Here is a 57,671-nt window from a genome sequence, read left to right on the forward strand (position 1 = left end):
TTATCAATAAATAAAACATAATTACAACCACGAGACAACGCTTCAAATCCGACAGAACCTGTGCCTGCGAACATGTCTAGCATACGCGTAGAATCCAAAAAAGAAGGGTAAACATGCGTTAAAATATCAAAAACAGCTTTTTTCGTCCGACTATTGCTAGGACGAATAGACCCATTTTTAGGCGAACACAACAAACGTCTTTGAAATTTACCTCCAATAATGCGCATTTCACCAACTTTTATTATCTAAAAAATTATTACTACATGAATGATTTTTTTCTTTCTTTATGAAAAAACAAAATTTTAGAATGCTCAGGAAATTAATCTCATTCATTTTTTTGTACTTCTTCTACGTGAAGGTCTTTTGGAGGAGGAACTAATACCGCGTGAAGATACGCGATGACATTCTTCTTTTTTCTCATCATCAGATAGAACAGGAGCATGAAAACCTTTTGCCATCCAAACATGAGAAGAAAAATTCCTTCTTTTTATTGGAGCAACAAAGTTTTTTTTCTTTACAAATTCATCCCTAAGCCCACTATTTTTCTTTATTTTTACAATATCATCAGAATCTTTACTTATATTCGGAACATCTCGAATAAATGGTTCATATGAATAAACCGGAGCATCTAAATTAACTCTTGCTTCTTTTAAAAGATTGGATCCTAATTGTTCGCATAACATTTTTTTGGAAACTTCTTTAGTATTTCCCTCCAATAATTCTCCCAATTGAAAAGGACCATATGAAATACGAATCAGCCGATTTACTTTCCAATTAAAAAATTCGAAAACCTTTTTTATTTCCCTGTTTTTTCCTTCACGTAAACCTACTCTTAGCCAAGAATTAGAACCCTTTTGACTATCAATTGTAACTTGCATGTCTCTATAACAAACACCTTGAACAACTATACCTTTTTTGAGCAAATCAAGTTTAGATTGATCTATTTGCCCATAAACACGTACACGATAAACACGCAACCATTGCGTTGAGGGTAATTCAAGAACGCGAGCAAGCCCACCATCATTGGTAAGAAGCATAAGCCCTTCTGTATTGATATCAAGACGACCCACCGAAACAACACGAGAACTAATCCCTGGCAAGTTATCAAATACAGTCGAACGCCCATCTGGATCAGAATGAGTCGTCACTAATCCTATAGGTTTATGATATAGCCACAAACGTGTTCTTTCCGCTTTCCGTATCGGGACACCATCAATTTCTATATTATCAGTAGAAATTACATTTACTGCCGCTCTTTCTAGAACAACACCATTTAATTTTACTCTTTTTTGTGCAATCATCCGCTCTACGGCACGTCGAGAAGCTACACCCGCACGGGCAATCACTTTTGATACCCTTTCTGGCCTCAAACCTTCTTGTACAACTTGATTATCCTTCAAAAATTGAATCTCCTATTTGTTTTCTATATCATATTAGCCTATACAAGAGGCGTTTAGTAGCATATTTTACAATATAATTCATTTCCTATGTAAACATTATTACTTGAAAAAAATCATGCAGAATAAAAATGCTTTTATGTCCTTTGCGTTAGAAGAGGCACGAAATGCTGCGTTGCGCAACGAAGTTCCCGTAGGAGCAGTTGCTGTACTGAACAATAAAATTATTGGAAGTGCAGGGAATAGAAATCGTGAACTCCAAGATGTTACCGCGCATGCTGAAATATTAGCTATCCGCATAGCATGCCAAACATTATCACAAGAGACTTTACCTGATGTTGATTTATATGTAACTTTAGAACCTTGTACGATGTGTGCTGTCGCTATTTCTTTTGCACGGATCCGTAGACTTTATTATGGAGCTTCTAATCCTAAAGGCGGAGGAATAGAACATGGCGCCCAATTTTACACACTTGTAACATGCCATCATAAACCAGAAGTATATTCAGGGATATCCGAACAACAGAGTAAAAAGATCATTCAAGATTTTTTTAAAAAGAAACGCTAGATCAATTACTAGAATGATTCTGTAAAATACAACATATAAATTAAATGACAATTGAGTTATGAATCAAAATTTATTCCGCAAAAGTAGCGAAAGAGCAACCAATCGAAAGAAAATACTGTGACTACTTACTTTTACAACATTTATTATAAAATGGCTTTTTCTAACTCAAAGAATAAATCTCTACGCAAAAACACAGCACGCTATATAACTGATAGTGTGTTAATATAGTATCAAAATAGTGACCTTAAAAGGATAGACAACATTATGATACAAGAAACATCGTTACAAGAACAAAACATTGTAAATGCCATCCAAAGTTTTCAAAAAGGGGAAATAGTTATCATTACGGATGAAACCGACCGCGAGAATGAAGCTGATTTAGTACTTGCGGCTACACATTGTACATCCGAAAAAATGGCATTTATTATTCGTCATACTTGTGGAATTGTTTGCACACCCATGTCTTCTCAAAATGCGCGCAAACTTAGACTGAACCCAATGGTGTCAGAAAATGAGTCTATCCATAAAACCGCATTTACTGTCTCTGTCGATTCTAAACATGGCATCACCACTGGCATATCTTCATATGATAGAACGTATACTGTTAAAACCCTTGCTGATCCGCAAAGCACTGCGGATCATTTTGTCCGTCCAGGCCATATCTTCCCTCTTATATCTCGAGATGGAGGAGTATTAGCCCGTCCCGGTCATACAGAAGCATCTATTGATTTATGTAAAATATCAGGACTACCCCAAGTGGCGGTTATTTGCGAATTAGTCAACGATGATGGAACAATCAAAAAAGGGAAACAAGTAGTTGAATTTGCCAATAAATATAAGTTAAACATTCTTTCAGTTAGAGATTTAATCTCTTGGCAAAAAAACAAGAAACATTAGTTACATCTATCAGATCTCTTGCAAAAAATAGTATTAAAAAAAATAATTGAATTTTCACAGACTTTGAACCGATTATATTATGAATGCACGTTAATGCATTTGATTATAATTTAAAGAGAAAAATATCTTTTATGCTCAAAACGCCCGATATCTAAAAAAACATCATAATCTAGAAAAAAAATAAAACTCTATTGTTTTCATATCTATAAGATGGTCGACCATTAAAGTTGAAAATAAAATAAAAAGATAGTTTAAAGATTCCAAAAAAAGTTTTTTCGTAACAAAAACACCTTGATCTTCTTTATATAAAAACATACGCCATGCTCTTAAAACAAAATTATATCCTAAAAAGAACACTACGACTCCATACGTAATGCTTGCAAAACCAAGTACTGTTGGCAGAAAACCGCCAATAGAAGTCAAAATCGTATATACAAAAATATGAATTTTAGTTGTTCTTTCTGTAGCAACATTAGGTAACATAGGGATAGAAGCCCTCTGATAATCATCTTTACATAACAACGCTAAGGACCAAAAATGGGGCGGTGTCCATAAAAAAATGATTAAGAACATAACTAAAGACGCTATCGATATACTACCAGTCACAGAGGCCCAACCGATCATTGGAGGAATAGCACCTGATATACCTCCAATTACAATATTTTGCGGCGTAAGACGCTTCAACCAAATAGTATATATAACAATGTAAACAAAAATAGATATAAAAAGCAATCCAGCCGACAACCAGTTGATAAACAAGCCCATTATCATAATTGATAAAAATGCTAAAGAGATCCCACAAACCAAAGCTTCCCACGGAGCAATGCGACCTGTCGGAATAGGACGAGACGCCGTACGCGCCATCATTTTATCAATATCTGAATCGTAGTACATATTCAGGGAACCAGACGCACCCGCACCCATGGCTATAGCAAAAATACTAATTATACTTTTCAAAAAACTTATATGTCCAGGCGCTAGAATAATCCCAACGCAAGCAGTATATATAGCCAAAGACATAACACGTGGTTTAAGAAGAACAATAAAAAAATTAAGTCTCAATCCTTGAAAAAGAACCACCTTATCCTCTTAACTCATAAGATTAGTAATAAAACTATCATTATACTTAATTTTTTTATTATACTTCCGAACCATAGCTATTACTATCATAGCAAAAAACATTCCATAATTTAAACTATCATAAAAAATCACATAAAACCTCTATTATATGTCATAAATTGATTTTTCATAACATGAAATTTTTTGAAAATGCCAAAAACCTCAAAACCATTAAATGGTGGAAAAGCCACTATAGATTCAAAAATACAGTTTTTATAATAACTATCTTCACTCCAATATTTTCTTTATCCCCTATGAACATAGGGGATATAAGATTGCGCTTTAATCCATGTATTTAGACAAAAACTACGGGATAATATGAATCTCTATTAAATTAGCTCTTTTACTAATCCAAATAAAAGAAAAATCATGCATAAAAACTTTAAACTGATCTACAAAGCAATAACACAAGTTACTCTTCTGTCTTTTTAACAAAAACTTGACGTCCGCGATACGAACCTGTTTTCATATCTACATGATGTGGACGCCGTAGCTCTCCAGATTTTTTATCCTCTACATAAGAAGGAGGCACTAGAGCATCTGCAGAACGACGCATACCACGCTTTGAAGGACTAGTTTTTCTTTTAGGAACAGCCATATCAAATCACTCCTTCATTATAAAAAATTAAGAACATCTACTACTCTCAATACAGCAAGCGTAATTGCCATAACATTCGACCAAATATTGATCTCATTAATCCTACACCACCATCATATTTTTTAAAGCATCGAATTTATGAGAGTAAGTGCATCATATCTCAATCATTATAATTGCGCAATTCAAAAAAATAAAATGATGCACACCACTCTATTCCTTACCGTTATACAAAAATTGTTGAACTCCCATTTAAATTATTATATATTTATATAAAGCGAAAAAAAGAGATTCGCACAATATTATCAAGAACTTGCGCTATTTTATGAATCACTTACATGTTCTAGCTAAACGATTATTAACCAAAATTGCATTGTCCCCATACAAAGATAGTGGTACTGGCATCTTATTGGTCAGCACAACTATAATAACCATGATCCTTGCTAATATGTCATTTTCTTCTGCATGTTACTTTAATGCTTTAGAATACAAAATTGCCTCTTTTACCCTAAAACACTGGATTAATGATATCCTAATGACGTTTTACTTCTTCATGATCGGGTCAGAGCTAAAATACGAACTTATACACGGAGAATTATCAAATTGGGGCAAAAGATCTCTCCCTTTATTTGGAGCTATAGGAGGAATAATATTCCCAGCTTGTATATACATATTTATTAATCGCCATACGGAAACATCCCTAAAAGGATGGGCTATCCCCACAGCAACAGATATCGCATTCACATTAGGAGCGCTATCATGGATAGGGTCAAACCTTCCTCCTGCGCTCAAAGTATTCTTTACCGCCCTTACAACAATTGACGATTTCTTTGCGGTTACCATCATGGCAATTTTTTATACTCAAAACATCAATTTATACGCATTACAAGCCGCGATAACATTCGCTATTTCTCTTTTTTTATTAAATCGCTATAATTTTACTAATCTCTTGTTGTATGGATTATTAGGAATCTTCTTATGGTATTCAATATTCAAATCAGGAATACATACAACAGTATTTGGGGTGATTTTTGCCCTCCTTATCCCCGACACGAAGAATTACCTTCAACCAAGAAACAACTTGTCTTTTTACTTGTTGGGAAATGGAATAAAATATTGGGTTGTTCCTCTTATATTACCTGCGTTTGTGTTCGTTAACTCTGGGTTAACTATATATACGATATCCGCCATCGATGCCTTTGATCCCATCATATGGGGAGTAATGCTAGGACTTTTCCTCGGGAAACAGATAGGTATATTTTTATTTTCTGCTGTTACTATCAAGATTGGATGGGGAAAGATCCCTCATAACACTAATTGGAATTCATTATATGGAGGATCCATTCTATGCGGAATAGGATTCACAATGAGTTTATTTTTAACATCACAAGCTTTTCCTACCGGCAATGACTTACAGGAAAAAGCAAAAATAGGTATCATCTTATCTTCTATAATATCAGTAATATTCGCTTATTTGGTACTAAAAAATCCATGGAAAAAATCGCATAATACATAATAGCCCTGACCACCCATAATTGGATAATACTAACTGATAATATTATCAAATTACGAGGAAAATGCACGCTCTACAACAAAAGTCCCGGGCCTACTATTAGATCCTTCTATGAATTCTTTTGTTATCAATAAATCCTTCATATCAGCTATCATACTGGTAGATCCACAAATCATCACCCGATCAGTATCAGGATTCAATGGAGAAAGGCCCATATTACGATAAAATTCCCCTGATAATATTTGAGTAGTAATACGACCCTTGTACAAATAATCTTCTTGAGTAACTGTTTTATAGTATTTAAGCTTCTGCCCAACAAACTCTCTTAACACATCATCTTGAGATATTCCATGTACTACATCGATCCCATATTGTAATTCAGAAACCTTCCGACATGTGTGCGTGACTATAACCTCATCAAACTTTTCATATGTTTCAGGATCACGAATAACACTCATAAAAGGAGCAATACCAGTTCCAGTAGAGAATAAATACAACCGTTTCCCAGGGACTAATGCATCTAAGACCAAAGTCCCCGTTGATTTCTTATGCAATAAAATAATATCACCGGATTTAATATTTTGAAGATGAGTTGTCAAAGGCCCATCTTTGACCTTTATAGAGAAAAAGTCTAACTTATCATCCCAGGAAGGACTTGCGATAGAATACGCACGAGATATCCGTTTTCCATTAATCACAAGAGCTAGCATGACAAATTCACCAGATCGAAAACGGAAACTCTTCGGACGTGTTATACAAAAAAAAAATAACTTATCTGTATAATGCTTTACCGATATAACATTTTGACAATACACATTCGCGAGTAGCTTAGAAGAAATATCACACATTTTTTAAATATCCAATTTCTATACCTTGAATCCTGATTAAAACATATCAAGTATTTAGAGAACCAGAAGAGCGAATATAATTTTCCGATTATTCTATTCCCAGCCAAAATACACAAATAATACGATCAAGCAAATACTTGCTTTAATATTTTAGTTCAAAAATACATAAATCATACCTTGAAATATTCGATATCTATCCCTCATTATAACAATTGGATAAATACTACTATTTTAATGCAGATAAAAGAAATTTTAAATCTTTCGCTATGTCAGAACGAATATCTTTTCTAGCAAGGGCAAAAGCAAGATTTGCTAGAATCAATCCTTTTTTAGAACCGCAATCATATGTATTCCCTTTGAAATGATATGCTAAAAAACTCTTTTTTTCTAATAACTTACACATATAATTTACAAGCTGAATTTCACCTTCACATTCATCTTCCCGCCAACTATCCAAAACATTAAAAATATCAGAATTTAAAATATAACGACCATTAATAAAAAAATTTGCAAAAAATACACTAGGATCTGGCTTTTCAACCATATCAGATATATGAAAAACCTGATGATCAATTGATTTATCTACTTGAATCATCCCGTATTTATAAGATAATTGAGGATCGCATTCAGTAACGGATATAATGTTTGTACCTTCTTTTTCATATAACTTCATCATTCTAGCCATACAATTCTCCCCTTCCACAGGAGACATAATCACATCAGGAAGTAGCAAGGCAAAGGGATTGTCGCCTACAATGTGTCGTGCACACCATACTGCATGCCCCAAACCTCTTCTCTCATGTTGCCAAGCAAACACAGCATCACTAATTGAAGGAACAGATTCTTGAAGTAAAGTTAATTCAGTTTTTTTATTACGTTTTTTAAGAGATTGTTCTAGCTCAAAATGATAATCAAAATAATCTTTGATCAAACCTTTCCCGGGTCCTATAACAAAAATAAAATGCGTCAATCCAGCTTCTAACGCTTCTTCTACCACATATTGAATAACAGGCCTATCAACTACGGATAACATTTCTTTAGGAACTACTTTAGATATAGGAAGAAAACGTGTCCCTAAACCAGCTGCAGGGAAAACTGCCTTCCGCAGTTTTTTAAATGAACGCATTCTATCATTCCCATTTTTAAAAATATACTTTGCAACATACATCCCTATGTTGCTCAGCAACTATTTACAGCCAATATATGTCAAGTCCTATACTAAAATCTATTATCTTGAACACTTTTATCAGAAAAATACGATAGTAGTAGCAATTTTAATCACATTACATAGATAACTTGCAACACTACCTGGAGCGAAGCAGACCTTGGTAGTTCACTAATTGAGGGAAGGATAAGTCGATGATTGAATTTCAATAGCTCCGATCATATATCAAAATAACATGAAAAATAAAAAATTTTTTCTTCTTAAACCACCTTATTTGTTGACGAGACACACATATACATTGATCTTGACCTTTTTTTTTAAATAATATTTAAAATTATTCGTAGTGAATGTGGGGGGGACAAATCCTCCGTTACCAGCATATAGATTCAGAAAAATATTTTTCCTTGGGAAATAATCGAAATGATCAAATCATTGTTATCTACATCCAACAATGTCCCACTCATAAGAATCATATTAATAAGCATCACAGGAATAATTATTTGTTTTTTAACAATTCAATACATTGGAGGATACCCTCCTTGTCATCTTTGTATGCAAGAACAAAGGATTTATTACTGCGGATTTATCATTGCTATAACGATAAATCTATCTTGTCAAAATCGTCGATATCATAACATAAATTTTTATCTTATGTTAATGCTTAGCTTGCTGATGATCCTCAATATAATTATTAGCGTGATACACATAGGAATTGAGTGGGGAATATGGAAAAACAGTGCAATTTGCACAGATAAATCTAAAATTGAATCAATAACCAGCACGAAAGATCTTCTTACACAAATAGGGAAAGATCTTATCCACTCCTGCAACAAATCAAAACTATATATTCTAAATCTTTCCCTAGTATGGTGGAATCTCATTTTAAGCTTTTCTCTGCTTTATATGACCAGTATAGCCACCTACAATTTATTCAAAAAAACAAATGAACATTAATTACTTCTTTTTTCTCCAATAATATATGATTGTAGATGCATTCAACTCAGCACCAAGAATAAAAAAAACACCCAGCATATAAAGAAAAACCAAACAAGTCATAATAGAAGCGAGACCTGCATACATCGTAGAATACGTCGAAAAAGCAATAATATAGTGCGCAAACAACACCGCTCCTATTACCCAACTGATCCATGTAAAAATGACTCCAGGCAAAATACTCCTAATCTTGCCTTTTGATGAAGGCAAAAAAAGGTGAACCAGAATAAGCCCTAAAAATAAAGCCATCATTGTAGCATATACCCGCCCATTCCAAATTATTAGCAAAACATTTCCTAAGGTAGGGAAAAACTTGTGTACATATTCTAATGCCAATGGAATTGCTACAAAACAAAAACTAATTATAACCAATGTTACAGATGCAAGAACAACATATACAAGGCTTACCAAGCGAGTGATGTACCAAGATCTCATTTCAACAACGCGATACGCTCGATTAAGCGAAATGCGCAATGCTTCAACACCATTAGAAGAAAAATATGCCGCAGCTAAAGCAGAAATTGTAAACAATCCTTTTGCTGGAACCGCTAACACTTGCAAAATTTCGTTTGTAATAGGTTTTGCAATCACTTCAGGCCACGTACCAAAAACAACATCAATAACTGTTGGCACGAACTGATGCGCCCCTAAAAAACCCGCTAAATTTGCACCGAAAACTATAAAGGGAAATACAGACAATAATGCCGATAAAGCAATATGACTAGCCATAGCCCAGCCATCTTCTTCTATAAAATGCTCAACGGCATCATAAACAATATTAAAGACGATGCAAAAGAATTCTCTCATCTAAGAGCTCCACCCATTAGCATGAAATTAAACGACTACAAACGCAACTGTTTTGCTATCAACCAATTGCAACAATCATTTGCTGAAAAATCACGAACTGTACTTCAATCTTTTCCAGATAAAATCTACATGTTTTAAAATTTAGTGATAAATTCAAGGTACATTGCAACTTGCCACCAATTCACAAAAAAAGAAAAAAGTGTTTAGAGATTCTCTCGCATCATATAACCCTTCTAAAAAAGCAATATCTCACCCTAAACCGCATAATAATATGCAATTAAAATACAGAAATAATTCAAGACACCATTCCATAACATGGTTTTTAAAATAATACGCTTAAAATTAAAGAACAATTCTATAATTTCACTCACAAAGATCTTCTCTTCTATATCACTTTACGTTACTTTACTTAAACATAAAATTTCACTACAATACAATGTAGAAGACGAATTTATTATCGTCTAGTTCACCGCTAATCACAACCAATGTTTATTCCTTAAAATACACATTTTTGTAGCAGATCAACAAGAAACGACATAGTTTGTATATGTTTATAATGTTAGCATATTATAAATAAAAAAATATTTGCCAATTAATTTCCATGGAACATATATATGAAAATACTCGTGCCTATCAAAGGAGTTATAGATTACAATGCAAAGGTACGCATAACAACTAACGGCTCTGACATAGAACAAGAGCATATGAAAATTGTAATGAATCCTTTTGATGAAACTGCACTGGAAGAATCAGTAAGATTAAAAGAAAAAGGAATAGCAAACGAAGTGATAGTTGTTTGCATAGGATCTTATAAAGTTGAAAAAGTTCTCCGAAATGCTTTGGCTATGGGAGCAGATAAAGGTATCCTTGTTGAAAGCGATATAACCCTTGAGTCATTATCCGTTGCGAAAATTCTCTGTGAAATAGCAAAACAGGAAAACCCCGCAATGGTCATTACTGGAAAACAAAGTACCGATAATGGATCAAGTCAAACAGGACAAATGTTAGCAGCATTAATGAATTGGTCTCAAGCGACATTCGCTTCTAAAATAGAAGTTTCGCATAATCATGCAATAGTTACTCGTGAAATCGGTTCTGGTACTGTAACTGTAGAAATCCCTTTACCAGCAATTATCACAGTAGATCTCAATCTTAATGAACCTCGTTATATATCTTTATCAAATATCATAAAAGTCAGGCATAAAAAATTTGAAAAGAAAAAAATTTCTGATTTTACAATTGATTTGACACCCCGTCTAAAAGTGCTTAAATTTGAAGAGAAAAAAGCGGAAAGAAAAGGCCTAAGGCTGAATTCTGCAGCAGAACTCATTGCAATACTGAAGAGTAAACATGGTTTATTGTGACATGCCAGTACTTTTATTGGCAGATTATAATCAAGAAAATTTATCAGAACAAACCATAAAGGCCGTGACCGCTGCCCAGAAGATTAGTAGTGATACCCATGTATTAGTAATAGGGCATAATATTGGTAAAGTTGCACAACAAGCATCACGAATTAAAGGTGTTACTAAAGTTATTGTTGCACAAAATACTTTTTTTCAACATATACATACCAATCCTATCAGCGATTTTATTGTTTCCATAGCCAAAGATTACAGAACAATCATGGCTTCCGCTAACGCAATTGGAAAAGATGTATTGCCACGTGTTGCCGCAATGTTAGATGTTATGCAAATATCTGAAGTGATTGAAATCGTAACACCTAAAATATTCAAAAGACCATTACACGCAGGAAACATTATTCAAACTATTGAAACGACAGATGTTTATCAAGTTCTAACAATCCGCACAACAGCATTTTCAGCGGCACCACAGGTAGAGAAGCCCGCTTGTATCCACAAAATTTCTGATGAAATTCTAGAAAAATACACTTCGAACACACGCTTTATCAAAGAAGAATCGCCCCTTGAATCAATGAATCTCTCGTCCGCAAAAATTGTCATATCAGGAGGGAAAGCCTTCGGATCCGCGGAAAATTTTCACAAAATACTACTGCCATTAGCAAAAAAAATTGGAGCAGCTATAGGGGCTACTCGTGATGCAGTAGATGCAGGTTTCGCACCTAATGATTGGCAAGTTGGACAAACAGGAATCACAGTATCTCCAGAAATTTATATTGCAGCAGGAATATCAGGTGCTATTCAACATATATCTGGAATGAAAGAATCTAAAGTAATTGTATCTATAAATACGGATGAAAATGCTCCTATTTTCAAAGTCTCTGATTATTTTATTGTTGGAGATATTTTTAAAATTTTGCCAGAAATAGAAAAGATCTACGATTGTAAATCCTGAAAAATATATAAAAATTGTAATAGTTGATACGCGCCTAAATGGAGATATTAATATTGAATAAAAAAACAAAATCCAATGTAATGTGGGGAGGTAGATTTTCCACCATCCCCAGTGAGATCATGGAAAAAATAAATGTTTCCATTGATTTCGACAAAAGACTCTTCGAGCAAGATATCAGAGGTTCTGAAGTGCATACCAGCATGTTAGCAAAACAGGGAATCATATCTTCAGAAGAATCTAAAAAAATCATAGATGGTCTAAAAATAATTCACTCTGAAATCGTAAATGGCTCGTTTGTATTCTCACGTGATCTTGAAGATATTCATATGAATATTGAGGCAAGATTAACCTCGTTAATTGGATCTATAGCAGGAAAGATCCATACTGCACGATCACGAAATGACCAAGTAGCTTTAGATTTAAGATTATGGATCAAAGAAAAGACACTAACAATCATCAATGATTTAACAAAACTTATAACCGTCCTTTTGAATAAAGCAGAAGAACATTATGACACCATTATGCCTGGATTTACTCATTTACAGATAGCACAACCAGTAACTTTTGGGCATCATTGTATGGCATACGTGGAAATGTTTGGGCGCGATGTTTCAAGATTTATTGACTCTGTCGAACGGCTTGATGAATGTCCTTTAGGAGTGGCAGCTTTAGCCGGCACTAGCTTCCCGATAGATCGTGATTTCACAGCCAAAGAACTTGGTTTTAGAGAACCAACCCGAAACTCTATTGATAGTGTATCAGATCGTGATTTTATATTAGAATGCCTTTCTCATTCTGCGATCTGTGCTATGCATATGTCACGGTTAGCTGAAGAAATAATCCTTTGGTCAACGCCACAATTTAATTTTATCAGATTGTCAGATGCTTTTTCCACCGGATCATCGATTATGCCACAAAAAAGAAACCCTGATGGAGCAGAATTAGTGCGTGCCAAAACGGGACGTATTAATGGAGCTTTATTATCTCTATTAACTGTCATGAAAGGATTACCCTTAGCTTATTCTAAGGATATGCAAGAAGATAAAGAACCTGTTTTTGATGCTTTAGAAACATTGCAAATTACAATTTTAGCTATAACTGCAATGATTAACGACCTTACTGTACACAAGGATCGCTTATACGAATCTGCCTCTATAAGCAACTCTACCGCTACAGATCTTGCAGATTGGTTAGTAAGCCACGCTGGGTTGCCTTTTCGAGAGGCTCATTATATTACAGGATGCGCTGTATCATTAGCAGAAAAAAATCAATGCGAACTTGCACAAATACCCTTAGAAATGCTACAGAAAATTAGTCCTGTTATTACATCTGATGTTTATGATATTCTCACAGTTGAATCATCAATATCAGTCCGTAAAAGTTTCGGAGGGACTTCTCCTGAAGAGGTGATAAAACAGATTGCTTATTGGAAAAATAGAATCCAAAGTATATCCAAAAATATTTAAATATGCAATAAAATGTAGTATAAATTACCTATGGATGGCTATAATGTTCTCGAATTTACTAAAATATGGTGTTTTATTTACTTATATTACTTTGAGCGCCACGTATAATAGTTGTGGACGTAAAAGTGACCCTACACCCCCTGCAGACAAAAGATCTCCTGATAAGATTGTACAAAAATGAATTCTTTTACATACTATAAAGGATCATTGTATGCAGAAGATGTTTCAATTGAAACAATCGCTAATACCGTGCAAACACCTTTCTATTGTTATTCTACAGCTGTTATAGAAGAAAAATATCATACGTTTTCAAATGCTTTTGCTGACATGGATACAATGATTTGTTACGCCTTGAAAGCGAATTCTAATCAAGCTGTCATCAAAACTCTCGCGCGCTTAGGAACTGGATTAGATATAGTATCTGAAGGTGAATTATATCGTGCCTTAGATGTTGAGGTTCCAGCAGAAAAAATCGTTTTTTCAGGAGTTGGGAAAACAATTGATGAAATAGATTTAGCTCTTAATACAGGAATATACTGCATCAACATTGAATCAGAAGATGAATTAATCACCGTAAATCAACGCGCTGTATCTTTAGGAAAGAAAGCGTCTATCGCTTTCCGTGTAAATCCAGATATAAATTCGAATACTCATCGGAAAATATCCACTGGGCAAAAAGAAGATAAATTCGGCATTCCTATTCATCAAATACATTCCCTGTATACTTATGCAAAAAATCTTCCAGGAATCAAAGTATCTGGAATCGATATGCATATAGGAAGCCAAATAAATCAAATTGAATCTTTTAGCGCAGCATTTAAATTATTACGTGATCTCACGCAACAACTACGATCTAGCGGACACAATATCAAACATATAGATGTTGGAGGCGGCTTGGGTATTGCTTATAATAATAATCATTGTCCCCTTTCCCCTTCTAAGTATGCAGCTCTTATATCTCAATATTTAGGAGATTTACAGTGTAAGATTATCTTAGAGCCTGGAAGATTTTTAGTTGCAGATTCGGGGATATTAGTCACTAAAGTAATTAGTATAAAAAAGAGTGCTGATAAAAATTTTATCATTTTAGATGTTGCCATGAATGATTTTATGCGCCCTACTCTATATGATGCTTACCATGAGATTAAGTATATTGTGAATCCGGAAGAAAACCGCTTACAAATCCAAGCGGACATAGTAGGCCCAATATGTGAAACGGGTGATTTTATAGCTTTGGATCGTAAAATTGCCCTACCTAAGCCAGGAGATCTATTGTACATTGAAAAAACCGGCGCTTATGGAGCAGTTCAAGCGGGAACATATAACTCAAGACTATTGATTCCTGAAATAATGGTCAAAGGTTCTCAATTTCACATCATACGCCCCCGTATGAATTTTCAGCAATTGATAGAACTCGATTCTATGCCGGAATGGCTAAAGTAATATACATAAGAATTGTTTCATAATAAGAAATATCTTCTTTATAAGAAATATCTTCTTTCCTAAAATCTTCAAATAATCATAATAATTAACTTTTTCTCTAATATTAAAATATGAGATTAATAGTACATTGCATGTATGAAAGTACTAAATAAATATGCAATTCAGTAAAACTAGGGTTATAGTCAAATCAAACAAAAGATCTCACTAAATTCTCTACCAAAACACCCCATCCATCAATTAAAACAAAGAAAATAATTTTAAATGGCAACGATATAGATGTCGGAGGCAACATCATCATTCCCATAGCCATAACAATGGTAGCTACGATCATATCAATAATCAAAAATGGCAAAATAATTAGAAAACCAATTTCAAAACTACGCCGAAGTTCTGATACCATAAAAGAAGGAATCAAAATTCTATATTCAATATGATCATTTTTCGTAATATCAGTATTTCTATTAGAACTATGAGCCATATTCATAAAAAGAGATAAATCTTTTTCTCTAGTGTTATTTTTCATAAACACCCAAAATGGTTCAGCAATACGCTTGATGGCTGTTGTTTCATTGATTTGATTGTTCATTAAAGGCTGTATACCCATTTCCATTGAACGATCTAAAGTTGGAGACATCACATAAAAAGTCATAAACAATGCAAGACTTATTACCACAAGATTAGGAGGCACAGAACCCATTCCCATCCCTGTTCGTAATATAGAAAAAACAATAATAAACCTTGGAAAACAAGTAACCATAATAAGAAGAATCGGAGCTATTGACAAAATAGTAAAGAGTCCAAAAGTTCTGATAATCCAAGTAGAAACCGACAAATTAGAAGGGATATTCATAACATCATGTAAAGATGATTTTGCAAAAATTAATTCTGGTACAAATAAAAAAAATCCAAAAAACAAATATCTAATCATGCGATTATAAATGTCCTTACTATAACATTTGATATAAAACCTTTTGAACGTAATTTTAAACGCTCTTTAATATCTTCCTTAAAATATAAAAAACCTTGAGGACCCGTTATTTGTTGTAAAGAGACAGTGTGTACATAATCCATGATATCTTGATGCATAGTTTCTAGAAAAACATCATCTGGTATGTCCTCACAGATCACCGCAATATCCAATCTTAACCAATTTTTAGGAGATGAATTGAAATTAGTGATAATTGGTTGAAGAGAAAATATTCGGTTTTTCTTTAAAGGAGATTCATCATTTTTATGAAGGACGCATGTATCCTTCTGATAAGGATTATTCAGTATAAATCCTATATTTTTTTCTTTTCTCTGATCAAGAACAAGAAAAGACATGACCATTCCACCTAGCCAACCACAAAATATTCCAATGAATGTATATACTATAAACCATTTAATAAAAGGATTATCAGGCCGATCGCTCCGAATATATCGCGAAATTGTATCATTATAAGACATGTCTATTAAAAACCTTGATCATTTCTTAAACTTAGAGCGGTGAAAATTTATCAACTAACTTATGTCCGATAGGAGGTTGTAATACTTCTGTTGTACGACCATTGCCACCATAAGAAATTCTTGCTTCGGCAATCTTATCATAAGATACACTATTATGAGCATCAACATCCTGAGGTCGTACTATTCCAGTCACATTGAGACTACGAATTTCATCGTTAACACGCACTTCTTGCGAGCCACTAATAATAAGGTTCCCGTTATCTAATATTTCTATAACAATAGCAGCTATTAAAAGATTCAATTTCTCTGCTCTACTAATAGACCCTTTCCCTGAAGAAGAGCTATTACCATCATAATTAAGATTACCACCAATTGAAGGTGAATTTTTGTTGAAAATAGAAAAACCTCCTGACAATTTCCTATCCAAAGAATTATTACGACTACGTCCTGTTCTGTTATCAAAAACAGCTTGATCATCGATTCGTATATCCACTGTTAAAATATCACCTACACTGAGTGCACGAGAATCTTTAAAAAGAGTAGAATGAGAGTCTCTCCATAAAGAGTAACTTTTCTTCGTTGCGCGGGGATTTTTAAAATGAATTCCAGACAAAATAGAACGATTATCTTTATGTAAAGACGATCCCATTGGACTCATTTGTGGAATACTGATCATTTCAGAAATACCACTAAAATGACATCCAAATAACAAAAAGACACTGTTTAAAACAATAAAAGAGTAACGATACATCATGTAGATCTTTGTGATTTCTTTAACTTAAGCATATTAGCTACAATATTAGTGATCATAGTTGCTGATTTAGGATTCATTTTAGACATAATAGAACTAGAATGACGCGGAGAAAGACGCATGAGAATATGAGAAGATATATCAGGATCTAACTGTTCTAATTGAAGCGCAGCAGATTCAGAATCCATTTTTTTATAAATATCTAAAATATTCTTATTGTATGACGCAATAAAACTCTCATACTTTTTAAACCATAAATCATATTCGTTTTTACGATTTTCTAATATTATTATCCGTTTTTCTATATCTTTTTGTAGATCTTCTAATACTTGTTTCTGAAATAAATAATCACGTTCTTGCACTAAATTAATTACATTAGTACAATATTTCTGAATCTCTTTATCTTCAGGAAAAGAAGATCCATGACTATGATTAGTAAAACCTGGTATGAAAAAGAATAGTAAAAATAAAAATTGTGATAGCATATCTTGCTTTTTAAAATAATAAATAATAGGTAGAATGATCATTGAATTATAATTTCTGCTTGAAGGGCGCCTGCCGCTTTAATACCTTGAAGAATGGAAATAATGCCATCTGTCTTCAATCCTATACTATTCATACCCGATATGAGACTGTTCAGATCCGGAGCATCAATCAAGGAAAAAGACCCTTTCGAATTAGATACCTGGAGATCCGTACTATCCTCAGTCATAGGTTGTCCGGGTAATATAGAATTGGGTTGAACTACACGTTTGTTTTCAGTAATCTGCACTGTTAAATTACCATAACTAACGATAACCTTAGAAATTCTTACGTTTTCTCCTATCACAATAGTTCCACTACGTTCATTTATAATCACTCTAGCAGACACATCTGTCTTGACCGTGAGCATTTCAATTTCGGACATTAATCTAGTTAGATCAATGTTTTCAGGCTTAGAAATTTTCACCGTACGCGAATCATATGCTTCTGCAATTGGTTTACTAAAACGATTTAACGAGTAAGAATTAATTTGATCAGCAATCTGTATTGCAGTAGAGAAATCTGGATTACGTAATTGTAAAACAAGGTCAACAGAATCTCTAAATTTCTTGGGCAATTCTCTCTCAACAATTGCGCCATTCACAATTTTCCCGCTTGTAGATATACCCTCCATAACAGAAGAATATTGTCCTTTAACGAATAGTCCGGAAACAATTACTGCTCCTTGTGCTACCGCATAAATATTACCATCCGCCCCCAAAAGAGACGTCATTACTAAAATTCCACCACGCAAAGAAGTCGAATCCCCTAATGAATTAATTGAAACATCAATCCGACTTCCAGGACTCGCAAAAGGAGGCAAATCAGCTGTTACCATAACCGCAGCTATATTTTTAGATCCTAACTTTCCTCCTGGAGAAGATATGCCAAAATTTTGCAATAAAGAACGCATTGACTGTTCTGTAAAAGCAGATGAACGCAGACTATCCCCTGTTCCTTGAAGCCCTACAACAAGACCATATCCAATCAATTGATTGTCTCTACCTGATTGTAAGGAAACGATATCTTTTATACGAGACAAAGATCGTGCTACCGATACATCGTTCAATACAATAAAAGAAAAAATTAAAGCAACTACCCGAAAAATCATTTTGCCACAATACGCACTGTGTTAGAATCCTCCGCACTTCCAGAAACTATCACTCCAGTGTCACTGTTTCTCACAGAGACAACATCTCCAATACTTGCATCTGAAAGTGCAATACCAAAAGTAGATATCGTCATATTCCCTTTAAGAAGAATGAGACGCACTTTAGTTCCACGAAAAATAACATAAGGACGATGTAATACTGAAAGAGGTATAATATGATCCGGTAATAAAGTACGCCGCGTTACCAGTCCCACCACATCTTTAATAGAACGCGCATAACTCCCTTTAATATTTGGGTTTGTAACTTCTACTTCTTTGAGTTGAAAGTCATTTATCACCTCTCCTGCAGCAATAACTACAGAAGGAACAACGGTACGATCTATTTCCTTAGAAAATACGCTATTAAAACAAAGCATATAAAGAGAAAAAACAGATAATAATCTCACGCAATAACATGCCATGCCTAATCCCCAAATGATTATCGCATTTTAGTAACCAAAGAAGACATCTCGTCTGCTGCCTCTATCACTTTAGAATTCATCTCATAAGCACGCTGGGCAGATATCATCTCAGAAATTTCTTTCACAGCATCAACATTAGATGATTCCAAATAACCCTGCCTAATATGCCCAAAACCGATATCATCAGGATGAGATATTATGGGATCTCCTGATACAGATGTTTTTGCTAAAAGATTATCACCGATATTACGAAGCCCTGCTTCATTAACAAAATTTGCAATCAGTATCTGCCCTAAAGGTTGAAAATCATATCCATTCCCCATTAAAGCTAGAACTTCTCCAGATCTAGAAACTTTTATTTCCTTAGCTTCTTCAGGTATGATAATTCCGGGGATTAAAACATTTCCATCAGCAGTGACTAATTGTCCTTTTGAATCTTTATTAAAAGATCCTGCCCGCGTATACATAACATTTTTATCCGGAGTTTCTACTTGAAACCAACCTCGCCCAAACAATGCAAGATCTAGATGATTCCCAGTATTCACTACTTCTCCCTGAGTATAAACATTTCGTACAGATGAAATATGCACTCCACTTCCTATATTAATTCCTTCTGGAACCACAGCTTTATCTGCAGATTGGCTGGGAGATCCTGCCACTTTGTCTGCCTGGTAAAGAAAATCAGAAAATTCCGCACGAGCTCTCTTATAAGCTGTAGTATTAATATTAGCGATATTATTGGCGATTATTTCAAGATTAGTCTGTTGTGCAGACATACCAGCTGCCGCAATCATAAATGCTTTCATTTTCACAATCCCTATTAGTTACTATATTTGCATTTTAGAAACTTCTCCGACAGCTGAAAGAACTTTATCCCGCAAAGCTATCGATAAGTTTAAAACTCGTTCGGCTTGCATAATATAATCTGCCGCTTCTCTCATGGATGTTTTCCCCTGCAAAACGGAAAAAGAAGAATCCTCTGCTTTCTTGATATTACCAATCGCTTCTCCAGCCATGTCTTGTAATAAAGAAGAGAAACTGATAGAAGAAGCGCCACTATTTTCATCTGCACTGTTTGTGAAATACGGTGGTGTTTCAATAGCATCGATATGCGAAACGAAATTAATGGGTCCTTGAATTTGTTCAATCATTATTAATCCCTCAAAAGATCTAACGTTGTATTTATCATATCGCGTGACTGCTTTATTGACTGAAGGTTGGCCATATATAAACGATTAGTTTCTCTCATATCTGCTGTCTCAACCATTACGTTGATATTCGGATACTTGACCATGCCACTCGCATTTGCCGCAGGATGTCCAGCATCAAACTCCTCAATAAAAGGAGATTTATCTACACCTACTTTCTTTACTCGAACGCCACCATTCCCGCGCATTACTTCCTCAAAAGAAATAACTTTACGTCGATATGGATCAGAACCGGCAACACTACTAGTAGTCCGAGCATTAGCAATGTTTTCGGATATGACATGCATTCGCGCTGCCTGCACAGATAAGCCTGAATTTGCAACCTCAGAAGAAGCAATTAAAAAATCCATAATCTTACCCTCTTGCCACATGAATCATCATGGAATTTAGTTTCTTTACTAATTTAGCATTCAAATCATATTCACTCTTAATATGTCCAGATTTATACAACTCGTTTGCGATTCCCACATTATTCCCAGACACTTGTACTCCGATTGTCTGATCTAATGGGGCTTGAATAACATGGGAATTCCAACGCAATCCGCTAGAATGTGAGCCTTCTAAATGTGCTGCATGAGTCCGAGCCATACCCACACTCTGATTAAAAATCGTTGCAAAAGAATCGACATCTTTAGCTCGATAATTTGGAGTGCTGGCATTAGCGATATTTTCGGATACAAGTTTCTGTCTCTCAGACAACCAATTCGCATGTTGCGACGCAAATTGAAAAAATAGAACTGGCAACATAATTGTCATTCCCCATAATCTTCTTAAGACAATATCTACATTGATAATCTTGTGTGGAACTGAAAAATCCCCTATTTCTTAAGAAAAAATTAAGCAATTCAACAATAATATTTTTAACAACTAGTCAGCATCCCAGAGCTATTATAGTTGATTGATTATATATCTGACTTACAATACGGCACTACTGTTAACGTCAAAAAACAATCTGAAAATCAGTACATACATTGCGATTAAAGAACAAATTTTTACAATATGATGGAATAAATTCTATAGTTAAATAATTGAAATACACTACTGTATTATATACTTTAATTACTAGAATCAGACTGTAATTGTAATTTTTTTGTTATTGCAAGGAAAACATCTTCCAAAGACAAATCCGAAGGAGATTGTTTTAAAAAATCATAAATAATAGGCACATGATGAACAGCTTTATCAAGAATGAGATCAACTCCAGGACGATATCCACCTATTAGTCGTATATCTCGAGTCTGCTCAAATCGATGGATCAAACTTATTAAAGAAGAAACTAATTTTTTCTCATCAACACTCCATACCTTATCAGAAAGACGAGAAACCGATGCAAGGGGATCTACAGGTGGATAACGCCCTTCTTCTGCCAAAGAACGGTCTAAAACAATATGCCCATCAAGAATGCTCCGCACAGCATCCGCTATCGGATCATTATGATCATCTCCATCCACCAAAACTGAAATAATTGCTGTAATATTTGCCTTATCTTTTTCACGAGGCCCGACACGCTCTAAAAGACGAGGTAATTCAGAAAATACTGAAGTAGGATATCCTCGTGTCACTGGCAACTCTCCAGAATTTATCGCAATTTCTCGTATGGAATGCGCAAATCTTGTAATACTATCTAATATTAGTAATACATTATCCCCTTTAGAACAGAAATACTCCGCAATAGTAACAGCTGTGAACGGTGCCATTTTACGAATAATTGGACTCTCATCACTTGTTGCCACCACCACAACTGATTTTTTTAAATTATCTCCAAGATAATCTTCAACAAATTCACGTACTTCACGACCGCGTTCCCCTACTAAAGATATCACAACTTTATCAGCACAGTCAGATTTCGCAAACATTGACAACAGAGTGGACTTGCCGATTCCAGAGCCGGCAAAAACACCAATCCGCTGTCCATAACAAAGTGGGGTAAATAGATCAATAACACGTATTCCCGTTTTAAAACCCTTTTCAACCCGTTGACGATTCATAGCAGGCGGAACTTTTGAGATAATCTCCATCGGGAAAGCACCTTTTTTTAATACAGCATCCCCATCAATAGGTTTTCCTAATGCATTTATGACACGCCCACACCAACATTCACTAGGATAAATTCGAAAAGGTCCTCGGCAAAAGACTAAATCTCCTAAACTTATTGCTTCCCCTAATTCTATGGGACAAATATATACAACACCAAGATCAATACGGATCACCTGACCTAAATTATCAGAATATTTCCCTTGATGAACAACGAAGTCCCCCAAACAAACGTATTGTGACAAACCTGTAACCGTATAATAAACAGGCATAATGCTACTTACATAACCACCTTGGACCACTAAATTATTAGAATAATCCTCAGCTAATTGTGCTAATTTTACCAGCTTTTTCTGCATATATTTTTGATAATATTATAGTATAAAATATGGTTAAGATGCGAGAATCTTGATCGCCTCTATCATAGATCGTTCACCCTCATCTATTAATGTAGTAATAGAATTAAACTTCTGCGTTAAATGAATCATTTGACCCATCTCATACATAGAATTAGCGTTAGAATCTTCTAAAAAACCTCGTTTAACCGATACTTCAGAAAAATCTGTAATAGGCGTTGGAGAGATATTAGGGGATATCCCACTATTCTCACGACGAACAAAACCCTCCGATATATCACAAGAATAGAGTCCCATAGTCGCAATCACTTTACCTTTTTGAACAATCTTACCTTCACCCCCTACTTCAAATTCCTCATCTTTTTGAGATATTTGAATCGGTATACCTTCCATATCAAGAACAGGATATTTTCCACTTGCTGAAACTAACATTCCTTCATCTGTCAGCTTAAAACGACCATCTCGAGTCAAAATAATGCCTCCAGGACTCTCCAAGGCAAACCAAGCATCTCCTTCTAGAGCAAAATCTAATTTTTCTCCAGTACTTTTGACAGATCCAGATTGTCTTGCAAGATATTCATTTCCTTGTGAAACAAAAGAAACTTTTTGATCTATATTATTTTTAATAGAACTTATAACTTCAGAAAATTTCACTTTAGTTGTACGAAAACCCGTAATATTTGCATTGGAAAGGTTATTTGCTACAGTAGAAAGTCTCTTTTCTAAAGCGAGTTGTGCAGAAAGCCCAACATTAAACGATGTCTGCATTTATTACTGTTCCCAATTTTTAATCTTTAAAATAAGCAATATACTTTGAATACTTGTGCAAGACTGTTGATCTCATAAAACGATATTTATCTAATAATAGCTTCACACAAGTCTAAACCCATATTTTGGTAGTAATAGAAAAATCCCAACTTGAGTATGACTAATGAATACAATCATAGGATTATTGATAACAATTTTATGTATTATAGGTGGGTTTTACGCCATGGGCGGAAATATAAACATTTTAATCCAACCATTTGAAATAATAATTGTAGCAGGAGCTGGATTGGGAGGATTTGTAATGGCAAACCCTCTGAAAATTATCAAGGATTCAGGAATATCCGTATTAGAAACATTTGGCTATAAAACTATTGACCAAAGTACCTACTGCAACATCCTAAAATTACTTTATATCTTAATGTACAATTTAAAAAAAGGATCTCGAAATGAAATTGAAAATCATATAGACGATCCGTACAACTCAACGATATTCAATTCTATACCGACAATTCTAGAAAACCATGAATTAACAACTTTCATCTGTGATTATATCAGAATGCTAATTATTGGAAACGCTAGAAGCTATGAAATTGAAAATCTAATGGATGAAGAACTTGATATAATATTATATGAAAAGTTGAAAACTTATCATGCAATGTCCCACATGAGTGAATCCTTTCCTGCCATTGGAATAATAGGCGCTATATTGGGCATTATCAAAGCTATGGGTAATTTATCACAATCACCTAAAATACTGGGAGCAGCAATCGGAGTATCATTAACTGGAACGCTTTTAGGGATTTTACTCTCATATTGCGTATGCAATCCCCTTATTGCACAGATCAAATCCACTAAATTAAGACAGCATCGATTGTATATCATGGTGAAAAAAACACTTATTGCTTATATGAACGGAGCTGTACCTCAAGTAGCCATCGAGTATGGGCGCAAAGTCTTACCTTTATCTGAAAGACCTTCCATAGAAATTGTAGAACAGGAAGTTCTACAGTATAACCATAATACGCAGGCATCTTAAAATATGCATGGGAAAAATATATCTCCATTACATCCTATACTACTCGCTCGCCTTACAGGTAAACTAGGGGATAAAAAAACTATTGAGAAAATATCATCTAACTTGGGATATGCATACACTCAATTTCTTCCGAAAATATTCAAAGAGAATATGGATGTCGACATAGATATATCTTATGTTAACTGTCATTCAGGAAAATTTTCTCATGCCATCAACTCGTTCAAAGAAAACTTCGTTTTTCATCTAGCTTCTTTACGTGGATGGTCATGTAATTTTTTCATGGGATGTAGCAATAATCTGGTGATTACACTCCTTGAATATCTACTTGAAGCACCTCCCGAAAAAACACAAAAACCACATAATCGCCCTTTATCAACTGTCGAAAAAAAACTAGCAAAGCGAATTATAGACCAAATATCCACCGTTATTCATCAATGTATATCCACTTCTCAAGATAGAGTTACTCATATCAATGAATTTTATGACATTGATTTTTTGAAGAAAAGCACAACTAAACTGTCAAATGAATTCGTTACAACAATAAATATGACTATGAATATAGCAGATATCATCTGCTCATTTGCCCTCATCATACCTCAAGAAGCATTAATCAAAACAGTGCTAATACCTTCTTCACACGATAAATTAAAAAATAAAACGGAAGATTTAAATGACTCATCGATTAATCAAAGATATCAATTAAAAGTAAATATTGATACCCGTATTGATCTCCAAAAAATCAAATTAAAAGATATTCTAGAGCTAAAAATAGGACAAGTTATCCCCTTTTTGAATAAAGACAAGAAGTGCGCCATTTTAAGTGCCAATGGTAAAGAAATTTATTCCTGTGAATTAGGTCGCATTGGCAAAAATTATACAGTCCGCGTAAAGGATAGAATAAATTTTGATCAAGAAATTTTTGAAAATTTTTTACATAAAAAATAAAAGATAATTTTTCATAAATATTACTTAGAAAGTAAAATAATGGATATTGATAATCATTTACCAGATACTAATAACTCTTCTTCAGATGATAATAGTGAAAAACTCATTCAAGAAGATGATTTTGATAATATCTCAGAACAAATATCACTTGATTCAAATAATATACTTGAAAAATCTACGAATAATTTAGATATGATCTTGAATATTCCAGTAAACATTCAAATTATATTGGGATCTTGTGATATGCAAATTTCTAATCTCATCAACTTATCTAAAGGAGATGTCATCACGCTCGATAAACGAGTAGGAGAACCTATAGATATTACAGTAAATAATCAAAGAATTGCAAAGGGAGAAATAACAATTATGGAAGAGGATGATATGCACTTTGGAGTTCGAATATTAGAGATTACAAATTATAGGTAGAATCTTTTTAACACAATATTTTGCATATTAAAATCACATAATTAACTTGATAAGAAGGCATATCAGTCTTGAACAAAACAAAAGAAGACACAGTATCTTTTAGAAACATCTATAAAGAAATGTCACAAATTCCTCTCACACAAAAAGACAAAGCAACCGCTATTCTTTTAGCCATGGAGAAAAAAGTTTCTGGCAAACTTTTAAAATATTTTACACATGCTGAATTAAAAGAAATCGTTTCTTCCGCAAAATTATTACCAGAAATACCACCAGAAGATCTAGAAGATATCATCGATGAATTTGAATCTCTTTTTATTGCAGGGATTGGACTTACAGAAAATTCTAAAAATATAGAAAGTATTTTAAAAGAAGGCTTGGAACCAAATGAGATGGATCGATTGCTCAATAAATCAGATATCTTTCAAGATAATGATAATTCTACATGGGATCACTTGAAAGAAATAGACCCTACTGCTATCGCGAATTTTTTGTCGAAAGAACATCCTCAAACCACCGCTTATGTACTATCTATGATGCCACCATCAATTGGAGCCAATGTTTTATTACAATTTCCCAATAAAATACATGCTGATATTATGAAACGTACCGTCAACTTGCAGAAAATAAATCCTTATATGCAGGAAACTATAGAAAAATGCATCGTAGAAATGATCTCTCAAACAAATTCCCATACCAGTACATCTGGATCAGAAAAGGTAGCCAGTCTTATTAATGAACTAGAAAAACCTCAAGTTGATAAACTTCTCAACTCCTTACAAGAAGAAAGCAAAGAAGCCTTCGATAAAGTGCGTCCTAAAGTATTCCTCTTTGAGGATTTGATCTCCTTATCACCTCAAGACCTATCTATTGTATTAAATAATATATCACTTGAAGTATTAGGGAAAGCTATACATGGCTCTTCTAAAGAAACACAAAGTAAAATACTTCATTGCCTTAGTAATCGTCAACGTAAAATGATAGAAGAAAATATTAGCCTCAACGATTCTCACATAGCCCCACGAGAAATTGCTTTTGCTCGCCGTTCTATAGTACAAGAAGCGATTTCCCTTTTAAAAAGCAATAAAATAGCGCTACAAAATCATATCTACAAGGAATAATAATAACGTTGCATAAAGAATTAAAAAGCATCAAAAATATGATAGGAAATAAATTTGTCTGAAAATAATAATTCTGACAATAAAACAGAACCCCCTTCTCCTAAAAGAATTGAGGACGCACTCAACCAAGGCGATGCGCCTATTTCACGTGAAGCATATTTATTTTCCTCAATCCTAGCATGCCTAATTTATTTATTGTTTTTCTTTTCCTCAGGGACCTATAGTTTAACATATGATCTGCACATTTTGCTTGCAAGCGCTACACAACGAAAATTAGAAGGTACATCCTCTCTAGTTCCTCTTTTAGTAAATTTATGTTTAAGTGCTGGCAAATTAGTTATCCCTGGACTATTGCTTTTGATAACATTTGGCATTGGATCTTACTTAATACAAAGAATCCCAGCTCTTAACTGGAATCATATACAGCCATCATTCAAAAGAATATCATTCCGTGAAGGAATAAAAAGAATTTACAGCGTTAATAATTTGATGAACTTTATCAAATCACTTGCGAAGATAACACTAGTAGGAACTATCATTGTAATTTCTCTAAAAAATAATTATTTCACAATGGTGGATTTCATAACTTCTAATCCCCAATTAATATTATACAATACTTTTTTCACAATACGCAAAGTACTAATCATTATCTTACTATTCATAGCGATATTAACAATTTTAGATGTCGGATGGACTTATTACCAATGGTATTTGAAACTAAAAATGTCTAAACAAGAAATAAAAGACGAAATAAAACAATCATATGGGAATCCTATGATTAAAAGTCGTCAGAAATTCATTGCACGATCTAGAATGCGACATCGAATGGTAGAAGCTACATCCCGCGCAACGCTTATTATAACTAATCCGACACATTATGCTTTAGCATTACGATACATACAAACAGAAAATGATGCGCCAGTTCTAGTCGCTAAGGGACAAAATTTAATTGCCCAAAAAATGCGTAAAATTGCCTCTGAAAAAAACATACCTATATTTGAAGAGCCGTTATTAGCGAGATCTTTATTTAAACAAGTACCTATCAACAGTACTATACCGCCAGTTTTTTACAAAGCAGTTGCACAATTAATACATAAAATATACCATAGGAAAAATTAATTAATTCTTGGAGTAGAAAAAAATCAGTTAATATATCCAAAACGAATCGCTTTCGCAATTGCTTGAATGCGATTGACGGAATCTAACTTAACCGTTGCTGATCCAAGATATGCATTAACCGTGTGTATTGACAATCCTAGTTTTTCGGCAATCTCTTCACTTGTATAACCATCTCCTGCTAACTGTAAACACGAAGTTTCTCGTTCTGTAAGATTTCTATTCGCAGAAGAACGCTTTTTAAAAAGCGCTAAAAAATCCATTATTACCTGATAACAAGCGCCATGTGCCTCAACAATGACTTCGTTAGAAAGCATAAGACATTCTGCAGTAAAAACAACATATCCATTTTTATGGAAACCAAGACTAACAGGAAAAGCAATGCCTGAAAATGGCAATAATCCTCGCTCTAATCTTACCGACAAATTCCCTGATGATTCAATCAAATTTTCTTCCTGTATACTCATACTTTGCCATATTATTGGTAAAAGCCCTGAATTAAAGTGAAATAAAAAATCGTCTCCATATGTTTCAATCAAAATATTTGAAACATCACTACTATCCGCATCATAATTATGCAATTCACAAACAAGTTGCTGACGTCTTGGAAAATCTAAAGCACAATTAATCGTATACAAAACAAAATTTCTTGCTTTGATTCTATTTTGTATTAGACTTAACCTCGTAGAGAGTTCCAACAGACTAAACGATTTTTTTTCTGTAGACATATTTTCGGACAAGTTTCTTACCTCAAAATTATTTGGTTAATTTGTAAAAATTCACTTAAACAATATTGTTACGCACAGCATACGCTATCGCTCCAGATCTAGTTTTTGTGGCTGTTTTACGCATAATGCTCGCAATATAGTTGTTGACAGTATTGCGAGATATACCAAGTATAACAGCTATCTCATCACTGGTTTTTCCTTCTGAAATCCAGGTTAAACATTCAATTTCACGCCCTGTTAATTCAAAATCCTTACCCAAATGTACATCATAATTTTTGAAAACATTCGCTTGATAAGCAGCAAGCAAACCTATTTCCCACAAACGATCCCGTAAAATGACACGCCCTTTAGGAAACAATAACATCAACCCAATACGTATCCGAGCCACATCAAATGTAAGAGCACAATAACGATTATCCATACCAGAAGGAAGATCTACATTTTCTGGAAGAGTATGAAAAACAGGACAAAACAACTCTGTTGGCCGTTGTAAAACATTATAGTATTTCTCTTTTTCACTTAATGCCATGCATCGAACTAAATCAAACGGCCAATCAGAACTCACTATAGAATCTAATTTTTGTTCTTGAAAAAGATCCCATCGTACTAATAAGAAATGGCTCGCCCCAACATACTCGGTAAGTGCATACATTCTCATTGTCCAAGAAACCGTACAATCTAAAGGAATCATACGTGCCAACAAATCACTGCGTGTTGGAAGATGTGATACAACAGATGTTCGTTGTTCATCTTCTCTATTTAAAACAATATTCACCTGCTGCATTTCGAAATTCATGATGCAAATTACTTTCAAAGATATGACGTTTTAATATCAGTCAAAATCACATTTGTTGCCCACATGTTTCACATGAGGAAAATGAATATTTTCTATCTTGTATAAAAATTCCACTTATTGGTTTAAGATAAAAAGTCTAAAAATCAGAAAGAAATTGAATTACAAAAAATAACTGTCAACCTATAAAAAACAAATATAAAAACTATATTTAACAATTATACCACTCTTTTCCAAAGAGTCATTAACGAGCAGTAAAAAATGTTATAAAATGATACAATAAACACCTAATTATTCCATAATATGGTCATTAAAAATCAATTAAAAAACAGTATCCTGGCTAATATGTTGAGTATATCGGCTTTCTATTTCAGATCTAGCCCATTTTCGAAGAATTTTAGCAAAGCGTTCTTCATTTATTTCAATCATATGCAAAAGACGCTGATCAGATTGATTGCTAACATAACTATTAATCCGATATTTCAAATGATCCCTATATGAAAAAATATCTTGACCATCAGAATCTAAAGATAAACCATCTCCTGTATCCACTGTAGAAGCAATAGAAGGAGTTTCTAAGAGAGGCTTTATCCCTGCCTCTTCTTCTTTTATGCCATCCATATTCTTGATTCTACGTAATACATATACCCCTAAAAAAGCCACAAGTGCTATGACGGATAGAACAATTAACGCATTGACAATCAACGAGAAATTCCGCGATAAAATATTCAAGAAACTCACTTGATCAACAACAGGATTTAATAATTGATTATTCAAAAAATCCATCGATGTAATAGTAATGGTATCACCACGCTTGGAACTAATCCCTGCCGCGGCAGAAACTATTTTATTTATATCAGATAGATAAGAATCAATCTTACCTGGCTCAGCAGATTGGCCTAATATTTCTACAAGACGCCCTTTATTCACTACAACCGCAATTGATAAACGCTCTAATTTATAATTATTGTGGGTGGTAAAAATATTTTTTGTATTAATTTCATAATTACTTTGCTCCTCCTTTTTATCCGTATTTTCTAACGAATGAGGAAGGGGAATTTTCCTGTCAGGGATATGAGGAATATTTTGCTCAACAGTGACAGCAGACTCTGGTTGATTAGTTTCTGATCTTTGAAAATCTTTAGATAGATGAACAGAACGTTCTACCCTAGAATCAGGATCATAAACTGTTTCCTTAATTTGCTGTACATCAGTATTTAATTCAGCTACTACGGCCGATCGAAAATTATCTACCCCCAAAAAAGACGCTAGAGACTTATTAATATTCATTTCAATTTCATTTTGGACAGCCTGTACTATACTTAGAGACTTCCCAAAAGTATTTCTTTCTAATTCACTAGAACCCAATAATTTCCCCGTAGAATCAAGAACTGTCACATCATCAATATCAAGATTTGGAACTGCGGCAGCAACAAGGTGCCTAATTGCTTCAGCTGATTTATAAACAGATGGATTAATAGCTCGAATCATCACTGAAGCTGTTGGTTTAATTCCAATCTTCCTAAAACTGCCCATATCAGGCATCACAATATGTACACGCGCAGATGCAATTCCAGAAATATCTTGAATAGTACGGGCAATTTCTCCCTCAAGCGCACGCACTCGTGTAATCTCTTGCATAAATGAAGTCAAACCAAAAGAATTTACTTTATCAAAAAGTTCATAGCCAGAATTGCTAGAACTATTGGGTAATCCCTTATCAGCAAGATGAATACGTGCCTTACCTACCATATTATAAGGCACTGAAATACTGGAACCATTATCAGAAACTCGAAAATCTATATTAGCCTCTGATAACGCAATAGATATTTTATTAACATCGGAAGACTCTAATTTTACATAAAGATTATCATAATGTGGACTACTTATAAAAAGCCCCGCCACTATAAATAAAATTATGGAAATTAGGATTGCCGAAGATAAAATTAATATCCGCGTCCGTCCTAAAGACGTTCCACTTTTGAAAAATTGTAATACTTGATCTACAATAGCCACTTTTTTCCCACTGAATACAATGGTCTACACACTTAACTTTTTGTTAACCTATGGATATAAGCTTGTGCGAAAGTGACATTTTTTAATAAAAGTAAATATATCTAGCAAAACCATAATCTAATCAGGCATTTTCTAACGATAAAAATTAAGAAATAACGCGGTAAATATGCAAAATATATTCGTGACAACGATTCCAAAAAAATCCATCAAATGTTTTATTGTCATAACATAAATTTATGAGTATAATGGTGACATTATTAAGTTGCTTCCTGATGCATTCCCCTTTATTTTAAGAAGTAAATTCAAGTTTCATTCATGAAAAAAATTCATAAAGTCGCAATTCAAATGGATCACATCTCGACCATCAAGGCAGAGAAAGATTCAACATTTGCAATAGCGTTAGAAGCACAAAAACGCAAATATCAGCTGTTTCACTATACACCAGATCAACTTTATATACGTGATAATAAAGTTTACGCAAAGACGCAATTGCTTTCCTTATATGACCAAAAAGAGCAATACTACTCTCTTGGAGAAGAAAATAATGTTGATCTCTCGCAAATGGATGTCATACTAATACGTCAAGACCCTCCATTTAATATGCATTATATTACCAGTACATATCTTCTGGAAAAAATAAATTACAAAACACGAATAGTGAATAATCCTTTTTGGATACGAAATTCTCCTGAAAAAATTTTTGTCACTGAATTTTCAGAATTGATGCCCCCTACTCTCATTTCTCGAGATATTCATCAAATTACCCAATTTTACTTAGAAATGAAAGATGTCATTATCAAACCTTTATATGGCAACGGTGGCATAGGCGTATTCCGCATGACCCCAGGAGACCGTAATTTCTCTTCCTTAATAGAAATGCTCTTCGAAAAATATCCCGAGCCCCTTGTTGTACAATCTTACTTGCCCCAAGTAAGGAAAGGAGATAAACGTATTCTTCTGCTAAACGGAGAACCCGTCGGCGCCATTAATCGCATACCTTCTGAAGTCGATAATCGTTCTAATATTCATGCTGGGGGGAAAACCGAACTAATACAACTAACGCAAAACGATCAAGACATATGTAACCGTATCGGAGAAAGCTTACGCAAACGCGGACTTTTCTTCACTGGAATTGATATAATCGGTGATCATATCACAGAAATTAACATTACTTCACCAACTTGCATACGTGAAATCCATCAAAGTGGTGGAAATGATATAGCCTCACTATTCTGGGATGGAATTGAAAAAAATACAAATCCCTTCCAGAATAGTTATATGCCATAAAAAAGGAAGAATGATTATCAGTTATTTTTTTAATAAATCACGAATTTCAGTCAGTAATTGTACATCGGCTGGGGTTTTGGAATCATCTGGCTTCTTAATTAAATTATTCACAAATTTTATAAGAACAAAAACTACTATTGCTATAATAAGAAAATTGACTAGCACACTAATAAAACTTCCATAAGCCAATACAGCTCCTTGTTTACGTGCCTCAGAAATCATAGAGGATGTAATCCCTGATCCCAAAGGAAAAAAATAATTGGAAAAATTAGTCCCGTTCCCCATAATAAAACCTATAATTGGCATCATAATATCTTCAACAATAGATTGAACAACACGATTAAAGGCCCCTCCAACTATAATACCTACGGAAAGATCTATCATGTTCCCACGAGCAATAAATTTTTTGAACTCATTACAGTATAGGAATATCTCGCAACATTTGGCACCCTTTCTACATAATTTCATGTGTATTGCCTCTCATCACCGTTAAAATCCTATTTTTTAATATACATAAAATTTTAATTATTTACTAATGAAAAACTTCACTGTAAAAAAACACATCGGCTTATACTAATCATCAACACATAAACTATTAATATCGAACCTACGCTACACCGTAAAAATAGTAATTGTATAATAATCGCATATTCCACCTAATGATTTTTCAAAAAATAAATAATAATATTATGTTCTCATATACTTGTGATGAAAATAAGTTTTTAATTTAAATACTGTATCATTTTGATAAAAAATGTATTATTAAAAGGAAAATTACGTGCAAATATCATATATTTTAATGGCATTGTGCTAAGGCAATTAATAATTTTCAGTAATTTGAGATATAGTAATTTACGATATAATGAATTATTTATAATTATTGATGAAATTAACAATTATGCTATACGATATTGAAATTGTAGGGAGATTGATACCATTAATGGTATTTTTATAGTTGAGAACCGAACATACACACATAAAAGATTCCCATTGCAATAATTATGTAGTTATTTCATAGATCGATTCATGGTCTAAATTTTTCAAAAATTATTTTTCTTACTTAAAAACAGAATGTACAAACCCTACAACAAAAAAACCACCCTTCAGCAAAAAAAAATAGAATATGTATCATCATACAGATCTATCTACATACAAAAATATATAAAAATATTATGGAAAACACTTCTTTTCTCTACAATAATATTGAGCGGGACATCCAAAATATACGCAAAATCACAATATTCTAGCTTCATAATTGATGTAAAAGAAAAAAAAACAGATGGATTTCAGCAAGATGAATTACGATATCCAGCATCTCTAACAAAAATGATGACTCTTTATATTGTTTTTGAACAGCTAAAATCAAAAAAAATCCACTTACATACACAAATACCAGTATCTCGAACAGCCGCTAAACAAAACCCTTCCAAACTCCATTTAAAGGAAAATACTTATTTTACTGTAGAGCAAGGAATTTTAGCACTAATTACACGTTCTGCTAACGATGTTTCTACAGCTTTTGGAGAATTTATTAGCGGTTCAGAACAAAAATTTGCAATGCTCATGTCTAAAAAAGCAAAAAAAATTGGCATGAACCATACTATTTATAAAAATGCTAGTGGACTACATGACAAAAACCAAGTAACAACAGCCCGTGATCAAGCAACCCTTGGCATAATGCTTCGCAAAAAATTCCCAGAATATTATAAGTATTTTTCAATTAATAACTTCAGATACAAAAATAGAATTATTCTCAATCACAATAAGTTACTTAATAAAATGCAAGGCATAGATGGGATAAAAACCGGATATACACGAAATTCAGGTTTTAACATTGTCGTCTCATTACAAGATAAAGATCATTCAATAGTTGCTGTTGTTATGGGAATGCCAACTTATCAGAAAAGAGATCAAAAAGCATTACAACTTATTAATTCATTTTTGAATAAGAAAATATTAAACCACAAAAAAAAGAATATAAATGATGATCCTATATATTCATCCCATAAAAAATCTATGATGATACAAAAAATAAGGAGTTCGTTACATAAATCTAAAAAAAACCCTAATGCATCCACACCTCTCAATAAAAATAAAGGATAGAATAATATATTAAGGAAAATAAAAATAATATCTCAAATAATAGTTAAATATTTTCTGACATGTAAAACGTAATGTATATTTAAAAATTGAAACAATTCTTGTTAGTTTAAGCAAATTACCATTTTAATATTCAAAAATTTTTTACTCTATATTCACAGTCTTTATATATCATCACACCACAAGGATAGTGATTCAGATTTTATAAAGCATATAGGCTAATCAATGATATTCGAAAATCAATTTCTAGAAGATGTTTTAAAACACGATAGAAAAGAAAAAAAGATAAAATCACTTGCTCAAGTATTGCAAGGAATAGCAATACACGCCTTATTGACTAATAGAACTAAAAATATAAAATCAATAACCAAAGGGTTTATAGAATATTGGATTGCATATAACTCTCGTTGTTGGAGAATAAGCCAGCCAAGAGCATGCTTTTATATTCATATTGCTTATCAAGAAAGAAAAAAACCTGTATACATATGCATCGGGAAAACACCTAAAAATGCGACGCATAAAGGGAAAATATATCAATAATTTAAAAAAAAGAACACATAAACTCTGCAACAAAATGAGGAATTATAACAGTACATAATATCCCAAAATTGTATACAGAGTTTCTTTTGATTATTTAATTTTTAACGACACAAACCATCCCGCATTGTCAATCTTATTATTGGGTCGCACATCACCACTACTATCCTTAACCTTTAACAGAACAGAATCAGTCTTCTTTTCTTTCGCCTGCCTTATAAGAAGCTCAACATCTTTTATACAAACAACTTGCTTAGTATTAACAGATATAATATCCATCCCTTTTTGGATACCTTTTTGTTCTGCTTCTAAATTAGAATCTAAAGAAACAATCCGAACGGTTTTCTTATCCCCATCATGAACATCTTGCAATATCATTCCTAGTAATTCTTTCGTACCAGATAGCTTACGTTCTGAACGCACATCATTTTTTTCTACAGGATAAGTTCCTAAAACCACAGTAATAGAACGTTTGTTTCCTTCTTTACAGAGAGAAAGCTCTACTTGTTCTTTAGGGGAACGAGAAGAAATCTGCCATGCAAAATGTTGTACATCTTTTATCTCTTTTCCATTAAGCGCACAGATAACATCACCTTCTTGGATATCTACCTTATCTGCTGGAGATCCCGTGACAACAGATAAAACCAAGAAACCCTTGGTCCCTTTTAAACCGATCGGAGTAGCTAATTCTTGTGTTAAATTTTGCATATGGAGACCAACCCATCCATGATCCACACTTCCTTTTGAAATTAAAGAAGGAATAGATTTTTTAACAGTTGATGCCGGGACAATAAAACCAATCCCCATATTTGCATTAGAAGAACCCATAGTGAGAATTAAATTATTTACGCCTATTACACGTCCCGAAGAATTAAAACAAGGTCCTCCAGAGTTTCCTTTATTTATCGGCGCATCAATTTGTATGAAGCTTCCTGGTTTACCAGATAAATAGCGATCAAGTGCGGAAACGATTCCAGCATTGACACTTCCACGTAACCCTAAAGGATTTCCAATAGTAAATACTGTTTCCCCAAGACGAACATTACTCATATCTTCAAACTCTACAGGAACAAATTTTTTATCGCTTTTTACTTTTAATATAGCTAAATCAGAAAATATATCTGTGCCAACAATCTGAGCAGGCAATTCTGTCTCATCTGAAAGAACAACACTAAAACTAGCGCCATCCTCAATAACATGATTGTTTGTAATAATATAACCGTCATCAGTAATAAAGAAACCAGATCCAGCAGTAACTGATTCCAGTCTATCTGAAGATCCACGCCCTTCATCCGGTAAAAAATTTTGGAAATAATGTCTCAAAGGATGATCTTCAGGAAGATTACCAAAACCATAAAATTCCAACAACTCTTTTTCCAATAATTTTTTCTTTGGCTTAATAAAAACGGATACAACAGAAGGGGAAACACGTGCCACAACGGTAGAAAGATCTACTCCAGGCACAACCCGAGCCTCCGCAGCAAAACACAAACAACCCATAATGACAAACATTAGTATTAGTGCCGAAACAAAAACACTCCTAATGGATAAAATATTAATTTTAAACATATTGAACAACTCTACTCCTAAATCAAAAATAAAAAATACAAACCAAAATCACAGCAATTGATATCAAACTAAAAGTTGAACAATAAGATTCGCAATTATACCATATAATAGTACACAGATTGTTGAAAATATCTATTAAATCTCTCTTATATAATCAACTATAAAATCCTATAATTTAAATAGAGCAAAATACTCATTACAACACAATGATCACATAGAAGATCTTCAAAAACAATTAAAACTACAATAAATACATCTAAAATTCTTTTGACCATAAATTGCAATAAAAGAAGTTTATATAAAAACTATACTAAAGATTCCCAAAACATTGTAAATCATCCTAAGGAAAAATTCATTATGAAAAAATATTAATCCTACCTATGCATAATATTTACATTGAGAATATTCTTTTTTCTTATGATCGTTCTCAGGAGCAATATCCAGAACACGAGTATTTGGGAGGATAGCAATTACCTCAACCCCTTCCCGTAATTGCGACTTAATGAGGAATTTACCACCATGATTAGCTATAATAGATTGTACTATAGGAAGACCAAGCCCAACTCCTTGTTCAGCGCTATTAATGGCTATAGACCCTTGCCCAAAAGAAGATAAAACAATCGGCATTTCCCCTTCGGATATTCCTGGACCATTATCTTTTATAGAAATATATTGCCCTCCTCCAGAAGTCCAACCAGCTGTCACATGCACTCTCCCACCAGTAGAAGTAAACTTTACAGCATTAGAAAGAAGATTTAGGATGACCTGTCGCATGCCTTTTTCATCAGCCCATACAGGAGAAAGAGTCAGGTCCGTTTTTTGCAATATTTCAATATTTTTTTCTTGTGCTCTCAACTGCAACATAATTACACACTCATGCACAATATCAACAAGAGATATAGAAGATTCAGTAAGCTCGTATCGTCCTGCTTCAATCCGCGAAAGATCCAATATTTCATTAATAAGATTTAAAAGATGCTGCCCAGAACGATGAATATCTCCAATATATTCTTTGTAAATCTCATTGTTCAGCGGACCCATTGTCTCTAATCCCATCACTTCCGAAAATCCTAAAATAGCATTCAAAGGAGTTCTTAATTCATGCGACATCGATGCAAGAAAACGAGATTTAGCAAGATTTGCTTCTTCTGCGCGTTTTCTTGTCTCATCTGAAAGAGATTTTGCCACTTCTAATTCGGTGATAAGATCATCTTTCTCAGCCTGACAAGAAAGAATTTTCACGTTAGATTTAAACAAATGATAGGTTATATAAGTGAAAAAAGATAGTGCCATAACAAGCATTCCAGCAAGACTGATATCCAAAACATGCATACTCATAATTGCTTGCGTGCTAAGCGCTACTATAACTGGGAAAAATGATAAGAAAACAGCATACGGTAGCATAAAATTGGACAATGCGCTAATTGACAAAGCAATGAGTAGAGTCGCACTTTTATAAATTGTCAAATATTCTGGTGTCCACGTACCTGGCTCAATCAGTGTCAAAAGAGTCCAACATAATCCGATGGCAATCTGTCCTATAAGAAGCCATATACGCCATACATATACCCTTCCTACTTTGATATCGCTATCCAGTACCTTTTGACCTAATGAAAGATTCGCAGCATACACCGCCAATGTTATAAGAGACCATATAGGAAGTATAGGATTTTGAGTAAACCAAGTCCCTATGTTAGCGACAAGCAAAACAAAAAGCGGTAAAATTGGAGAAACACGAAACAACGACTCAACGTGCAAAGTTACAATTTCTCGGTCAAAATCACTCTTAGCAGAATGCTTCATCTCTGCATTATCTATGTTAGAAGATGTGAGAATATTAGAATCCTCATCTTGATTTTCTTGTGACCTATACACTATACTCTTAACTATTCTTTGACACAAATCGTTATAGACATTTATGTTTTGTGAAACCGTCAAATCTCTATAGTATATTGAACATGATGTTTTAAAATAAAATTAACATGAAAGGAATGATTATCAAAATAAAAACGATTAATCTATCTCACTAGAATATTTTGACTTTTTGCTATGATATGAACTATCTAAAAATGCGCTAGCATATAAAGGCGGTAATGCAAAGGTGATACTTAAAAAATATTGACTATCATGGTACAACTCACTTTCACACAATCATAGAAAATTAGGTTAAAATCATTTTTTGTAATCATTGATCGACAATTGTTGTCTGAATATAGTTCTTTTAGACTGTGAAGTGAAATCGCACGATAATCATAAATGTAGAACCTTATCAAAGGAATCTTTTAAATTTACAAAATCAATCCAATAAAAAAATGGAGACTTTCATGAGTGAACAAAAAACTGAAAAAGAAAAAAATCCAAATTCTTTAAATGAAGAATCTGATGTTAATCCTCTTGAAGAAGCAACGAATAAATTAGAAGAATATCGCGATAAATATCTGCGAGTTATTGCAGACATGGAAAATCTACGTCGTCGAACCGATAGAGAAATACAAGATGCTCAATCTTATTCAATAGCAGCATTCGCACGTGATATGCTTGCTGTTTCGGACAACCTTTCTCGTGCAATCGATTCTATTAACCTAGATAGCGAAAAAAATAATGTGAATTCATTTAAATCATTGATTGATGGTATAGAAATGACCAAACGTGAGATGGTTTCAACGTTGGAAAAATATGGTGTTAAAAAAATTGATGCTGAAAATCAAAAGTTTAATCCAAATATGCATCAAGCTATGCTTGAAGAGCACAATGATACAATCCCTGCTAATACCGTAATAAAAGTAATCCAAGATGGATATGCTATAAATGAACGTGTCCTCCGCCCTGCTTTAGTAAGCGTTTCTAAAGAAAAAATCCAAGATCCCGTAGAAAAAAACTCTGTATCTGCGAACACAGAGGACAATAACAAAAAGCAAACAGATAAATGATTTTCACGCAAATATATCCTATATCTTTTTTCAAAAAAACATACGTTCCTTTCCTCACAAAAGGGAAGGAAATAAAAACGCATCTAAACACTGTATTTTATCGAAGTATAGGAGATATATTAGATATCTTCTTTTCTTAAGCGCTCTTTATATGGTTGTATACCTGTAGTCATGTAATGTATAGTTTCTGCGATGTTGGTAACATGATCTCCAATGCGTTCAATGTTTTTAGAACAAAAAAGCAGATGGGTGCATAATGTGATCTGACGTGGATCTTCCATCATATACGTCAACAATTCTCGAAACAATGACGTATGCATAGCATCTAATTCACCATCACGATTACAAATCGATTGCATTTTTTCTGTTGACCTACTACCATAAGCATCCAATATCTCAGATATCTGATCTAACGACAATGCTGCTAATGGCTCAATAGTCCAAACTAACTTTTTAGGAACACCGAACATCTGCAAAGCCAAAACACGTTTTGCAGTATTTTTAGCCAAATCTCCAATACGCTCCAAATCAGCCGCTATTTTAATTGACCCAACTATCTCACGTAAATCAGATGCCATTGGCTGACGTTTAGCAATTGTTATAATTGCCTTATCTCCTATATCCCTCTCTAATTGATCTAGAATAATATCTTCATCAATGACTTTATGCGCAAGAACAACATCCCCTCCAATAAAAGATCGCACTGAAGAATCAACCATCTTTCTAGACATCATCCCCATTTCTACAATCCGTTTAGAGATAAAATCTAACTCTTCATCGTATGCAGACAATATATGACACGACATATTCTACTCCTTTTTAAAAAATAAAATGAATTACTAATCGCCCTATTAACCAAAACGCCCCATGATATAATCCTGAGTTCGCCGATCAGATGGAGCCGTAAACATTTTATCAGTATTATCTTCTTCCACTAGATGCCCCATATGAAACATAGCAGCTCGCTGTGATACACGAGCTGCTTGTTGCATCGAATGTGTTACGATAACAATAGTAAAATTCTCGCGTAATTCATGAATTAATTCCTCTACAGAAGCTGTAGCAATCGGATCAAGCGCAGAACAAGGCTCATCCATCAAAATAACTTCAGGGTTAACCGCCAAAGCGCGCGCAATACAAACACGTTGTTGTTGCCCCCCAGAAAGAAGCAAGGCATCGTGAAAAAGTCTATCCTTAACCTCATTAAATAATCCTGCCTTTTTCAAGCTCATTTCTACAATTTGATCTATATCTTCTTTATTATTTCCTAGGCCATGTATTCGTGGTCCATATGCTACATTATCGTATATAGATTTTGGAAAAGGATTGGGCCTTTGAAATACCATCCCAACCCGAGCACGCAATCTCACAACATCAACAGAAGATTGATAAATATTTTCTCCATCTAAAATAATTTCACCAGTAAAATAACAATTATCGATTGTTTCATTCATCCGATTTAAACAACGCAGAAAAGTTGATTTTCCACACCCTGAAGGACCTATTAACGCCATCACTGAATTCTTAGGAATTTTCAGGTTTATATCAAATAAAGCACGTTTCTCCCCGTAGCATACAGATACATTATTGCTTATCATTTTATAAATCTGACTCATAACGATATATTAAAAACCCTTCATTACCAACGTTTTTTAAATCTATTCCTCAAACATATCATGGCTATATTAATAACAGCTAGAAAAATCAACAGTAGTAATATAGCGCCAAATGTCTTCTCAACAAACGATCTTTCTGCATCATATGCCCATAAATAAATTTGAACAGGAAATGCTGTGGCAATATCTGTAAAACCTTCTGGATAATCTGTAACAAAAGCAATCATTCCCACAAACAAAAGCGGTGCTGTTTCTCCTAATGCACGCGCTAAACTAACCGTAGATCCTGTCAAAATAGCAGGCATTGCCAATGGCAAAACATGATGAAACACAGTCTGAACCTTAGAAGCTCCTAATCCTAATGCAGCAGATCGAATAGACGAAGGAACAGTCCTCAACGCCACACCCGTAGAAATAATAATACTAGGCAATGTCATCAAAGATAAAATCACACCACCTACAAGTGATGTAGAACGTGGCATATTAAAAAAATTAATCAGCATAGCTGATCCAAGAATACCATATACGACAGAAGGAACCGATGCCAAATTGTTAATATTAACCTGAATAAAACTAGAAAAAAAACCTTTAGACGCAAACTCCTCTAAATATATAGCAGAAGCAATACCCAAAGGAAAAGATAATGCTATAACTATCAATATCATGTACAAAGATCCAATCACCGATACGCCAATACCTGCTACTTCTGGTCGACTAGAAGCCCCATTTACAAAAAAACCATAATTAAAACGCAATACCATCGAGCCATCTGATTGCAATTTTTTAAACCACTTCAACTGATCATTAGAAATCCTACGCATATTTTCAGGCAAAGAAAGATCTGTATACCCCTTAAAAGCAAAATCAACATTAGAATTGGTTAATAATGATATCTCTACCGTCTTGCCTATTAAAGATGGATCTGCAAGTAAAATTTTTTGGAGTCGATAACGAGCCGTAGTAGATATCATCTCACTCGCTCGCCCTAGTAATACATGATCAGAATCAGGAATATCCAGTTTACGTGCTAAAGATTTTCGCACTAATAAATTGTAATTTGCTTTCAATAAAACAGAAGGATCTGCAAAACGCTCTTTACGAGGATCAATAATCGCTTCTGAAAATTCTATTGGCAAAGAAATCTGTGTTTGCCATAAAGCACCAATACCTTTCGACGCAATAGAATATAGTAAAATAATCAGAAAAATAAAAACAGTTAAAACAGCTATTAAGCAATAAAAATGGAATAACCATTCAGAAATATAACGACGTTCTAATTTCTTTTTACTAACGGGAAACGATTTCATTCATACTTTCTCTTATATTTTTTCATGATATACGTGGCATAGATATTAAGAAAAAATGTGATACAAAACAATGTCAATCCCAACGCAAAAGCCACTAGTATCTGAGGAGAAGAAAAATCAAGATCCCCTGTTAATTGATTCATAATCTTAACAGTTATAGTGGTCATTGGTTCAAAAGGATTAATCTGAAGACGAGCAGCAACACCTGCCGCCAATACCACAATCATTGTTTCTCCAATAGTACGTGATGCAGTTATCAAAATAGCACCAGCAATACCAGGAAATGCTGCTGGGAAAATAACATATTTCATGGTTTCTGAACGAGTCGCCCCCAATCCCAAGGAACCATCTCTTAAAGCACGAGGAACAGCTGAAATAACATCTTCTGATAAAGATGAAACATATGGAACAAGCATCATACCCATCACTAAACCAGCGGTCAAAACACTTTGTGCTTCAATAAAACTTTTATAATTACCTGTAATCAAACCATTCATATATATAGAGATATCCCTTAAAAATGGCCCCACCAAAGATAATGCAAAAAAACCATAAACAATTGTTGGAATACCAATCAATATCTCTGTAACAGGCTTAATGATCGCACGCAACTTTTTAGGAGCATATTCTGCCATATAGATTGCGATCAACAAGCCAATTGGCACAGCAAACAACATAGCTATAAAGCCAATGTAAAAAGTACCTACCAATAAAGGAATAAGTCCAAATTGCCCTACAATATTACTATAACCAAAAGGTGGGGCACGAGGATCCCAGACAATACCAAAGAAAAAATCTCTTGCCGAAATTATACGAAAAAACATACGTGAGTTCGCAAAAAGCGAGATGATTATACCAAGTGATATTACAATAGAAAAAAGCGAACATATCTGTAGTAAAAAAACAGAAAATTTCTCAACTTTAGTACGTGAACAAAAATTCGGTTTAACCCGGGAAATCGCATATGCAAATCCCATCAAAGAAAACAAGGATCCGCTTAAATTCATCAACATTCTACTTTTATACGATAAACTTTCTTGGTAAAATGCTGCTTTAATAATCCAAGGACTTGGATTATGTGCTAAAATTATGTTTTGAGATTTTAATATATCAGATATATTCTCCTCACCTTTTTGTAGTTTTTCTCTTGTATCCAAATTTAGAGAAGGCAAAGAATCAGCAATCTTTTGCACCATATTGCAGGAAAACTTTCTTTCCCCTTCCTCTAAACCATGCAAATTAGAAGAGAACCTATCAGTAACCTGCATATCAATTATATACGGCGCAGCTAAAAACCATAATAAAAAAATGCAACCAAATGGGATGACAACATAAAGAGCTACATAAATACCGTAATAACTCTTTCTAGAATAAAGAAGCATATCATTCTTAGTAGCAAACAGTTTTGCACGAAAACATCCTAAAAAATAGGATACAAAACCTAAGAAGATTACACAAAAACTGAACAACAATGGAAACCATCCTTTTTAGGCAACGCAACCCAGATAACTAGCGAACAAGTTTGTTCCCAAACTATTTTTTCCAACCGTCTCTTCCAATTACAATAGAATCCAATAATATCTTCCGATATTTATCGTTAACAGGGATTAAACCATATCGAATAAGTTGAGAATCCGGATCCATCATTTCGTCTGAAATACTAAAATAAACATATTCTCTAAGACCAAAAACGTTTTTAAAATGCTGTTTTTTTACATAAAACAAAAGTGGACGCGAAATCGGATATAAACCTGATAAGATCGTACGCACAGAAGGCACAACACCATCAATTGATATAAGATTTAAAACATCAGCATTATTGTTATAAAAAGATAACCCTACGAAACCCAAAACATCTTTACTTACCTCTATTCGCGCTAAAGTTTCCGCATAATCACCATCCACCTCAACAGCAATGCCATCCTGTCTAACAGATATACACGAAGCATCCAACCGATGAACATCATATTTAAAAACATCCCGCATTTTCGAAAAATTTCCAGATCTCACACAACCTTCTCGTAAGACCTTTTGTTCTAACACTCCTCGAGTCCCATGTTTTCCACTTGGAATATAAATGGAAATACGAACTTCAGGCAAACCATTTCTTATATCTGACCATTTTTTAAATGGATTAACCACAATATTATTATTGATAATTAAATGAGAAGATAATGCCTTGTAGATATCCTCAATAGTCAAAGACATCCTTGCCATATTTCTATCACTAACTAGTAATATACCATCGTACCCTATTTTCACTTCTTGAATGTCAAAAACACCATTTTTTTTACACTCTTCTAATTCGCCTTTAGTGATTTTAAGAGAAGAATTGACAATATCGATAGTATCTTCACCAACACCTCGGCAAAACTCTTTTAGACCAACACTAGAACCCCCAGATTCAACATAGGGAGTCTTGAATTGGGAGAAATGTTCACTAAAATTTTCAGCTATAATCTTGGCATAAGGAAACAATGTAGCAGAACCTGCTACCTTAATACGGTCACGAGAAAAACTTTTTGTGCCACCACATATTTCTAAGAAAACAAAACACGTAATAAATACAGCAAAAAATCTCATGGAAACCCCTAAATATCGATATATTACGCTACTATGTGCCAATTAAAAACTCAACCATAATATAAATATTTTCGCGATAACACCATAAATAACATCATCTTTTAACTACAAACTAACCGAATTCAAAAACGCATAATTACAGAAAAATTCAATCATATTTCGAGAAATCATACTGCGCAAATCTTTGTATATCAATAAGATTACTGCAATAAAACATTTTACGTACTATTCCATATAGTATTATTTAATTATAATAAAAAAAACTGACATTTATTAAAAATAACCAAAAATATTATACTAAAATCGTTATAAAACATGAATTATAGAAAAACTTTGGCAACAAAAACTCTAAACATTCCTATCACTAGTAAAAATGAACAAACTACATCCTAATAAGATACACCTTATTTATTGTTTTCAAAACATCATTAAAAAAATAACTTAATATATCATGGATTGTGCTATAATTTTGGAATAAAATATTTGAACAACTAATCATTTCCATGTAATTATCACTAGCGCATTGTACAGTTAATATGTTGTACAGTTAATATTAAGCCACTTTAGCTCAGTTGGTAGAGCGCATCATTCGTAATGATGAGGTCACGTGTTCGATCCACGTAAGTGGCACCAATTAATAGTTCACCTATATTATTCTCCCGAAGGAAGAGAATGCTTTTTGATAATGTTGATTTGAGTTATACCAAATATCAAAAAAATTGGGAATGTTCCTATTGTCTTGAAAAAGATCCATGTTTCTGTAGAAAAATTCCGCCATACCGCCTCATTGATAAAAGCTAATAACAAGAAAAAATATGCCCATCGGATAGTAATCTTCCTCCAACCTATTGGATCTAACCATATAACCTGCGAAAAAATAAGGCGGATAAAACTTTTTTCAAAAAAATAACCTAAAAATAGCACAATAGAAAAAAGAGAATAGAAGAATGTAGGTTTCATTTTTATAAATGATTCATCACGAAACCAAATAGTCAAACCACCAAATAACAAAACGCATATCCCAGAAACTACTGGAACCATCCGAATTTCATGAAAAAAAATCCAAAAAATTCCTAACGATATAATTGTTAGCGCCATAAACAACAATGTAGAAACAAAAATAGTCCCTCCTAACCGTGATAATATAGGAAAATAAAGAAACAGTTTTCCCCCATACATATTACACAACCAAAAGACTATTCCAGGACTGAATCCTAATAAAAAATAAACGGTTTTATTTTGCGATTGCAATGTACTCATTTTTTTCCTCATCATGACCTAAACAGCCGGTAATAGCTGCAGAAAAATCTTTTGCCACAAAAGGCTCAAGATCATCGATTCCTTCTCCAGCCCCAAGAAAATACACGGGAATTTTATGCTTGACAACAACAGAAATAAGCCCCCCTCCTCGTGCTGTACCATCCATCTTTGTCATAATAAGCCCTGTTGTCCCAGCGACAGCATGAAACATCTCTACTTGACGCAAAGCATTTTGCCCAGTTGTAGCGTCTAAAACTTGTAGCACACTGTGTGGAGCATGAGAATCTACACGTTTTAAAACTCGAATCATCTTACTAATACCCGCCATAAGCATGGAATTATTATGAAGGCGACCCGCAGTATCAATGATCAAAACATCTACTTGCTTTGCTTGTGCCTGTTTCAAAGATTCATATGCAAGCGCTGCAGCATCAGATCCAATTTCAGAGCTCACAAAATCAGAACATGTCCGGTCTGCCCAAATTTTCAATTGATCAATAGCAGCAGAACGAAAAGTGTCCCCTGCTGCAAGCATTATTTTTAAGCCAGCATCTGACATTTTTTTGGCTAACTTACCAATAGCTGTTGTTTTCCCTACACCGTTCACTCCAACAACGAGAATAACGTGTGGCTTGTGCGCAAATTCCAAATCAAAAGGCTTGGAAAATGGTATCAACATTTTATAAATGTGTTCGGAGACATCTTGCAATACACGTTTAATAGGAACATCTTTATCATAATTTTTTGCAAGCAACTCCTCTACTATCCTCTGAGAAACTTCAACCCCCATATCAGACGAAATAAGCAGATCTTCTAATTCTTCTCGAACACTATTATCAAATCCTCTTCTTCTTAATATTATGTCCGCAATTCCTTCTTTCATCTTTGAAGAAGTAGATGCAAATCCTTTGGCTAGTTTTCGTATCCAAGACAAAGATCCCAATGTGACTTTCTTATTATTCAACCCATTCTCCAAAAAACTTTATCATCACCATTTTATAAAAAGAAAAAACGCACTTTTTAAAATATAGGGAATTTAGATAATCATCGAAATTAATCCATAAGATCTTCATCTTCGCAGTGAATAACATTCTGGGGAAAAATAAAATACACTGACCCTTCACATTTTAAAATATGCAAATACCTTTAAACTTCATTTTTTGTCCATTTTCCCGTTTTAATATCCAGCTTTCCATCCCATTCTTTATTTGCCTCTCCTGTCATAAAAACATGGTTATTCTCGTGCCATTCAATTGAAAGGCTTCCTCCCAACATTTTAACTGACACAACACGACCTGTTTTACCTAAACATCCAGAGGCAACAACAGAAGCGCAAGATGCTGATCCACAAGCAGCAGTCAAACCTGCACCACGCTCCCAAGTGCGCAAATTAAGATCTGAACAGGAAGTAACCTGCGCTATTGATACATTTACACCTTCAGGAAACATCGAATTCCTTTCTAAACGCTGCCCAAAACCACTGAGATCGTACTGATATATATCATTTTCTACAAAAAAAATTGCGTGTGGATTTCCCATGGAAACCACAAAAGGAGAATGTAAATAAAAATGATTAATCGGACCAATATGGAATTTATCCCTATCAACCTCATCAAATGGTTGCGCTAAGGGAATATGCTTCCAATAAAAAATTGGCTCACCCATATCAATGGAAATTGATCCATCGGCATTTACCTTAGCCACAATAAGTCCCCGTATAGTTTCAAAAGTAAAATATTTTGTCTTCATTTTAGATGAAAGAAATCGCACGACACAACGCATCCCATTTCCACAAGATTGCGCCTCAGATCCATCGTGATTTATAATCCGGATAAACGCATCAACCAACGAATTGTGCGAATCGTGAATGAACATAATTTGATCAAAATTAATGATATCATCCATAGATAACAAATTGATTGCATCTGTCGTTATATTATCAACACAACCCCGCATATCAACAACAATAATTTTGTTCCCTATCCCTTCCATCTTTGCAAAATCTACAAGAACCGACTGCATTATCCCCCCTTAACTTCAACCAACTTCCACATTAATATGGACATTGTTCAGCCAATAGATTCAGAACTTGACTCACAAAAATTTCAATGGTTTAGTTACCTGCCAACGATGTTAAACTATGTACAAATTTTTGAGTATATACCCAGTGCAATAGCTAGGCTTTTTATTCTCGAAACCCTCACTAATCTACTAATTTTTTGTTCATGATCATATCCAAATAAATTACTATCATAAGGTAAAAAACAGTGTTTGACAATTTACAAGAACGCTTCGGATCTATTTTTAAAAATATTACCGGCAGAGGACATTTGTCAGAAACAGATATTTCTAAAACCTTACAAGAAATACGCCGCACTCTTTTGGAAGCAGATGTCTCTCTTGAAGTGGTTCAAAATTTAAACAAAAGAGTTCAGGAGAAAGCCAAGGGAGAGAAAATTCTTAAAAGTATTCAGCCTGGACAAATGATTGTCAAAATTGTTTACGACGAATTGGTTGAAATCCTAGGAAAAGAACCCGTAGAAATAAATATCAATGCTCCTGCCCCTCTAGTTATCATGCTTGTCGGTTTGCAAGGATCTGGGAAGACGACAACAACAGCTAAAATTGCTCATAATCTGAAAACTATAAAAAAGAAAAAGGCGTTAATGGCTTCTCTCGACATATATCGCCCAGCCGCACAGGAACAACTGCGATATCTTGGAGAAAAAATTCAAGTTGACACACTCAAGATCGTCCCCAAGCAATCACCCGTAGAAATAGCAAACCGTGCCATACAAAATGCAAAAGATGGTGGTTATGATATTATTATTTTAGATACAGCAGGACGTAATCATGCTGACGATTCTCTAATGCAAGAAATAAGTGAAATTAAGTCTCTAACCAATCCTCATGAAATTCTACTGGTAGCAGATTCTTTAACGGGGCAAGACGCTGTTCATCTTGCCCGTAACTTTGATAAAAAAATTGACCTGACAGGCATTATTCTCACACGCATGGATGGTGATGGTCGTGGTGGAGCAGCCTTATCAATGCGTGCCGTCACAGGGAAACCAATTAAAGCTATTGGAACAGGCGAAAAAATCGATGATTTAGAAAACTTCTTTCCTGATAGAATCGCCAATAGAATTCTTTCTATGGGCGACATCGTGTCTTTAGTTGAGAAAGCAGCTCGTACCCTAGATGAAGAAAAGGCCTCTATAACAGCTAAAAAAATTGCTAAAGGTAAATTTGACCTTGAAGATCTAGCAGAACAACTGCGTCAAACACAAAAAATAGGAGGCATGAACTCTCTGTTACGCATGTTACCCGGAATACAATCTTTCAAGCAAAGAATCCCCTCTGATTTTGATGATAAAACCATTAATCATAATATCGCAATTATTTCTTCTATGACCAAAGAAGAACGTACTAATCCAAGTATTATAAAACATTCTCGTAAAAAACGCATAGCCGCAGGATCCGGCACTGATGCAGCAAGAATAAATAAACTTTTGAAATTATACAGACAAATAGCAGACATGATGCGTTCCACCAAGAACCTTGGCGGAGGGGGGAATGCATTAACTCAACAAATAATGGGAACTCTGAAAAGTAAACTAGGATTTGGTAAAAATGGGAAATTTCCAGGCATTTAAATTAATCGAGAACTTCTAGTGATTCAAATTATTTGAAAGAAAAAACGCGTGCGTACAATAAATCAACATTAAATAGTATATCAGCATAATACTTTATAAATAGGAGAATTTTAAAAAAATAATAATTTATCACATTTATAATAATCATCTTGTATCCCATAAATGTATTTATGACCTACTATCCTTGTACTATAAACACTTTAATGTATTGTGATCTTGATGATTTCAAGATAATTGTATATTTGGAACAGCGTTATATAAAAATCATAGAGCCCAAACTGTCGTCAACTTAAGATTCATTGTTATAAGGAGAGTTATTAATGACCCTAAAAATTCGTCTTGCTTGCGGAGGATCTAAAAATCGCCATCATTATCGTATTGTGGTAGCAAATTCCCGTAGCCCACGTGACGGGAAATTCATAGAAAAACTTGGAACTTGGAGTCCAACCTTACCAAAAGAAGACCCCATGAGATTCACAATGAATTTTGAACGTATTCAACATTGGATCAAAATGGGCGCACAACCAACAGATCGTATTATGTTTTTTATGGATAAAGCAGGGTTAATTAAACGTCCTCCTAAAAATAATCCCATCAAAGCAAAAGCCAAAAAGAAAACACTAGAACGTCTTGCGGCTAAAAAGAATGCAGAGGAACAGGCTATCGCATAAACATGCGAGCGCTGTAATCCTAATAAATGCTTGGTTTCTTAAAATATTTGGACTTCCGGTTTGATCTGATACGGTTCATGAGGTACGTATCGTGACCAAACTTGACAGGATGATTCTTATGGCTACCGTCGGAAAGACTCATGGTTTGAAAGGCGAAGTGTACATCGATTCATACGCAAATGATCCCATGGATTTAGATTGCTATGATTTGTATTCAGATAATAATCGTGAGATTAAAATATTAAAAATGTATCGCAAACAAAAAAGATTCATCGCTACATTGTATGGTATTGATAATGTTCATTCCGCATCTAAACTCCATAATTTGAAACTATACGCTAAACGCCAAGATTTCAAAGACGAAGAGCTAGAAGAAGATGAATTTTTCAATGCCGACCTAGAAGAAATGGAAACTTTTGATTGCAACGGCAAGCACTGGGGTAAAGTTTGTGGAATTTATAACTTTGGCGCAGGGTCTGTAATTGAAATAAAAAGCGATACAAATAAATTATTTATGATACCCTTTACTAAATCCGCAGTGCTAAACATCAATATGAAGGAAAATAAAATATTAATTGATCCCATCTCTGCAGGATTAGATAATATAAATATAAAAGACCACAATGATGTGACCCAACTAGAATCACTCGGGGACATATCATGACTTTTCACGTTAGCATCCTCACACTCTATCCAGAAATGTTCCCAGGACATCTAGGAAAATCCATAGCGGGGAAAGCACTGTCGCGCAACTTATGGTCAATGAACGCAATCCAAATACGTGATTTTGCTACAGATCGACACCATAGCGTGGATGACACCCCTTCCGGCGGCGGAGCGGGGATGATACTTAGAGCAGATATTCTAGGCAAAGCAATCGATTACGCAACATCTCAACACACGCAAAAAGACATCCCTCGAATCCTCCTGAGCCCTCGTGGCAAACCCTTAACACAAGAACGAGCACGACTTCTTGCGAATAACTCTGGTTTTATTGCTTTGTGTGGACATTTTGAAGGCATCGATGAGCGTATTATCCAAGCGCGTAATCTTGAAGAAATTTCCATAGGCGATTATATCCTCTCTGGCGGAGAACCAGCCGCCCTTATCCTACTTGATGTTGTCATACGTCTTCTCCCAGGAGTTTTAGGTAATAAAAAATCAGCGATTCATGAAAGCTTTGCAAATGGATTTTTGGAATTTCCTCAATATACTAGACCACAAATATGGGAAGGATTAACAATACCTTCCGTTCTTAATTCTGGGAATCATGAAAAAATAAGGAAATGGCGCGAAGAACAGTCCTTAGCATTGACAAAAAAATATAGACCTGATCTTCTTTCAAAGAAAGGTATCCCCAATACGCAATAGTTGTTGAAAAAATGAATACGCTCAATTTTATATTAAGAACGTATTTGATGAGTATAATTTATAATTAGTGGAGAAAATCGATGAATATAATTGACGAATTAGACCATAAAGAAATGGCCAGAATAGAGTCACAGAGAGTCCTGCCTGAATTCTCTCCAGGAGACACGATATGTGTCAAAACAGTCATTACAGAAGGAGATAAAAGCAGAGTTCAATCTTACGAAGGGATATGTATAGCACGATCCGGACGAGGCATTAATAAAAATTTTACTGTTCGAAAAATTAGTTACGGAGAAGGCATGAATCGCTTATTCCCTCTATATTCTCCCATGATACAGGAAGTCATAGTACTCCGCCGCGGGAAAGTTCGTCGCGCTAAATTATATTATCTAAAAAATCTTCGCGGAAAAGCTGCGCGCATTCAAGAAAATACTGGAAAACGCGCAAAACGTCTTAATGAAGAAGCACGTTTATCCGCCGCTTCTAAAAAACGCGTATCTGAATAGAGTCTTTAATTATTTTAAGATAAAGAATTTTTATGTAAGTGTAGAGTTTTCTCAATTTTTCTTACGTGCAAAAATGTTTTATCATTTCGCGTTTTAAAACTTTACCTATAATATCGAATTTGAAGACATGCTTCACGGATACTTTTATATAAAAAATTTTGTCCTCTCCATCTGCAAAAAAGAACGAGATTATTGCCTAGATAATCGTTGTGCAAAATAGCAAGGATTGTATATGAAACAGGCAGATATTGGAATAGTTGGACTCGGTGCTATGGGATCAAATCTTGCCCTAAACATGCTAGACAAAGGATTTAAATTAGCGGTATACAACAAAGAATTTGAATTAACAGCTGATTTTATTAAGAAAATATCTGGATTATCTGAAAAAGTTATCATCACCAAAACACTGAAGCAAATGGTAGAAGCAATTCGCCCGCCCCGCAAAATACTTATGATGATAACCGCTGGCGATCCTATCGACCAGTTAATAGAAAAATTAGAACCATTATTATCCCCCGAAGATATATTATTAGATGGAGGAAATTCTCATTTTTACGATACAAAAGAACGCTCTTTACGACTGAATAAAAAGGGAATTTACTTTATTGGAATAGGAATATCAGGTGGCACGAAAGGCGCAAGATCCGGCGCATCACTCATGATAGGAGGAAATGAAAAAGCATACCACAGTGTTAAAAATATTCTATTATCTATATCTGCAAATTATCAAGATACCCCTTGTTGCGCTCGATTAGGACCAGATGGATCAGGACATTTTGTCAAAATGATTCACAATGGAATTGAATATGCAAATATGCAATTAATAGCAGATATTTACGGGATTTTTAGGGACGGATTCAACATCCCTCCCCTGGAAATAAGTCAATATTTCTTAAAATGGAACACTGGAAAAATAAGTTCATATTTAATAAAAATCACTGCAGAGATCCTATCAACCATTGATCCCATAACCGGCACGCCCATGATTGATATGATTTGTGATACAGCATCCCAGAAGGGAACAGGAATCAAATCTATCATTGAAGCACATAAATTATCTTCATCCATGACAATCACGGAAACTGCAATTTTCGCCCGCAATCTTTCTTTATATAGAAATAACAATAAGAATATGCAATCGGCTTTTAAACCTACTGCCCATTTTGAAGTAGAAAATTTTGATAAATTTGTTGAAGATTTTGAAAATGCTCTCTATGCATCTACGGTTCTTTCTTTTACCCAAGGATTTTTTGTAATAAGCCAAGCGTCACAAAAATATAATTGGAAGCTATCGATTGCAACAATAGCACGTATATGGCGCGCAGGATGCATTATTCGCTCGAAGTTACTGAATGAAATTGCAGAGCATTTAACGGAAAATTCTCCCAATACTACCATTCTTAATATTAAAAGTGTTTTGGAAAAAATGAACAAAACAATCCCTTCATTAAGAAACGTAGTAATTACATGCACAAAAAATGGCTATCCTATACCGGGATTATCAAGCGCCCTTTCTTATTTCGACTCCTGTATGCTTAATCATGGAACCGCTAATTTAATCCAAGCACAACGTGATTTTTTTGGATCTCATGGTTTTGATCGAAAAGACAGAATATCAAAATACAACAGGCCTTGGAAATCATAGATGAAATCCATTATACAATACAGTTCGTAGCAATTGAATTCGATATATTCTTCATAAGTTGAAAGTAAAGATCAGGGCTCTCTTCAAGCAATGTCCCTTCTGGATCAAGCATTGCAGAGGCAACATTAGTACCCTCCGTCAGAGAATGTATTATCTTAGGATCAAATTCTGGATCGTAAAAGATACAAGAAGTTTTATTCATAATAATTTTATCCCGAATGTTCTGTAAAGATTTTGCACCAACAAAAACCGAATGGCGCATAGGAAAAGTAACAATATGCAAATCATAATGAGACGCAAAATAAAGATACGCTTCGTGAAAAACAATAATATTTCGCCCCTTAACTTTTCTCAATACATCACGTAGTTCTGTATCTAGATTATATAACTTACTTTTAAATTCTTCTTCATTCTTTTCATAAATTATCTTATTATCAGGATCCCTTTTAATCAGCTCTTCCGCGACGATATGAGCAATATATTGCGCATTTAAAGGATTTAGCCATAAATGGAAATCATATGTTTGATTTCCATGGCAATGAGAACCATTACCACGCAATGGAATTTTATGTAAATCTTTGTACCTTGAAAGGGTAACTATATTGGATTTTTTGTTTAAAGATTGCAATGGCTTCGCCAAAAAATATTCCATTTCCGGACCAAGCCAAAAAATAATGTCTGAATTTTCTAAAATCCTAGCATCTGACGTGCGTAAATTATAATCATGAGGTGAACTGATACCTTTGACAAGCAAAGTAGGACTGCCTATTCCTTTCATGATAGAAGATACAATTGAATAAATAGGCTTTATAGAGACGACCACTCGCAAAGAATCAGCCTTAGCCACACTAGACAATAGTAAAAAAAGAAATATAAATAGTTTGAAAATACTTTGCACGGCGTAGATCCTAATCTTTAATAAACTACTACTTTTGTCGATACTCGAAATAGCTACTCTGTAAACAAATGCGATGGAACATAATTGGTTATGCCGAACATCTCATCTCTACCCTTAATTAGCTTGAATGACACTAGTGTCCGTAAGAATGGACACCAAGTTTTACAAGATATTAACTTCACTATCAATCCAGGTAAAATAGTAACATTAATAGGGCCTAATGGTTCTGGCAAATCAACAATTGCCAAACTTATTACAGGAATAATTAAACCCACTACAGGAAGCATAACTCGCAATCCTGATCTGATTATAGGGTATGTTCCACAAAAAGTCACCCTAGAAAAAACATTACCACTCAGTTTAATGCGATTTATTACGCTTTCCACATCATCTTCAAAAGAAGAAATTATACAAACACTTGATAAAGTTAATTTAAAAGGAAAGCATCATAGAAATGTAAGTGATCTTTCAGGAGGAGAGTTCCAACGCGCCCTTCTCGCAAAAGCGCTATTACGCAAACCTAATTTATTAGTTTTAGATGAACCATTACAAGGTATTGATTTTCCAGGAGAATTAGCTCTATACGAATTGATTACATCAGTGCGTCAGGATACTGGTTGCGGTATACTACTAATATCTCATAATTTACACATGGTGATGGCATCTACAGATACGGTTATATGCTTAAATAATCGAATTTGCTATCAAGGCCCCCCTCAAACCATAAAAGATAACACAGATTATATTCATCTTTTTGGATCACGTGCAACAGAAATATTAGCCATCCATAATCATGCACACGATTACTAGAATCTAAATGCTCATATCAATCATTTTTCCAAAAAGCGGGAAATCATACTAAATGGAATAAAATAATGTATAACGAATTTTTCATTCGTGCTTTGTTTGCTGGAATTGGCATAACTATCTCCACTGGCCCGCTTGGATGTTTTGTTGTTTGGCAACGCATATCCTATCTAGGAGACACCATAGCACACTCAGCACTTTTAGGTGTCGCTTTTTCACTCATGTTTCAATTACCACTCACCCTTTGTATATTCATAATAGCGGCTCTAACATCGATCATACTGCTTCAAATTCAGAAAAATGAATTTTTATCTTCTGATTCTATTCTTGGAGTCATTACTCATTCAACAATATCGCTTGCTCTAATCATGCTATCTTTTATGAGCTGGATAAATACAGATCTAATAAGTTTTTTGTTTGGCGATATCCTAGCAGTAAACACAAATGATATCATGCTTATCTGGGGAATAGGAATCCTGAATATTATTATACTACTCACAATATGGAAGCCATTACTAGCAACTACCGTAAACTATGACCTTGCCAAAGCAGAAGGTATGCATCCAGAGAAAATGAAGCTCATCTTCTCTCTTATAACAGCACTTACGATCTCTGTTTCCATAAAATTTATCGGTATCACACTCATAACATCCCTTTTGACATTACCTGCGGTCACAGCAAGACGTTTTGCAACATCTCCGGAAAACATGGCTATATTAACAATAATAATTGGAATATTAGGAGTAGTACTTGGTCTTTATGGATCATTAATTCTTGATACTCCTTCAGGCCCATCTATCATTATTACATCTTTATTGTTTTTTATATTAAGCTTTTTTTATCAAAAGTCACTATAACTTTCAAATATTCGTAATTTGATATCGCATCATATATTTTTTAGTCTTGTATTTTAAATATTTATCGAGTACTATTGATACAATTTATTTGCTCGACCATAGAAGTGAT

At 34.2% G+C, this 57,671-nt stretch carries 60 protein-coding genes and 1 tRNA gene (1 of these 61 cut by a window edge); 27 read left to right on the forward strand and 34 right to left on the reverse strand.

Going from position 1 to position 57,671, the window contains the following annotated elements:
• Both rsmD and G293_RS01590 read right to left on the reverse strand, forming a co-directional pair.
• Positions 1-227 carry the 5' portion of a 16S rRNA (guanine(966)-N(2))-methyltransferase RsmD gene (gene rsmD / locus G293_RS01585; protein ID WP_047264016.1) on the reverse strand. Its footprint begins 334 nt before the window's first position, so 227 of the gene's 561 nt are visible here — the first part of the coding sequence; its start codon is at positions 225-227; its stop codon lies off the left edge, out of view.
• Positions 228-329: 102 nt separating this feature from the next.
• Complete coding sequence (locus G293_RS01590) at positions 330-1,400, reverse strand: pseudouridine synthase (RefSeq protein ID WP_047264017.1); 1,071 nt, start codon at positions 1,398-1,400, stop codon at positions 330-332.
• Between the two features lie 115 nt (positions 1,401-1,515).
• Here G293_RS01590 and G293_RS01595 point away from each other — a divergent pair, with 115 nt between their 5' ends.
• Together G293_RS01595 and ribB are read left to right on the forward strand one after the other, a co-directional pair.
• The gene (locus tag G293_RS01595) at positions 1,516-1,965 is read left to right on the forward strand and encodes a nucleoside deaminase (RefSeq protein ID WP_047264018.1); all 450 of its coding nucleotides are present in this window, start codon (positions 1,516-1,518) and stop codon (positions 1,963-1,965) included.
• 264 nt (positions 1,966-2,229) lie between these two features.
• Complete coding sequence (gene ribB / locus G293_RS01600) at positions 2,230-2,862, forward strand: 3,4-dihydroxy-2-butanone-4-phosphate synthase (RefSeq protein ID WP_047264019.1); 633 nt, start codon at positions 2,230-2,232, stop codon at positions 2,860-2,862.
• A 162-nt stretch (positions 2,863-3,024) separates the two neighbouring features.
• Here ribB and G293_RS01605 read toward each other — a convergent pair whose 3' ends face one another.
• Together G293_RS01605 and rpmF are read right to left on the reverse strand one after the other, a co-directional pair.
• A complete protein-coding gene (locus G293_RS01605) occupies positions 3,025-3,942 on the reverse strand; it encodes a heme o synthase (protein ID WP_047264020.1) in 918 nt (305 codons plus the stop codon).
• 451 nt (positions 3,943-4,393) lie between these two features.
• Positions 4,394-4,579, reverse strand: a complete 186-nt coding sequence (rpmF, locus tag G293_RS01610) for a 50S ribosomal protein L32 (RefSeq protein WP_047264021.1) — start codon at positions 4,577-4,579, stop codon at positions 4,394-4,396.
• A gap of 322 nt (positions 4,580-4,901) precedes the next feature.
• Here rpmF and nhaA point away from each other — a divergent pair, with 322 nt between their 5' ends.
• A complete protein-coding gene (gene nhaA, locus G293_RS01615) occupies positions 4,902-6,092 on the forward strand; it encodes a Na+/H+ antiporter NhaA (RefSeq protein ID WP_047264022.1) in 1,191 nt (396 codons plus the stop codon).
• Between the two features lie 50 nt (positions 6,093-6,142).
• Here nhaA and G293_RS01620 read toward each other — a convergent pair whose 3' ends face one another.
• Both G293_RS01620 and G293_RS01625 read right to left on the reverse strand, forming a co-directional pair.
• Entirely contained in the window at positions 6,143-6,937 is a 795-nt protein-coding gene (locus tag G293_RS01620; RefSeq protein ID WP_047264023.1) for a ferredoxin--NADP reductase, read from the reverse strand.
• 226 nt (positions 6,938-7,163) lie between these two features.
• Positions 7,164-8,063: a UTP--glucose-1-phosphate uridylyltransferase gene (locus tag G293_RS01625; protein WP_047264666.1), complete on the reverse strand. Its 900-nt coding sequence runs from the start codon at positions 8,061-8,063 to the stop codon at positions 7,164-7,166.
• Between the two features lie 459 nt (positions 8,064-8,522).
• Here G293_RS01625 and G293_RS01630 point away from each other — a divergent pair, with 459 nt between their 5' ends.
• Positions 8,523-9,056 carry a disulfide bond formation protein B gene (locus tag G293_RS01630; RefSeq protein WP_047264024.1) on the forward strand — a complete coding sequence of 178 codons (534 nt, stop codon included), beginning with the start codon at positions 8,523-8,525 and terminating at the stop codon, positions 9,054-9,056.
• Here the strand turns inward: G293_RS01630 and G293_RS01635 are convergent, their stop codons facing one another.
• Positions 9,057-9,902: a YihY/virulence factor BrkB family protein gene (locus G293_RS01635; protein ID WP_047264025.1), complete on the reverse strand. Its 846-nt coding sequence runs from the start codon at positions 9,900-9,902 to the stop codon at positions 9,057-9,059.
• Positions 9,903-10,516: 614 nt separating this feature from the next.
• Here G293_RS01635 and G293_RS01640 point away from each other — a divergent pair.
• From G293_RS01640 to lysA, 5 genes are read left to right on the forward strand one after another with little or no spacing between them, the layout of a single operon-like run.
• On the forward strand, positions 10,517-11,266 hold the full coding sequence (locus tag G293_RS01640) for an electron transfer flavoprotein subunit beta/FixA family protein (protein ID WP_047264026.1): 750 nt from the start codon (positions 10,517-10,519) through the stop codon (positions 11,264-11,266).
• A 1-nt stretch (position 11,267) separates the two neighbouring features.
• Positions 11,268-12,218, forward strand: a complete 951-nt coding sequence (locus G293_RS01645; RefSeq protein ID WP_047264667.1) for an electron transfer flavoprotein subunit alpha/FixB family protein — start codon at positions 11,268-11,270, stop codon at positions 12,216-12,218.
• A gap of 38 nt (positions 12,219-12,256) precedes the next feature.
• The gene (gene argH, locus G293_RS01650) at positions 12,257-13,684 is read left to right on the forward strand and encodes an argininosuccinate lyase (RefSeq protein ID WP_047264027.1); all 1,428 of its coding nucleotides are present in this window, start codon (positions 12,257-12,259) and stop codon (positions 13,682-13,684) included.
• A gap of 43 nt (positions 13,685-13,727) precedes the next feature.
• Positions 13,728-13,865: a hypothetical protein gene (locus G293_RS05715; protein ID WP_158402216.1), complete on the forward strand. Its 138-nt coding sequence runs from the start codon at positions 13,728-13,730 to the stop codon at positions 13,863-13,865.
• Positions 13,862-15,127: a diaminopimelate decarboxylase gene (gene lysA, locus G293_RS01660; RefSeq protein WP_047264029.1), complete on the forward strand. Its 1,266-nt coding sequence runs from the start codon at positions 13,862-13,864 to the stop codon at positions 15,125-15,127. The genes G293_RS05715 and lysA overlap by 4 nt, the downstream gene beginning before the upstream one ends.
• 187 nt (positions 15,128-15,314) lie before the next feature.
• Here the strand turns inward: lysA and fliP are convergent, their stop codons facing one another.
• The 12 genes from fliP to flgF all read right to left on the reverse strand — a co-directional run bounded on the left by fliP (position 15,315) and on the right by flgF (position 23,784).
• Positions 15,315-16,055: a flagellar type III secretion system pore protein FliP gene (gene fliP, locus G293_RS01665; RefSeq protein WP_047264030.1), complete on the reverse strand. Its 741-nt coding sequence runs from the start codon at positions 16,053-16,055 to the stop codon at positions 15,315-15,317.
• Complete coding sequence (locus tag G293_RS01670; RefSeq protein WP_047264031.1) at positions 16,052-16,573, reverse strand: flagellar basal body-associated FliL family protein; 522 nt, start codon at positions 16,571-16,573, stop codon at positions 16,052-16,054. Before G293_RS01670 ends, fliP begins: the two co-directional genes overlap by 4 nt.
• A 31-nt stretch (positions 16,574-16,604) precedes the next feature.
• Positions 16,605-17,324: a flagellar basal body L-ring protein FlgH gene (flgH, locus tag G293_RS01675; protein WP_047264032.1), complete on the reverse strand. Its 720-nt coding sequence runs from the start codon at positions 17,322-17,324 to the stop codon at positions 16,605-16,607.
• The gene (locus tag G293_RS01680; protein WP_047264033.1) at positions 17,324-17,851 is read right to left on the reverse strand and encodes a MotE family protein; all 528 of its coding nucleotides are present in this window, start codon (positions 17,849-17,851) and stop codon (positions 17,324-17,326) included. Before G293_RS01680 ends, flgH begins: the two co-directional genes overlap by 1 nt.
• A complete protein-coding gene (locus G293_RS01685; RefSeq protein ID WP_047264034.1) occupies positions 17,848-18,957 on the reverse strand; it encodes a flagellar basal body P-ring protein FlgI in 1,110 nt (369 codons plus the stop codon). Before G293_RS01685 ends, G293_RS01680 begins: the two co-directional genes overlap by 4 nt.
• Positions 18,954-19,418: a flagellar basal body P-ring formation chaperone FlgA gene (flgA, locus tag G293_RS01690; RefSeq protein ID WP_047264035.1), complete on the reverse strand. Its 465-nt coding sequence runs from the start codon at positions 19,416-19,418 to the stop codon at positions 18,954-18,956. The genes G293_RS01685 and flgA overlap by 4 nt, the downstream gene beginning before the upstream one ends.
• A 17-nt stretch (positions 19,419-19,435) precedes the next feature.
• On the reverse strand, positions 19,436-20,224 hold the full coding sequence (gene flgG / locus G293_RS01695) for a flagellar basal-body rod protein FlgG (RefSeq protein WP_047264036.1): 789 nt from the start codon (positions 20,222-20,224) through the stop codon (positions 19,436-19,438).
• A gap of 21 nt (positions 20,225-20,245) precedes the next feature.
• On the reverse strand, positions 20,246-20,569 hold the full coding sequence (fliE, locus tag G293_RS01700) for a flagellar hook-basal body complex protein FliE (protein WP_200897314.1): 324 nt from the start codon (positions 20,567-20,569) through the stop codon (positions 20,246-20,248).
• Between the two features lie 2 nt (positions 20,570-20,571).
• Positions 20,572-20,976 carry a flagellar basal body rod protein FlgC gene (gene flgC, locus G293_RS01705; protein ID WP_047264038.1) on the reverse strand — a complete coding sequence of 135 codons (405 nt, stop codon included), beginning with the start codon at positions 20,974-20,976 and terminating at the stop codon, positions 20,572-20,574.
• A gap of 4 nt (positions 20,977-20,980) precedes the next feature.
• Positions 20,981-21,373, reverse strand: a complete 393-nt coding sequence (flgB, locus tag G293_RS01710; RefSeq protein WP_047264039.1) for a flagellar basal body rod protein FlgB — start codon at positions 21,371-21,373, stop codon at positions 20,981-20,983.
• Positions 21,374-21,681: 308 nt separating this feature from the next.
• A complete protein-coding gene (locus G293_RS01715) occupies positions 21,682-23,019 on the reverse strand; it encodes a flagellar protein export ATPase FliI (protein ID WP_047264040.1) in 1,338 nt (445 codons plus the stop codon).
• Positions 23,020-23,052: 33 nt separating this feature from the next.
• Positions 23,053-23,784 (reverse strand): flagellar basal-body rod protein FlgF, encoded by a 732-nt coding sequence (flgF, locus tag G293_RS01720; RefSeq protein WP_047264041.1) that lies wholly within the window; start codon positions 23,782-23,784, stop codon positions 23,053-23,055.
• Between the two features lie 163 nt (positions 23,785-23,947).
• Here flgF and motA point away from each other — a divergent pair, with 163 nt between their 5' ends.
• The 5 genes from motA (at position 23,948) to G293_RS01745 (ending at position 28,428) form a co-directional block, all read left to right on the forward strand.
• Positions 23,948-24,820 carry a flagellar motor stator protein MotA gene (motA, locus tag G293_RS01725; RefSeq protein ID WP_047264042.1) on the forward strand — a complete coding sequence of 291 codons (873 nt, stop codon included), beginning with the start codon at positions 23,948-23,950 and terminating at the stop codon, positions 24,818-24,820.
• Positions 24,821-24,823: 3 nt separating this feature from the next.
• Positions 24,824-25,765: a FliM/FliN family flagellar motor switch protein gene (locus tag G293_RS01730; protein WP_047264043.1), complete on the forward strand. Its 942-nt coding sequence runs from the start codon at positions 24,824-24,826 to the stop codon at positions 25,763-25,765.
• A 39-nt stretch (positions 25,766-25,804) separates the two neighbouring features.
• Positions 25,805-26,191 (forward strand): flagellar motor switch protein FliN, encoded by a 387-nt coding sequence (fliN, locus tag G293_RS01735; protein ID WP_047264044.1) that lies wholly within the window; start codon positions 25,805-25,807, stop codon positions 26,189-26,191.
• Positions 26,192-26,310: 119 nt separating this feature from the next.
• Complete coding sequence (locus G293_RS01740) at positions 26,311-27,309, forward strand: flagellar motor switch protein FliG (protein ID WP_047264668.1); 999 nt, start codon at positions 26,311-26,313, stop codon at positions 27,307-27,309.
• A 54-nt stretch (positions 27,310-27,363) separates the two neighbouring features.
• Positions 27,364-28,428: an EscU/YscU/HrcU family type III secretion system export apparatus switch protein gene (locus G293_RS01745; protein WP_047264045.1), complete on the forward strand. Its 1,065-nt coding sequence runs from the start codon at positions 27,364-27,366 to the stop codon at positions 28,426-28,428.
• Positions 28,429-28,451: 23 nt separating this feature from the next.
• Here the strand turns inward: G293_RS01745 and G293_RS01750 are convergent, their stop codons facing one another.
• The 3 genes from G293_RS01750 to fliF form a co-directional block, all read right to left on the reverse strand.
• Positions 28,452-29,165, reverse strand: coding sequence for a helix-turn-helix transcriptional regulator (locus G293_RS01750; RefSeq protein ID WP_052775007.1), 714 nt, complete (start codon positions 29,163-29,165; stop codon positions 28,452-28,454).
• Between the two features lie 43 nt (positions 29,166-29,208).
• Positions 29,209-29,949, reverse strand: coding sequence for a transcriptional regulator VisN (gene visN, locus G293_RS01755; RefSeq protein WP_047264047.1), 741 nt, complete (start codon positions 29,947-29,949; stop codon positions 29,209-29,211).
• A gap of 318 nt (positions 29,950-30,267) precedes the next feature.
• Positions 30,268-31,962, reverse strand: coding sequence for a flagellar basal-body MS-ring/collar protein FliF (fliF, locus tag G293_RS01760; protein WP_047264048.1), 1,695 nt, complete (start codon positions 31,960-31,962; stop codon positions 30,268-30,270).
• Positions 31,963-32,277: 315 nt separating this feature from the next.
• On the opposite strand from fliF, the gene gshB reads away from it, so the two are divergent.
• Complete coding sequence (gene gshB, locus G293_RS01765) at positions 32,278-33,249, forward strand: glutathione synthase (RefSeq protein WP_047264049.1); 972 nt, start codon at positions 32,278-32,280, stop codon at positions 33,247-33,249.
• 21 nt (positions 33,250-33,270) lie between these two features.
• Here the strand turns inward: gshB and mscL are convergent, their stop codons facing one another.
• On the reverse strand, positions 33,271-33,717 hold the full coding sequence (gene mscL / locus G293_RS01770; protein ID WP_047264050.1) for a large conductance mechanosensitive channel protein MscL: 447 nt from the start codon (positions 33,715-33,717) through the stop codon (positions 33,271-33,273).
• Positions 33,718-34,320: 603 nt separating this feature from the next.
• Here mscL and G293_RS01775 point away from each other — a divergent pair.
• Together G293_RS01775 and G293_RS01780 are read left to right on the forward strand one after the other, a co-directional pair.
• Positions 34,321-35,352 carry a D-alanyl-D-alanine carboxypeptidase family protein gene (locus G293_RS01775; RefSeq protein WP_083965941.1) on the forward strand — a complete coding sequence of 344 codons (1,032 nt, stop codon included), beginning with the start codon at positions 34,321-34,323 and terminating at the stop codon, positions 35,350-35,352.
• Positions 35,353-35,574: 222 nt separating this feature from the next.
• The gene (locus tag G293_RS01780; RefSeq protein ID WP_047264051.1) at positions 35,575-35,889 is read left to right on the forward strand and encodes a hypothetical protein; all 315 of its coding nucleotides are present in this window, start codon (positions 35,575-35,577) and stop codon (positions 35,887-35,889) included.
• Between the two features lie 90 nt (positions 35,890-35,979).
• On the opposite strand, the gene G293_RS01785 is transcribed toward G293_RS01780, so the two are convergent.
• Positions 35,980-37,455, reverse strand: coding sequence for a trypsin-like peptidase domain-containing protein (locus G293_RS01785; protein WP_047264052.1), 1,476 nt, complete (start codon positions 37,453-37,455; stop codon positions 35,980-35,982).
• A gap of 378 nt (positions 37,456-37,833) precedes the next feature.
• The gene (locus G293_RS01790; RefSeq protein WP_200897319.1) at positions 37,834-39,258 is read right to left on the reverse strand and encodes a sensor histidine kinase; all 1,425 of its coding nucleotides are present in this window, start codon (positions 39,256-39,258) and stop codon (positions 37,834-37,836) included.
• A gap of 449 nt (positions 39,259-39,707) precedes the next feature.
• Here G293_RS01790 and grpE point away from each other — a divergent pair, with 449 nt between their 5' ends.
• Positions 39,708-40,385 carry a nucleotide exchange factor GrpE gene (grpE, locus tag G293_RS01795; protein WP_280136110.1) on the forward strand — a complete coding sequence of 226 codons (678 nt, stop codon included), beginning with the start codon at positions 39,708-39,710 and terminating at the stop codon, positions 40,383-40,385.
• A gap of 119 nt (positions 40,386-40,504) precedes the next feature.
• On the opposite strand, the gene phoU is transcribed toward grpE, so the two are convergent.
• From phoU to G293_RS01820, 5 genes are all read right to left on the reverse strand, one after another.
• Positions 40,505-41,191, reverse strand: a complete 687-nt coding sequence (gene phoU, locus G293_RS01800; RefSeq protein WP_047264055.1) for a phosphate signaling complex protein PhoU — start codon at positions 41,189-41,191, stop codon at positions 40,505-40,507.
• Positions 41,192-41,236: 45 nt separating this feature from the next.
• On the reverse strand, positions 41,237-42,001 hold the full coding sequence (pstB, locus tag G293_RS01805; RefSeq protein WP_047264056.1) for a phosphate ABC transporter ATP-binding protein PstB: 765 nt from the start codon (positions 41,999-42,001) through the stop codon (positions 41,237-41,239).
• 23 nt (positions 42,002-42,024) lie between these two features.
• A complete protein-coding gene (pstA, locus tag G293_RS01810) occupies positions 42,025-43,308 on the reverse strand; it encodes a phosphate ABC transporter permease PstA (RefSeq protein WP_047264057.1) in 1,284 nt (427 codons plus the stop codon).
• Positions 43,305-44,777, reverse strand: a complete 1,473-nt coding sequence (gene pstC / locus G293_RS01815) for a phosphate ABC transporter permease subunit PstC (RefSeq protein WP_244464440.1) — start codon at positions 44,775-44,777, stop codon at positions 43,305-43,307. The genes pstA and pstC overlap by 4 nt, the downstream gene beginning before the upstream one ends.
• A gap of 64 nt (positions 44,778-44,841) precedes the next feature.
• Entirely contained in the window at positions 44,842-45,891 is a 1,050-nt protein-coding gene (locus tag G293_RS01820; RefSeq protein WP_052775009.1) for a PstS family phosphate ABC transporter substrate-binding protein, read from the reverse strand.
• Between the two features lie 557 nt (positions 45,892-46,448).
• Between G293_RS01820 and G293_RS01825 the strand changes: the two genes are divergently transcribed.
• Positions 46,449-46,524, forward strand: a tRNA-Thr gene (locus G293_RS01825).
• 18 nt (positions 46,525-46,542) lie between these two features.
• Here the strand turns inward: G293_RS01825 and G293_RS01830 are convergent.
• The 3 genes from G293_RS01830 to dapF form a co-directional block, all read right to left on the reverse strand.
• Positions 46,543-47,151 (reverse strand): inner membrane-spanning protein YciB, encoded by a 609-nt coding sequence (locus G293_RS01830; RefSeq protein WP_047264059.1) that lies wholly within the window; start codon positions 47,149-47,151, stop codon positions 46,543-46,545.
• Positions 47,126-48,115, reverse strand: a complete 990-nt coding sequence (gene ftsY / locus G293_RS01835) for a signal recognition particle-docking protein FtsY (RefSeq protein WP_052775010.1) — start codon at positions 48,113-48,115, stop codon at positions 47,126-47,128. The genes G293_RS01830 and ftsY overlap by 26 nt, the downstream gene beginning before the upstream one ends.
• A 182-nt stretch (positions 48,116-48,297) precedes the next feature.
• Positions 48,298-49,173 carry a diaminopimelate epimerase gene (gene dapF, locus G293_RS01840; protein ID WP_047264060.1) on the reverse strand — a complete coding sequence of 292 codons (876 nt, stop codon included), beginning with the start codon at positions 49,171-49,173 and terminating at the stop codon, positions 48,298-48,300.
• 245 nt (positions 49,174-49,418) lie between these two features.
• Between dapF and ffh the strand changes: the two genes are divergently transcribed.
• The 6 genes from ffh to gndA all read left to right on the forward strand — a co-directional run bounded on the left by ffh (position 49,419) and on the right by gndA (position 55,000).
• Positions 49,419-50,807, forward strand: coding sequence for a signal recognition particle protein (gene ffh, locus G293_RS01845; protein WP_047264061.1), 1,389 nt, complete (start codon positions 49,419-49,421; stop codon positions 50,805-50,807).
• Positions 50,808-51,127: 320 nt separating this feature from the next.
• Positions 51,128-51,478: a 30S ribosomal protein S16 gene (gene rpsP, locus G293_RS01850; RefSeq protein WP_047264062.1), complete on the forward strand. Its 351-nt coding sequence runs from the start codon at positions 51,128-51,130 to the stop codon at positions 51,476-51,478.
• A gap of 91 nt (positions 51,479-51,569) precedes the next feature.
• Positions 51,570-52,142 carry a ribosome maturation factor RimM gene (rimM, locus tag G293_RS01855; protein WP_047264063.1) on the forward strand — a complete coding sequence of 191 codons (573 nt, stop codon included), beginning with the start codon at positions 51,570-51,572 and terminating at the stop codon, positions 52,140-52,142.
• Entirely contained in the window at positions 52,139-52,849 is a 711-nt protein-coding gene (gene trmD / locus G293_RS01860) for a tRNA (guanosine(37)-N1)-methyltransferase TrmD (protein ID WP_047264064.1), read from the forward strand. Before rimM ends, trmD begins: the two co-directional genes overlap by 4 nt.
• An 80-nt stretch (positions 52,850-52,929) precedes the next feature.
• A complete protein-coding gene (rplS, locus tag G293_RS01865) occupies positions 52,930-53,355 on the forward strand; it encodes a 50S ribosomal protein L19 (protein WP_047264065.1) in 426 nt (141 codons plus the stop codon).
• 232 nt (positions 53,356-53,587) lie between these two features.
• Positions 53,588-55,000, forward strand: coding sequence for an NADP-dependent phosphogluconate dehydrogenase (gndA, locus tag G293_RS01870; protein ID WP_047264066.1), 1,413 nt, complete (start codon positions 53,588-53,590; stop codon positions 54,998-55,000).
• Between the two features lie 10 nt (positions 55,001-55,010).
• Here gndA and G293_RS01875 read toward each other — a convergent pair whose 3' ends face one another.
• Positions 55,011-55,898 carry a zinc ABC transporter substrate-binding protein gene (locus G293_RS01875; RefSeq protein ID WP_047264067.1) on the reverse strand — a complete coding sequence of 296 codons (888 nt, stop codon included), beginning with the start codon at positions 55,896-55,898 and terminating at the stop codon, positions 55,011-55,013.
• Between the two features lie 90 nt (positions 55,899-55,988).
• Between G293_RS01875 and G293_RS01880 the strand changes: the two genes are divergently transcribed.
• Positions 55,989-56,708 carry an ATP-binding cassette domain-containing protein gene (locus tag G293_RS01880; protein WP_047264068.1) on the forward strand — a complete coding sequence of 240 codons (720 nt, stop codon included), beginning with the start codon at positions 55,989-55,991 and terminating at the stop codon, positions 56,706-56,708.
• 65 nt (positions 56,709-56,773) lie between these two features.
• The gene (locus G293_RS01885; RefSeq protein WP_047264069.1) at positions 56,774-57,562 is read left to right on the forward strand and encodes a metal ABC transporter permease; all 789 of its coding nucleotides are present in this window, start codon (positions 56,774-56,776) and stop codon (positions 57,560-57,562) included.
• Positions 57,563-57,671: the final 109 nt, after the last annotated feature.

The organism is Candidatus Liberibacter africanus PTSAPSY (assembly GCF_001021085.1).
GTDB lineage: Bacteria > Pseudomonadota > Alphaproteobacteria > Rhizobiales > Rhizobiaceae > Liberibacter > Liberibacter africanus.

What these genes read in the sequence shown, in the direction of transcription:
- fliN (WP_047264044.1), top strand. Translation starts at nt 25,805, where the DNA reads ATGGATATTGATAATCATTTACCAGATACTAATAACTCTTCTTCAGAT.
- trmD (WP_047264064.1), top strand. Translation starts at nt 52,139, where the DNA reads ATGACTTTTCACGTTAGCATCCTCACACTCTATCCAGAAATGTTCCCA.
- G293_RS01635 (WP_047264025.1), bottom strand. Translation starts at nt 9,902, where the DNA reads ATGAGAGAATTCTTTTGCATCGTCTTTAATATTGTTTATGATGCCGTT.
- visN (WP_047264047.1), bottom strand. Translation starts at nt 29,949, where the DNA reads ATGAATTTCGAAATGCAGCAGGTGAATATTGTTTTAAATAGAGAAGAT.
- rpmF (WP_047264021.1), bottom strand. Translation starts at nt 4,579, where the DNA reads ATGGCTGTTCCTAAAAGAAAAACTAGTCCTTCAAAGCGTGGTATGCGT.
- G293_RS01670 (WP_047264031.1), bottom strand. Translation starts at nt 16,573, where the DNA reads ATGTCTTATAATGATACAATTTCGCGATATATTCGGAGCGATCGGCCT.
- phoU (WP_047264055.1), bottom strand. Translation starts at nt 41,191, where the DNA reads ATGTCGTGTCATATATTGTCTGCATACGATGAAGAGTTAGATTTTATC.
- G293_RS01715 (WP_047264040.1), bottom strand. Translation starts at nt 23,019, where the DNA reads ATGCAGAAAAAGCTGGTAAAATTAGCACAATTAGCTGAGGATTATTCT.
- G293_RS01830 (WP_047264059.1), bottom strand. Translation starts at nt 47,151, where the DNA reads ATGAGTACATTGCAATCGCAAAATAAAACCGTTTATTTTTTATTAGGA.
- G293_RS01885 (WP_047264069.1), top strand. Translation starts at nt 56,774, where the DNA reads ATGTATAACGAATTTTTCATTCGTGCTTTGTTTGCTGGAATTGGCATA.
- flgH (WP_047264032.1), bottom strand. Translation starts at nt 17,324, where the DNA reads ATGTATCGTTACTCTTTTATTGTTTTAAACAGTGTCTTTTTGTTATTT.
- mscL (WP_047264050.1), bottom strand. Translation starts at nt 33,717, where the DNA reads ATGAAATTATGTAGAAAGGGTGCCAAATGTTGCGAGATATTCCTATAC.
- pstA (WP_047264057.1), bottom strand. Translation starts at nt 43,308, where the DNA reads ATGAAATCGTTTCCCGTTAGTAAAAAGAAATTAGAACGTCGTTATATT.
- argH (WP_047264027.1), top strand. Translation starts at nt 12,257, where the DNA reads ATGGAGATATTAATATTGAATAAAAAAACAAAATCCAATGTAATGTGG.
- G293_RS01785 (WP_047264052.1), bottom strand. Translation starts at nt 37,455, where the DNA reads ATGTTTAAAATTAATATTTTATCCATTAGGAGTGTTTTTGTTTCGGCA.
- G293_RS01775 (WP_083965941.1), top strand. Translation starts at nt 34,321, where the DNA reads ATGTACAAACCCTACAACAAAAAAACCACCCTTCAGCAAAAAAAAATA.
- rplS (WP_047264065.1), top strand. Translation starts at nt 52,930, where the DNA reads ATGAATATAATTGACGAATTAGACCATAAAGAAATGGCCAGAATAGAG.
- G293_RS01820 (WP_052775009.1), bottom strand. Translation starts at nt 45,891, where the DNA reads ATGAGATTTTTTGCTGTATTTATTACGTGTTTTGTTTTCTTAGAAATA.
- gshB (WP_047264049.1), top strand. Translation starts at nt 32,278, where the DNA reads ATGAAAAAAATTCATAAAGTCGCAATTCAAATGGATCACATCTCGACC.
- dapF (WP_047264060.1), bottom strand. Translation starts at nt 49,173, where the DNA reads ATGCAGTCGGTTCTTGTAGATTTTGCAAAGATGGAAGGGATAGGGAAC.
- G293_RS01640 (WP_047264026.1), top strand. Translation starts at nt 10,517, where the DNA reads ATGAAAATACTCGTGCCTATCAAAGGAGTTATAGATTACAATGCAAAG.
- pstB (WP_047264056.1), bottom strand. Translation starts at nt 42,001, where the DNA reads ATGAGTCAGATTTATAAAATGATAAGCAATAATGTATCTGTATGCTAC.
- flgA (WP_047264035.1), bottom strand. Translation starts at nt 19,418, where the DNA reads ATGGCATGTTATTGCGTGAGATTATTATCTGTTTTTTCTCTTTATATG.
- G293_RS01780 (WP_047264051.1), top strand. Translation starts at nt 35,575, where the DNA reads ATGATATTCGAAAATCAATTTCTAGAAGATGTTTTAAAACACGATAGA.
- G293_RS01625 (WP_047264666.1), bottom strand. Translation starts at nt 8,063, where the DNA reads ATGCGTTCATTTAAAAAACTGCGGAAGGCAGTTTTCCCTGCAGCTGGT.
- G293_RS01730 (WP_047264043.1), top strand. Translation starts at nt 24,824, where the DNA reads ATGCATGGGAAAAATATATCTCCATTACATCCTATACTACTCGCTCGC.
- flgF (WP_047264041.1), bottom strand. Translation starts at nt 23,784, where the DNA reads ATGCAGACATCGTTTAATGTTGGGCTTTCTGCACAACTCGCTTTAGAA.
- G293_RS01645 (WP_047264667.1), top strand. Translation starts at nt 11,268, where the DNA reads ATGCCAGTACTTTTATTGGCAGATTATAATCAAGAAAATTTATCAGAA.
- rpsP (WP_047264062.1), top strand. Translation starts at nt 51,128, where the DNA reads ATGACCCTAAAAATTCGTCTTGCTTGCGGAGGATCTAAAAATCGCCAT.
- ribB (WP_047264019.1), top strand. Translation starts at nt 2,230, where the DNA reads ATGATACAAGAAACATCGTTACAAGAACAAAACATTGTAAATGCCATC.
- flgG (WP_047264036.1), bottom strand. Translation starts at nt 20,224, where the DNA reads ATGAAAGCATTTATGATTGCGGCAGCTGGTATGTCTGCACAACAGACT.
- G293_RS01680 (WP_047264033.1), bottom strand. Translation starts at nt 17,851, where the DNA reads ATGATCATTCTACCTATTATTTATTATTTTAAAAAGCAAGATATGCTA.
- G293_RS01685 (WP_047264034.1), bottom strand. Translation starts at nt 18,957, where the DNA reads ATGATTTTTCGGGTAGTTGCTTTAATTTTTTCTTTTATTGTATTGAAC.
- G293_RS01790 (WP_200897319.1), bottom strand. Translation starts at nt 39,258, where the DNA reads ATGAAGCATTCTGCTAAGAGTGATTTTGACCGAGAAATTGTAACTTTG.
- G293_RS05715 (WP_158402216.1), top strand. Translation starts at nt 13,728, where the DNA reads ATGTTCTCGAATTTACTAAAATATGGTGTTTTATTTACTTATATTACT.
- G293_RS01630 (WP_047264024.1), top strand. Translation starts at nt 8,523, where the DNA reads ATGATCAAATCATTGTTATCTACATCCAACAATGTCCCACTCATAAGA.
- motA (WP_047264042.1), top strand. Translation starts at nt 23,948, where the DNA reads ATGAATACAATCATAGGATTATTGATAACAATTTTATGTATTATAGGT.
- fliP (WP_047264030.1), bottom strand. Translation starts at nt 16,055, where the DNA reads ATGATTAGATATTTGTTTTTTGGATTTTTTTTATTTGTACCAGAATTA.
- gndA (WP_047264066.1), top strand. Translation starts at nt 53,588, where the DNA reads ATGAAACAGGCAGATATTGGAATAGTTGGACTCGGTGCTATGGGATCA.
- flgC (WP_047264038.1), bottom strand. Translation starts at nt 20,976, where the DNA reads ATGGATTTTTTAATTGCTTCTTCTGAGGTTGCAAATTCAGGCTTATCT.
- G293_RS01880 (WP_047264068.1), top strand. Translation starts at nt 55,989, where the DNA reads ATGCCGAACATCTCATCTCTACCCTTAATTAGCTTGAATGACACTAGT.
- fliE (WP_200897314.1), bottom strand. Translation starts at nt 20,569, where the DNA reads ATGATTGAACAAATTCAAGGACCCATTAATTTCGTTTCGCATATCGAT.
- flgB (WP_047264039.1), bottom strand. Translation starts at nt 21,373, where the DNA reads ATGTTGCCAGTTCTATTTTTTCAATTTGCGTCGCAACATGCGAATTGG.
- G293_RS01620 (WP_047264023.1), bottom strand. Translation starts at nt 6,937, where the DNA reads ATGTGTGATATTTCTTCTAAGCTACTCGCGAATGTGTATTGTCAAAAT.
- G293_RS01595 (WP_047264018.1), top strand. Translation starts at nt 1,516, where the DNA reads ATGCAGAATAAAAATGCTTTTATGTCCTTTGCGTTAGAAGAGGCACGA.
- nhaA (WP_047264022.1), top strand. Translation starts at nt 4,902, where the DNA reads ATGAATCACTTACATGTTCTAGCTAAACGATTATTAACCAAAATTGCA.
- lysA (WP_047264029.1), top strand. Translation starts at nt 13,862, where the DNA reads ATGAATTCTTTTACATACTATAAAGGATCATTGTATGCAGAAGATGTT.
- G293_RS01740 (WP_047264668.1), top strand. Translation starts at nt 26,311, where the DNA reads ATGTCACAAATTCCTCTCACACAAAAAGACAAAGCAACCGCTATTCTT.